Below are 56,543 nucleotides of genomic sequence, written 5' to 3'. Positions count from 1 at the left end.
GAACTCGTGAACATTATCAACAACATCAGGCCCAACCTCCCTAGGTATTCCCAATAATTCATACACCATATCAATCCTCCTTAAATTACCTGGATGCCACAATCCAGTCAACGCCTCATTACTGGCGTCATTAACATATTTATTACCAATGAGGTATGCTAGGTATGAACTTAACGTACCAATAAATGCCTCACCCCTCCTTACACGCTCAATTAAGTCCCGCCTATTCCTTAACAACCAGAGTATTTGCACTACGGGCGATGTCGGTATTAAGACATTGCTCAGCAGTGGTAAACGCCTCATGATTGAGTATGGGAACTTATTAACGATTTCCAAGCCCCCCTCCTGTCCAACCACGTGATTATATTTACTAGGGGATTACCGGACCTATCCCATGCAAGTATTGACGCTCTATAGGTTGAGATGCCGAGGTACTTAACGCCCTTATCCCTAGCCGTGCTAATTAAGTGATTGAAGGCGGATCTGAGCGCGTTTGCGTCTTGCTCAACACGGTAATTGCCAGGGAATGTCATCGGTACATTTACGGTTTCCGAATATCTCTGGTTAAGTTCCTCATCATATATTATGAGCTTGACATTCGTAGTACCAACATCAATTACCCCAAGACTCATGAAACCACCCTCCTAATAATTACCTTATCGGTGTCCGGTAATTCAATAACTGCAGCATCATTACTAATGATGTACTCCCTACCATTAACCATGACTCTACATCCCTACAGGGAATTATCACTCTACGCACATCCCTACTAACCCTATTACCTGGGTAAATCGGCAGGTCACTATCTATGACCATGAACTCGCCGGACCTATTTACCAATTCCCCAGCCATTATCTTACCACTTTCGATGACAATGCCTGGGTCGTACGTCTCAATGACCGCTTGACCAACAGCCCTGAACTCAGGAAATGGATTAAATGGTTTAAACATAGATATCACCAGGGTATCTGCGGCTACCCACTCACTATTTACTAGGATTTTCTCAACCCTCCCCCCCATGCCCTTAACATACCTTACCCTACCGACAATGATATCAATACCTCCATCCATATCCCTAGTATCAAGCTTCGTCGGTGATATTACGCGGACGGTAACGCCACGCCTCATTAATTCCCTAGCCAACGATAATGCGTATTGATTATCACCGTATACCACCACATCTTTACCAGGTAGTAAGTCGTAATGCAGCATATCTAATACTGCATGATGTGGGTAAATCCCCGCAGGTCTCTCACCATAGATGCCCAACTCGGGCAATGTCATTACCCTGAACCCCCCCGTAGCCACAATGACATTACTAGTAAGCCTCCTATAACCTCCTCTCCAAATTGCGTATATTGCATCATTAATCCTAACGGCTGTCGTAATTAACCGAGTACTGACCTCCTTCAATGCTTCATTAATGAAACCTTTAGTTTCAGGCATTATTGAGTGAATACCACCAACGTAGTCCCTATACTCAATGACCTCAGCTTCAACCCCCCCCAACCTACGCAGCTCAAGCGCCAGTGATAAACCGGCTAACCCGGCACCAATTATCGTGTAACCAACCATGAATCATCACCTAACTTGGTTAACTTCCTTGGGTCGATACCAAGTTCCTCAGAGATAACCTTAATTGCCTTGCCGAGGCACATTCCCTGGCAGATACCCATGCCAAGTCCAGTCCTAAAGACCACACCATCGAGAGTCGTTGCGCCACGCTTAATTGCCTCACGAATATCAGCCCTGGTAACCCCCATGCATGGGCATATTACCTCGCCCTGATCATCATTAATTGACCCACCACCCTCAATAATGTCCCTCGTCATAATCATTGGGTCTACCTCCTTAACATCATCCTTGGGCGTGAGCACTACGCCTGCCTCCCTAAGCATCTCCACGACCCTCCTGGCTATTGCTGGCGCCGATGTTAGTCCAGGTGATTCAATACCTATTAAATGAATTACATGTTTGCTTGACCTACTGTACGTTATTACGAAGTCATCACCCTCAGGTATTGGTCTAACGCCTGCGTAGGCCTTTATTGGCGTGAAATTCCTATTCCTCAATAACCCACTGAACTTCTCATTCAGTACATCAATGTCATCTTCATTGACCGACCTATCACCTCTATCGCTCATTGATAGGCTTGGTCCCCCCCATATCGTTGTACCGAACACCGTGGGTATGATGGCACCACCCTTAGTCTTTGGATTCGGTATTAGCTGCAGCGGTGCTACAATATTCCTTACCTGCTCTCCCCCCCAGAACACGAGCATGGCGCCCTTACCAAATTCAAGCTTATACTCATCGCCAAATAGTCTCGCAATATCCGCCGAGTAAAGCCCTGCGGCATTAACCACGTACTTAGCCCTGTACTCACCCCCCCTGCTCGTAATTAGGGCGACCTCATCGCCCAGTATCTTAGCATCTTTAACCTCGGTGTTTAGGGCGAAGTCAATACCGTTTAACCTGCAGAAGTTGTATAATTGTGATATTAACTCAAAGGAATTTATAATCCCATAGCCCTCAACCTCAATTGCGCCTAAGCCGCTAACGTTTGGTTCAACCCTGCGCAAGCTCCGCGGACCGAGAATCCTAATCCTAAAGCCCCGTTTACCATACACGTGATTTAAGATCAACCACACGGCGGGTAGCGCAATTAATTGAGCCGGGTTCTTAGCCACTAATAGCGCATTCAATCTCCTAATCCTGACATGGAGCCTCCTTGCAATGCCATCATACAGCCTATTACCCTCAACGGCTAATTTACTCCTTAATGAATTAAATGGTGGTTGAACAACATGAATAACACCTGCATGGCCCTTTGAAACACCAAAGCCCGGCTCAACCTCCTTATCGATAACCAGAACCCTAACTCTATAGTGGGCAAGCTCATACGCGATGAACAAGCCAACAACCCCCCCAGAACCTATTATAACAACGTCATAACTCATGACCAACACCCAGCCTGAGGCCCCTCATTACCATTAAAAACCAGGAAGTAACCAATATGAGTCCTATGAATTCCGTTGGCAGTAATAATGTTGATAACCCAGGTTGATAAAGCCTTATGTACATGAAGGCAATAATGAGTATTATTACGTAAGAAAGCAGAGCCAGTGAAATTGCATAGCCGAAGCCCTTAATCCACGTATTGCCATCCATATATGGCCTGACTATTAATAACGTGATCAGCATTATTGGTGCTGTGGATAGTAAGCCGTAAAATAGCAATGGCTCATCACTCATTAAGAATGATTGAATTGCCTGTACGTAAATAAGTACGTATAGGAGTATTGGAATTATTATTGAAAGAGTAATTAATGCGTAAGAACCATGCCTGATCCGCATAATTACTGAACCAATTATTGAGAATAGTATTAGACCGATTAGGTAACCCATGAGTAATGGTGGCGCCTCCCCAGTATTCCCCAGGTAATTGAGAAAGCCTGTTGTCAGGGTTATCAATCCAATAATCGACGCGGTGACCACAGAGCCACCAACTATGCTTAACGTAATCATGGGTAATGACTTAGGAATTCCCTTACTTATGGGTAGTAATGATATTGACATTAAATCTATTATTAGGGCTATGACTAACCATAGGAATAATGGCGTGTAAATTACGGGCGTGTACATGAAGTCCCTACTCACGTATACCTGCGAGCCAAGTTCCATAAGCGTTATGTTGCTGAAGCATACCTTGAGTATGGAAGCTCATTAAGTGGTATCTGCGGCTTTAATGGGAATAGGCTTGACAGGTCTCTGTAATTGGATGTATTAGGTATTGAGTATACGTTGCTTATCAACGGAAAGCCCTGCGACTCATTAAATATTATCGGTCTCCTACTCATGTTGAAGTAGAAGAAATCGAGAGGTATGTCACTATTTAGCACATACTCATTTAGGGCAGGCAATCCCCCCCAGTTATAATCAATAAATGCTATTAATGATGCGTGGGTTAACAGAGTATGCGATACATAATCCTCCTTGGCATAGGGCGATATTACTATTAATGGAACTCTAACACCCAGTGGTTCACCATTTATAATTGGTGGTGGTACGTGGTCGTAATAGCCTCCAAACTCATCCCACGTTATAAAGATCACCGTTGAATTCCATATTGGGCTTTCCTCAACCGTATTTATTATGTAAAGAAGCCAAGCCTCGCCATATAATATATTATTCGGTGGACCCATGTCATTTATCGGGTTTGGCAACACCCAGGAAACTGCGGGTAATGAACCATTCATAACCTCGCTTATGAAATCGCTCCAAGTCTGTATGTGTGATGAGTACTTATTAATGCCGTAGAAGTACTTAATGTCAAGTAGGCTTTGAGGTTCCCTAGGATCCACGTAATAACCCCCAACTCACGTGGTATTGACATAACTCTGCGAATATACTCTCCTGGACCGGTATGTAGGGTGGTGGACCATAATCATCAATGACCGGTGCATAGGCCGCGTATAGAAAGAGGTGGTTAGGCGCGCTCTCTGAGAGGTATGGCGTGAAGTAATTATCAGCAAGCCCATACTCCTCAGCCAAATCCCAAAGTGGCGCTACCTGATCTACGGTGTAGTAGTAAAGTGATGGAGGGCCTGAGCCCCCCCATAACCACCCATTCATTTTCCCATAATTCCAATCAGCATGATACGGTATGTATCCCTCATTAGGGTCTTTCGTGTAGTAAGTGCCTATTGGTACGGGCCGTAAATAACTAGGTATTTCACCTAGAGTAAGTAGGTTGTTAGGTGTTGTTAATTGGTCAATTAATGGACTATTAAGTGTGCCGTTGGTTGGGTATACGCCAAAGAAGTTATCAAAGCTGTGGTTCTCCAGGAGTATGATAATTACGTGCTTAATGGGCGTCTTAGTACTTAATTGGGACGCCGGCAGGGTTTGGCATTGCGGTATTGTGAAGACCAAAGCACTGCCTTGGTATGCGCCATAGATAAAAAGCCCAAGTAATATTAGGGATAGGGTAATCGCTACAATAATTATTATAGTGAACTGTAAACCATACTTATTAATTAGCATTATATTGACAATTTACTCATTATTATTTAAGCATTGACAATACTTACTCATATACATAAATACATGGATTATATTTAATCTATTTACTCCGCGGTCTCCAATCATAGAGATACCCACCACTTACTATCGCGAGGACTGAGCCCCCCCAGGTTAGGCCTCCGGCGGCGAGTATCCACATTAGTATGCCTAGGAAGACCATTACCAAGCCCAATACCCTGCAAGCCTCAGGCCTTGGATAGAGAAGGGGGGGCACAAGCGAGAGTATTAGGGTTATTCCACCAAGTATGAAGGCATTTACCAATGACGTACTCACAAATAATACCCTGAAGTACATTATTGGCATTAGGAGGAGTATTACGGCCGATAGTAAGCCCAGGTAAACTCCCCAAAAGGGTATCCTACCCCTGAGCGAGCGCCATTTATCCCTAATGAAGTAGCCAATGAGTGGTGGTATTAATACGGCTAATACTACGATAGGTGTTAGGGGGGGTAGCGCGAAGAGTAGTGCCATCATTACAAAGAGGTATGAAGGTGGCTTGATTAAGGCAAGGAGTATTGAACTGACATATATGAACACCGCATACACGATTATTAATGATATGAGTGTACCGAGACCCATTCTTCTAACCACACCTGGATCATAGTTATTCTCCTCCATAATAGCCACGGGTATTACGCCAATGAAGATCACGGTTAGGAAAATGGCGATGGTAAGGATAATCAACGCGAAACCGATTAGTGACGGCCTAATCCAGAAGTAAACCCAGGTAAGTAGGTTCACGGCAAATAGGATAGGTAGTATTATGACCTTACGCCTCCACATACTAACGAGACCAAGACCAAACCTAGTGAGGAAATCCACAAATTAACTAATATAAGGCATATCCTTTAAGGTTAATCCATATATAACCTTTATAGGTTATTAGAAAGAAGTGAAGGAAAAATAAATAATAATTTTGACATAAATAAAGCGCTAATGCCGCAGCCCTAACCTAGCCCATTACCCGATATACTATTGTACGTAGTTACCGTACCGGTGGTTGTGTTGCAGACTATTACCGCTGGCGTTACCGTAACGTTCAACCCAGTGTAGGTTAAGCTACCGACGCTTACGTAGTATGCGTAGGTCGTTAAGCCATACATTGTACCACTACTAATTGTTTGATTAACGACGTATGGCAGACCAGCCGCTATTATATTAATGCCGCTTAAGCTACCTGATGTTGATGTTAGGTTGACCGCGTACATGAATACGTTACTCATGTCCGCTGAGCTCATGCCTAGCGATGCCGTGATTTGAACAGTGGCTGTTGGGCAACTTGGCATTAGTGGATTAGGTAACGACACCGTGACTGTCTTATTAATGACCTGACCATTAGGAGCACTAAGCGTGCCTATTGACTGAGCAATCACCGGCGCATACTCACCTGGCTGCGTTGATGTTGAGTAGACCCAGCCATACATTAGAACGTTACTTATATCGGCCGTTGGTAGGTATATCTCGACGGGGGGGCCTGGTATGTCTGCGTTAATTGCAATGCCCATGACAGACGCCGCAATTAGTAGGGCTATCACGAGACCTAGACCTATTACCGTTAGTTTCCAATTCATACTAGGTATTTATCCTCGATTTAGCTCTAAAGTTTAGTCCATAAATATAACATATATCTGTAGTGACAAAAATTAACTAAGTAAAAGGGTCAATTTCTAATTAGTTTCTTTACATAAGTCAAGCGTTAATTTCGACTGATGAGTAAGTTATTGATGATGCATTAACGTAGTATGCGTATATCTCCACGTTATAGAGCGGCAGTAGTTCTGAGATAACCTCAGATATTATTGATAATGTCCCAACGTTTTGCGGAGTTATTGTCACGGTTATTCCCAATACGGTGGCTGTAATATTCGCGGCATACACAGTGATATTTTGTACAGTGGCGCCGCCCATGCTTATTGTAATGTTATAGCTAGAGCCAATACCAATTATTACCTGCCCTGAGGGCATGTAAAGAGTACTCGCTTGATAAATGACCACTGGAACACCATCATAGTTACCCGCACTAAATGAAACATAACCCGAAGCCTTAATCACCGGTGCATATATATACATCACTGGGTCATGCGCAATCATTCCCTTCGGATCGCCATGGAATAAGCCATTAATACTTAGTAAGATTAGTAATGTTCCCAAGAATATGATATGTGAATATTTCCTATTCATAATTCATTGAATTAATTCTTAATGTTGAATTAAAATATTTTTAATACATATAATATTTATTACTCTATATACCCTAACTCCAGGTTAATCCCCCCCACTCCTTAACCCTCTTAATGATTCCAAGCTCCATATCGCCCTCAATGTAAAAACCTGTAATTACCTGGGTCACCCTAATATCGTCAAGTGGGTCATACGGTGTACCGCCAAGTTTAATTCTAGCATCACCAGCCCATATTTGCGGGCTTTCCCTTGGCGTGAATGTGAACTTGGCATACCAGTGTATTAATTGAGCAATGCCGGGAGTGCCGTCAGGTAAGGGTGGTAATGTCCTTAATGATAGTAGTGGGAAAGTCACGGTATTCTCCACCCTGGGCATTAATGCCTTAAAAGTGTCTAACTGCTCAAGTCCTAACTTACCACTTATTGCAACCTCAATCCTCATTAATTCACCGCCCCCCCTATCTAACGTACCTATTGCTAAACCATAATCATTGACAGTAAGCCTAATGTCACCAAGCTTCTTAGGTGCGCCAGCCAATTCCCTGCCTGCTGCCATGGCTGCGTCATTGGTTACGTAAATATACGGTATGTAATAAGCGAGTTCAATACCCTCGGTCTTCACGGGTAGCGCCACCAATGCTTCCCTGTAGACTCCAACCGTCGATATTCCGTAATCGCCAACCCAGAAGGCAGCCATCTCAAGGGCTAAGTCAACACCCTCAGGTAGTAGTGGCTCCACGCTCTTTGGATCAATGTTTGCCAGCGCCATAACTACTCTAACTTTACTATAATTTATGACTGATGAGCGGGGGGGATATAACGGGGGGGCATTTAATGGTATTCCAAAACCCTTATCACCGCCCTTAAGGACCATATACTTGAAATATGTCTATTTAAATTTAAGTATTAGTACTATTTATATTATTTACTTTTACAAACCATAACCCTGAATAATGTCATCAGCAGCGTCAAGGCTTAAGGCCTCCACGGTACCATCCTCAATGAGCAATGCTCTAGCGTCTCTAAATAACTTCTCAATAATGAACTCCTTGCTGAGACCATAAGCACCAAATATTTGCAATGCATCATGGGCTACCTCAAAGGCTATCTTCTTCGCGTATATCTGAGCAGCCCTTGCGTACCTGGGTGGTATTGTGAATGACTGCTCAACAAAGAACTTCGTGTATACGTAATCCATGGCCCTCCTAACGTAGTACCTAGCCGTCTCGACCTTCTCGAACATCTCATAAATCTTCAACTTAATGTTCTTATGTTCAACTAACGGTTTACCACCCTGCACACGAGACTTTGCGTATTTCAAGGCCTCCTCAAAGGCCGCCCTGGCGAGACCCACTGAGTACGCGCCCATGTTCACGCTTGTCAAGTTAAGTAATTGGTCTGAGAAAACTTCGTAGAATGGTGGTTGAACAATTACGTAATCATCAGGTACACGTACATTATCAAAGTATACAGGTCCCTGTGGACAATCCCTATTACCAAGCATATCAACCGGCTCACCCTTTCTAACGCCCTTTAGGTTGAGCGGCACTATTACGAATGCGCCGTCCCTAAGGCTCTTGCCATCCTTTAATTGAGCATGAAGACCCATGTGAGTGCATATTGGCGCCGCCGATACCCAGGCAGACTTCTGCCCATTTATGACCCACTCATCACCATCACGCTCAATAATCACATTACCCCCCCTACCAAAGGATTCAACCTCCTTATCCCTAAACGCCAGTATGTAATCGCTACCATGCTCAGGCTCCGTGACACCCCAACAACCGATGTACCTACCCTCAGTGTCCTCAAGCCATGGCCTAACAAGTTCCTCCCTAATTCTTTCTGAACCAAACAACGCAGCTATTGTGAATGGTATCGCGTCAACACCAATAAGCGTTGCAAAGCCCAAGCTAGCCCAACCAAGCTCCTCATCGATTATGTACCTCTGTAGGTTCGTTAGCTCAATGCCACCACGATCCTTGGGCAGGTGAATCCTGTGCAACCCCCCCATCCTCTTCATCTCCCTAATAGCGTCATACAATGGTGAACCAGGCGCAATTCTATCCCCCCCTGGGTCCATCTTATCAACCTTAATTGATAATGGCCTAAGGACCTCCTCAGCAAGCTTATGAATATCCCTCCTTATTGCATCATCCTCACTACTCAATCTATCAAGATCCAGGTAACTCATTGTAACTAATTATATGTAGATATTTTAAACGTAATTACCATATATAATATATCGATATATTCGAGTTAATATATAACATTTATATCAATAATTCTTTAAATTCGTAGGAAATAATTAACTATGTATGTCAAGTGAGGGTTTTATATTTCCCAGCCCACAGTGGCTGAGGCCTTTTGCAAGGCCTTAAATGAGAATCAGGAGTATAGGGAGGCGGCTAAGGATTGGGTTTGGGATGTGGTCTTTGTGGCGTCTAACGTGCCTAATGCCGTTGTTAGTGCTGTGGCTCAATTAATGGGGCTTAGCAACGTGACTTCTAACGCTGGCGCCATGAAGTTTAAGCTTAGGAATGGTACTTGCCAGGGCTCTGAGTTCTACATAGATGCGAGTAAGGCAGATGCTGACTACGTATTAGAGGCAGACTACACCCTCTGGAAGGACTTAATACAGGGTAAGGTTGATCCAGTCGCGGCAATACTCTCGAGGAAGATTAGGGTGAAGAAGGGTAGCTTCCTAACCCTTATTCAATTCTCATCAGCAGCCATTAAAATGACGAATACAGCCATGAGAGTTCCAACGAAGTTCGTGGCCTAATCCACGGCGTTTCTCCCTTAAAGTATTAAATATATATGGTTATATATTTACTTTATGTCAAAATATTAATCTTACAGTGATTTGTTAAAAGCCATTGATATACATTAATACTCATGAAGGCCGCAACCTACAGGGGGGGACCAAGCAAACCATACCTAGAAATCAAGGAGGTACCCGCACCGAAGCCGGGACCCGGCGAGATACTTGTTAAGGTTGCCGCGACTGGCATATGCCACAGTGACCTGCACCTATTTAAGGGTGATTTTGGGCCGGTTAGGCAAGGTTTCATACCTGGGCATGAGATTTCCGGTTGGGTTGAGGATTTTGGGCCCGATGTTAAGAATCCATGGGGGGGCTTAAGGAAGGGCGATCCGGTCATTGTTTCCTGGATCGTCCCAGACGGTATCTGTAAGTACTGTGCCAGCGGCAAGGAGAACTACTGCCCAGCGGCCGCAGGTAGGATGCCGGGCTTGGTTGGCTTAACGGTGGCCATGCTGAGTACCTAACAGTCCCCGAAATAGCGGTTATACCCCCCCTTGAGAAGGGTGTTGATGTTTACTACGCAGCACCAATTGCCTGCGCCTACGGCACTGCATACCACGCATTGAGGGAGGCCGGTGTTGGGCCAGGCACAAGCCTAGTGGTTATTGGCGTTGGCGGTGTTGGTTTATCGGCCGTTCAATTAGCCAGCGCCATGGGCGCGTACCCAATAATTGCCGTGGACATTAGGGACTACGCGCTCGATAAGGCTAAGGAGCTCGGCGCCACCCACGTGATAAACTCGAGCAAGGAGGACCCAATAAGCAGGATAAGGGATATACTCCCAGACGGTGCCGACGTAGTTCACGAAGCCAGGCCAGAGCCTGACCTCAAGTTATCCATGGAGGTGGTGGCCAGGGCCGGCACGATAGTGGTGACCGGACTTGGTGGTCCAAAGTCCTACTTCAGCGTGAACATACTGCCTTTCGTAATTAATGGCATTAGGATAATAGGTAGTTTAGGCTATAGGCCCAGGCTTGACCTACCGGAGATAATTAGGCTTGTGGCTTCGGGTAAGGTGGATATCAAGAAGTTGGTTAGTCACGTATACGCTCCTGAGCAGATAAATGAAGCATACGATAACCTGGAGAAGGGGGGGCTCCATGCAAGGGCCATTGTTAAGTGGGGTTAAATCGCCTTTTTAAGGGGGGGTATCCGTTAAATCACTCATGATTATCTTTTACCGAATATAGCCATTAACTGCCTAGTTATTGGCGTTGGCACTGCATCTGGGTTAACGAGGACGTCGGCGATGCACGGCTTATTAGTTCCATATATGCACTTATCCAGTCCATCCTCCAACTCCTTCTTATCACTGATTCTAACGCAATCTATGTTTAGTGATTCAGCGAACTTGCAGAAGTCCATAGGGTATGTATGTGACGCATAGACCTTACCACCATAGAGAAGCCTCTGCTGTAGCTTCAGTACTCCCTGAGCCCTATCATTAAATATCACAAATGCAACCTTAAGGTTTAACTCAGCCGCCGTGGCTATCTCCATGCCAGTCATGAAGAATGCCGCATCACCAGTCGTGGCAACCACAGTCGCATCAGGCCTAGCCACCTTAGCGCCAATAGCCGCAGGTATTGCGAAACCCAGCGATGTAAAGCCCGCCGGGTTAAAGTAAGTCCTTGGTTTATAGACTGGTAACTCAAACATGGCGACTTGATTACCACCGGCATCGCAGGTGACTATCGCCTTTCCCTCACGCATGTCGCTGTCAATAACGTGGGAGAGAGCCCTCACTAAATCGCTTGGGTTTATCCTGGATTCGTCATAACCAAGCTCCCTCAGTTGTTGATTACCTACAGAAGCCTTAACCTCATTAATTAGCTTGATACCTCTATCCCTGCCAGGTCCTTTACCCTTAACCCTATCATACAATGTGTTAAGGAATTCCAGGGCATCTGAGATTATTGCTAAGTCAGTCTTATAGTTCCTGCCAATATCGTTTGGATCAACATTAACGTGAATAAGCCTCCCCCTTATTGGTAGCGACCACATGCCCGTGCCCAGCTCGCTAAACCTCGTACCCACTGCGAGCACTACATCGGCATTCTCAACAAGCTTAACAGCCACAGTATCCCCAAAGTAACCCGCGGCTAAGCCTCCATGTAATGGATGATCAAATGGTATTGCACCCTTACCCATGACAGAGGTAACAACGGGAGCACCCAACTCCTCAGCAACCCTGATAAGGCTTCACTTGCGTCTGCCGCTATTACACCACCACCGACGTAGATAACAGGCCTCTCAGCATTAAGTAATTCCTTGGCGGCTAAATCCACCAGACCTGGGTCAGGCTTGACCCTCGTGGGTTCCTCCTTAGTGTAGCCTACCCACTCGGTCTCACTCTCAATCACGTCCCTAGGCAACTCCACATAGACAGGGCCTGGCCTACCCTCCCTGGCCATCCTAAAGGCCTTAGCCATTACCCTGGATATCTCCTTAGGATCCTCAACCCTAACAGCCCACTTAGCGAATGACTTGAAAATATTCAATTGGGCATTCACATCCCTAAATTCGTGGTAATAACCCCTACCTGCCGTCCTTATTGGCGTTAATCCAGCAAGCGCCACGATTGGAACTCCCTCAACCGATGCCTGGGCAAGTGGTGTAACTAGGCCGGTTGCACCCGGGCCTGCAGTGGCGATTACAACACCGACCTTACACTGGCCCTTGCATAGCCATCAGCCATGAAACCCATGCTTGGTTCAAAGCGTCCAAGCACGTGCTTTATCTTATCACGGTAATCATGAAGCGCCGCGTATAGGCCAGTACGTGTGTCCCAGGTAAGCCAAATACTGTATCCACGCCCTCCTCAATCAGGGACTTAACAATTGCCTCACCACCAGTCACCATGGCCATCCCTCACCTCTTAAGCGCCATTAACGCATCCCTAACGCCCTTAGCCACGTATAGCGTGTACCTTTTCACGGACTCTCGCGTGACTCCAGCTATGTGGCTCGTAATGAATAGGTTCGGGACCTCGCCTCTCTTGAATGCCCTTAGTAATGGCGATGTGTCCTCAGTCGGTGGCTCACCTGTGAGCACATCCGCCGCATAACCAGCTATTTTGCCGCTCTTTAAGCCCTCGAGAATTGCATTCTCATCAACAACCTCACCCCCCCTGGCAGTGTTAATGATGTAGACACCATCCTTCATAAGCCCAACCTCCCTCCTACTAATCAAGCCCCCCCTACTCTCTTTAGTCAACGACGTGTGTATCGTTATGAAGTCCGACTGCCTAAGCAGGTCATCGAGGTTTTCAACCCTAATCGCATTAACCTCAATGAATCTCTCCCTATCCACGAACGGATCATAGGCGAGAACCCTCATCCTAAAGGCATTGGCTATTGATGCCACGTAGGAGCCAATCCTACCAAGACCTATTATGCCCAGGGTCTTACCGAACAACTCAATACCTGGTGTTAATAACGAACCCCCCACTCACCATTCCTAACCCTGCCCATATTCTCGGGAATCCTCTTAACCATCATTAGTAATAAGCCGAAGGTGAACTCCGCTACGCTGTATGTCGAGGCACCGGCGGCGCTGACGACTTTAATTCCCTTACTCTCGGCATACTCGACATCAATATGGTCAGTACCTACGGATGCGGTACCGATTACCTTAAGGTTCCTACCTGCATCTATAATGTCCCTAGTCACCCTATGCCAGACACTGACTATTACCGCGTCGTAATCGCGTATTACATCCCTCAACTGCTCGGTGGTCATTGGCTTAACATCAACCTCACCAACCTCACTAAGCATTTTCATCGCCTGTGGACCAACGTCCGGGTCCACAAGCGGTACTGTGACCAAAATCCTCATATACTAAATCAATAAACTCATAATGTAATAAGCATACCTATTATTTATAGTAAGTGAGAAAAATGATTGGTTTTGATTGGTATGTATAAGCCTATATATTGTATTACTACGCACTACGCGCCGTATTCATTATATCAATGAGTGTTGCGGCATCCATTATGTTACCCGTTACCTTAATGATGCCTGAGAAATAAGCCTGCATTGCATCGAGCTGCCCCTTAATTAACTTCAGCAGGTTATCCTTATTCACCTGTATTGTAGCTGTTGGCGACCTATGGGTACCCTTATTAAGCTTCACAGTGCCACCGCCAACCTCGACGTAGAATGGTTCGTAGCCCTCCCCCCCAGTGAATTGAAACACCTTGACCGGCCCACTAACCTTACTGGTTAGTTTTGGCAGGGCCTTCTCAGTCATTGACTTTAGAAGTTCGAAGGGATCCTCAGACATGTTAATCAAGAATTGATTTAGTTCATTAGGATTTTAAGTAATGTTACTATTTATATTATATAATACCCTCACTCGCCCTTGAACTCGGGCCTCCTACGCATTGCAAAGGCCATTACACCTTCCTGCGCATCCTTGGTGTTTACAGCCATGCTGAAGAACGCTGCCTCAAGCATCATGCCTATGTCAACCGGCACCTGCGTTCCAAAGTTTATCGCGTACTTTGCATAGGTCAGTGCTATTGGTGGGCCCTGGGCTAATCTCATTGCGAATGACCTAACCTCATCCTCAAACTTCTCCTTAGGCACAACCCTGTTGACTAAGCCAATCCTATATGCCTCATCAGCCTTTATTCTATCGCCAAGCATTATCAACTCCTTAGCCCTACCAAGCCAACATACCTAATTAACTTCTGCGTTCCTCCTGCACCCGGTATTATGCCCAGGTTTATCTCAGGCTGACCAAGCTCGGACCTATCCGTGGCTATCCTGAAGTCGCAGGCCATGGCGATTTCCAAGCCACCACCAAGGGCGTAACCATCTATTGCGGCTATTACGGGCTTGGGGAACCTTTCAATCTTATTAACGGCATCCTGGAACTTCCTATTATAAATGAAGAAGTAGTAAGTGTGTAATGGGCCTTGGAATGATGTAACGTCGGCACCTGCGGAGAATGCCCTGTCACCCGCGCCCCCCCTAATTATTACTACCCTAACCTCCTTATCATCCCAAAGCATGTCGAGAGCCCTACTTATCTCCTCAAGCATTGTCAGTGTTAAGGCATTGAGCCTCTGTGGTCTGTTGAGTATTATCCAGGCAAGCGGTGGCTCTCTCCTCAGTATTATTTCCTTAAACTCAGTCACACCAACAGCACCGTACTCATAGAACCCCCTACCACTCTTCTGACCGAGCCTACCCTCCTGAACCATCTGCGTGAGTAACGGGTCTGGTTTGAATAACTCATAGCCATACTTAGAGTATAATTGGTTCAGCGCCTCAACAACCTTATCAATGCCAAACTCATCGGCATACTCAAAGACACCCTTTGGCCAGCCAAGACCTAACTTAACGCCCTTCTCAATATCATCCCTCGAGGCAATACCCTGCCTAAGCAACCAAGCCGCCATGTTTATTGCTGGAGCAAATATTTGCACCAAGTCAACCTTCTCACCAGCCTCCCTGGGTATGTTGGCTCTCTCATACGGGCCACCCTTATATTCATAGAAGCCACGACCACTCTTCTGACCAAGCCAGCCCTTCTTATATAGGTCCTCAATTAATGGGCATGGAACCCTAAGCATTGGATCCCTCTCAGCAACCGCTAGACCGACTAGGTAACCCACGTCTATACCTGTGAAGTCCTGAAGCTCGAAAATACCCATGGGCAAACCAGCCCTATACTTAGTGGCTGAGTCTATCTCGACTACGGAATATACATTGTTAGCCGCTAATAAGCACGCAGCGGAGTTCAACGCTATTAATATTCTATTCACCACGAAGCCGGGCACGTCCTTATTAACCATTATTGGCTCCTTACCAAGGCTCTTAACGAAGTCGTAAGCCCTCTTAGCAATGTCATCACTTGTTTGTGCGCCCTTAATAACCTCGACAAGGGGGGGCATTAAGGCTGGTGGATTGAAGAAGTGGATGCCAACGACTCTCTCGGGTCTCTTCGTGGCGCTGGCAATCTCTGTTATTGGTAAACTACTCGTGTTTGTGGCTAGGATAGCATGCGGAGGTGCGTTTGCATCGGCCTCAGCAAATACCTGCTTTTTAAGGTCAAGCTTTTCCGGAACCGCCTCAATCATTATGTCAGCGTTCTTAACAGCCTCCGCGATAGATAATGATGTCTTTATTCTATTCATAACCTCATTCACCTTCTCCTTACTTATTGTACCTCTCTCAGCAAATTTATCGAGACTCCACTTGATTCTTTCTAAAGCCTTATTTAGTAGGTCCTGTGATACATCGACCATAACGACCTCGTAACCCGCCAGGGCAGATACCTCGGCTATGCCGTGGCCCATTGTACCTGCTCCTATAACCGCCACCTTCCTGATCTGCGTGCTCATCGCATACTCAACACTTTACTAAGTTATTAAGTGCGACCTCAATTTACTCAAATTATTTGTGTCAAGGCCATATATAATGAATATAGTGATAATGATCAAGCAATAGTGAACAGAGGGGGGCATTATTATTTAAGGCGTTTTCCGAATATTATAGGATTATGAGGGGGGGAGTAGCTATTGTTGGGGGGGTTGGCCACGCGAAGTTTGGACGTAGAACTGATGCAACCCTGGGTGAATTGGCTTGGGAAGCTGTTAAGGAGGCTCTAGAGGATGCAAGGCTTGATCAAAAGGATATACAGTACTTCGTCGTTGGTAACGCCGGTGGTTGGAGTGCCGAGTCCTTACCCGCCGTAATTGTTGGCGAATACTGCGGCTTAAATCCCAGGGGGGGCGCCATGAGAGTTGAGGCTGCTTGTGCATCGGGTAGTGCGGCACTATATAATGCTTACCTGGCCGTGGCGTCGGGAATGGCTGACATAGCCATGGCTATCGGCGTGGAGAAGATGTACGAGTCACCAACACCAACAGTCGTTGAATTCATAGGCAGGGCTGGTAACTACTTCTGGGAGTTTGAGAATTTCGGGTTGACGTTCCCAGGCTATTACGCACTTTACATGACAGCGTACATGAATAGATTTGGAGCTACTGAGGAGGACTTTTGCAAGGTCGCTGTTAAGAATCATTACTACGGCTCAATGAACCCAAAGGCCCAGTTCTACGGCTTGAGGATAACCGTTGATCAATGCCTTAAGTCGAGGTACGTCGCATGGCCCATTAAACTCTATGACTCAAGCCCAATAACTGATGGGGCTGCTGCGGTAATACTCGCCAGCGAGGAGTTGGCTAGGAAAATAACGGATACTCCCGTGTGGATTAGATCCGTAGGTGTGGCCACCGGAACAGCAAATCTAAGCAAGAGACCGGACTTCATAGGGCTTGATGCTGCGTATCAAGCCGCTGAGCAGGCCTTTAAGAGGGTGGGTATTGAGCATAGGGATACGTGGAAATACTTCGATGTAGCCGACGTTCATGACTGCTTCACAATAGCCGAGGTCATGGCTTACGAAGACCTGGGATTCGTGGAGAGAGGCATGGGCATACAACTGGTTAGGAGCGAGCAGACCTACAAGGGTGGTTTAATACCTGTTAACCTGGATGGTGGTCTTAAGGCCAAGGGCCATCCTATTGGGGGGCTACGGGCGTTAGTATGGCTGTTGAGATGACTAAGCAGTTGAGGCAGGTTGTTGAGCCTAAGGATAGGCAGGCCGATATCTACGTTGGTTGGGCTTTATCTCACAATGTTGGTGGTACTGGTCACTATGCATACATCACAATATACTCACTTGATAAGGATGGCTCACCTAAGGCGAAGCCAAAGAGGTGATGGTGATGTCCCTGGAGGCTAAGTATGAGGAGTTTTGGAGGCAATCCATTAAGCAGTTGAATGATGTCGTCAAGGCCACGGGGGGGCTGCCCATAGCCCCCCCTGATGAAAAGGGTCAGTATAGCCTGTGGTATGATGTTAGAGAGTTGAGACTTAGGTATTCAATCAGTGTTGAGAGGATTAAGAAGTTCTTCGAGGGCTTGAGGGAGGGTAAGGTGTATGCAACGAAGTGCAGGAGGTGTGGTAGGTACTACTTCCCGCCCCCCCAGGCTGATTGCCCGTATTGCAAGGCCAGCGATATGGATTGGGTTGAGATCAGTGGTGATGGTGAGCTGCTAACATACACCATAATAAATACGAAACCACTAACATACTCGCACTACCCCGATTATATAGTGGCTATTGCTAGGATGAGGGAGGGCTTTAACGTGCTGGCTTGGTTAAGGGTTGATGACCCCAAGAAGGTTAGGGTTGGTATGAAGGTGAGGCTCCAGGTTGTTAAGAGAGAGCCCGAGGGCTACTTAACGTATGAGTTCGTGCCCGCAGAGCAATGAGTGATTGATATGTATAGGTACGTAATTGTTGATGATAGGGGGGGCCCATAACAATCTTCACACTTAATAGGCCAGAGAGACTCAATGCCTTGGGTCCAGAACTTAGGGCCGAGTTGCTGGATGCGCTACGTAAATTTAATAATGATCCAGGTAAGAGGGTTGGTATATTGACGGGTGCTGGTAGGGCCTTTTCAGCGGGCGCCGACATATCCGTTAAGCCAAGCGGTCCGGGGGGGTCTGTTAATCTTGAGGATGAACTTAGGAACTCCTTCCACCTAATACTAAAGGAAATAAGGTTTAGTGATAAGTTATTCATTGCTGCGATAAATGGCGTAGCTGCCGGGGGGGCCGGGATTAGTCTCGCCATCGCATGCGACTTCGCCTTTGCCTCAAGGAATGCGAGGTTTGTTACGGCATTCCAAAACATAGGTTTAGTTCCTGACACTGGGTTAACGCTCATGATGGCTAGATTAGCCGGTGCCAAGGCACTTAGGTACTTGCTCATTGGTGGTGAATTCACGGCTGAGGAGGCCGAGTCCATGGGCCTCGTTAAGGTCGTTGATGATCCATTGGGAGAGGCTATTAAGTTCGCCAATGAGATTGTCCAGGGACCATTTAAGGCTTATTCATACGGTAAGAGATTAATTAATGAGGCCTTGTTTAAGGATCTTGATCAATTCCTGGTTACTGAGGCAAAGTTACAGGGTGAGCTGGGTAATACTCATGACTTCGTGGAGGGAGTCTCAGCATTTCTCGAGAAGAGGAAACCTAAGTTCGTTGGCTATTAATTATTTTATTAACGTAAAATGATACTCATTAAATATTTAATTCGGTGTTCATAAGTTAAAATGCGGTATATTATTTTTAAATAGCTGTTAATTTTATCTCTATTAATGCCAGGTTATTACTTCATTGATTTTCACGTACATCCAGCCGCAGAACTTAAGCTATTGAGGAATAAGCTTCATGGTGCTGGTGCCGTCGCCTCAGCGCTTTATCCCATTGATATTGACCCAACACTTAGCCTGACCCTTAATGGCCTGTATAGGTTGGCTAGGGACTTGGGTATGTATGTTGATGTTAAGTCAGTGATTAGGGAGGTTTATGACCTAATTAGTAAGTGGCCTGAGTACATGATTGATAACATGAAGCTTTGGTATGAAGTCTTTAAGGAAGGCGTTAGTGATTTCTTCATACCATTCTCGAGCATAAACCCAAGCTTTGGTAGCAAGTATGTTAAGCAGAAGATTAGGGAGATGGAGCACCTCGGCCTTAGGGGGCGTATTTGTCTCCCCCCCAACACTTCAGTTCTTCAACCCAGCCACAAGTCCAGCCTTTAGGCAGTTGATGGAGTATGCTGAGAAGAATAATGTTTTGATTGTGATGCATCTGGGCATGCCTAAGGATGTTGATGAGAGGATCATAACTCACGTAATGCCTAAGAACCTTGCCGAGGTCCTTGATGAGTTTAGGCCTTACATGGTTATTAATGGGCTTGGAACACCGCCAGAGAGGTTCAGCTTGTGGATTAGGGAGGTTCTCAGGGTGATGAGGAAGTACGACAATACATACTTAAGCACCTCCGGAATTAATTGCTACCTATTTAGTGATGAGTCGGCAAAGCCGATATTGAATACCCTGGGCTCCGACAGGATATTATTTGGGAGTGGTTATCCGTATAGGAGGTTTAGGGATTTAGTTGGCGATATTAAGTGCGTTGAGGGTAGTGATGGGGGGGTTGGTGGTGTCGATAAGGAGATGATAATGATGAATAACGCACTCGAGTTATTTAAGTACCATGGATTTAGAATCAATGAAAACTTAAGTACCTAAACTTATCGGATTTCCATGACCAGGATAGATAATCCTGGGCTTAAGACTAAGTAACTTGTTAAAACTCCTTTCCGCCTCATCCATATCTAACGTGAAACCCCCCCTCGGCGGTAACGCCGGCTTACCACCGTGCTCAACAATGGCATCCCCCCCACTGAATAGTACGCCATCCTTGAAGTAGGCGGTGCTACCGGGCGTGTGACCGGGCGCGTATATGACCCTATATCCTTCAATAACATCGCCATCATTAACTTTAACATCAACACTTACAGGCTTAACCTTCATGAATGTCGAGACGACTAACTGAAGGAAACCGGCGGTCCTGGGCCTCTCCTTACCCTCGATAATCGCTGACTCAGGTAATGATGCAACCACCCTACAGTTGAATGCCTTAACTATGTCGTAGGCATACCTCACGTGATCGAAGTGGTAATGCGTTATGAATAAGTACTTAATGTCAATGCCGTGTTCCCTAGCCACTCTAATTACGTCATTAACCTTCACGCCAGCATCTATTAATATGCCATCGCTCGTCAAGTAACTATTCGATATACCTCTTATTACGTAAACCTCCACGCTAATTTAAATACTTAATATTATTTTAAGGATTAGGAGCCGAGAGTTATCTGAAACCTCTCCTTAAGCACCTTCTTATCCACCTTCCCTGTGCTTGTTTTTGGTAATTCGGACTCAACAATTATTACCTTGTCTGGTATCCACCACTTGGGCATTTTACCCTCATTAACCAGACCCATTAGGTAGTTCTTAATCTCATCCTCGGTAACTTTCTGGCCCGGCTTTGGTACTACAATAGCCACAGGCCTCTCACCCCCCCACTTAGGATGAGGAACTCCAATAACCGCTACTTCGTAAACCGCAGGGTGCGTGCTTATTAGGTCCTCGAGTCTCGTGCTTGATATCCACTCACCACCGCTTTTGATCACGTCCTTAGCCCTGTCCATAATCCATACATAGCCTTCGCTATCCCAAACGGCTATGTCATCCGTGTGGAACCAACCATCGCGCCATGCATTCCTCGTCTTCTCAGGATCATTTAAATACTCCCTGGTTATCCATGGCGCCCTAACCACTAATTCGCCCATCGTCTTACCATCCCTCGGAACATCCTTACCATGCTCATCAACAATTCTAATATCCACTAACGGTATTGGCAAACCGGCACTAAGCACTAACTCCTTCTTTCTATCTTCAGGCCAATTCCTCATCTTTGGCTTCTCCATTGATAGGAGTATTACGGGGGGGGCCGTCTCCGTTAAGCCAAAGCCCTGAACCACGTGTATACCCCTCCTACTCGCCTCCTCAAGTAAGCCCCTTGGTAATGCTGCACCACCAACTATGAACTTCAGTCCCCCTAAGGTCATACTTAGTCGAGTCTGGGTGATAGAGTAGGTTGTATAGGATTGTGGGCACTCCATTAACAATAGTCACACCCTCATCCCTCATCACCTTCAATATCCAACCCCCCCACTCAAACCTCCCTGGATAGACCTGCTTAATACCAGTGAGTGTGGCTATGTAGGGTAAACCCCCCCATGCGTGAACGTGGAACATGGGCACTAGGGGGGGCATTGCTACATCGTAAATACTCGCATTTATTGGCGGCGCAGTTATTGATAGGGCTACAGACATTGCATGAAGCACTAATTGCCTATGGGTGAAGTACGTACCCTTCGGCCTACCCGTTGTTCCTGATGTAAACATCATGGTGGCTACGGTATTCTCATTAAGCTCTGGGAAGTTATAGGGCCTCGCATTTTTAATTAGGTCCTCGTACCAATAAACCTCAACTCCATCAAAGCTCACCTCGCCGTGCTCCGCCTTGTCACTCATTATCACGATCTTCCTTATGGTCTTCACGAGAGATGCCGCAACCCGGGCGAGAGATATGAAGTCCTCATTTATGAATAAAACCTCGTCCTGCGCCTGGAGCAATGTGTATATGATGTCCTCAGGCGCCAATAGCACATTCACTGTGTGTAGTACGGCACCATACATGGGTATGCCGAAGTAAAGTTCGTAATGCCTAATTGTGTTCCAATCAAGCACTGCAACCTTGCTACCGAACTTACCGGGTTCGCCAGGCTTTATTCCCAGCTCCTCAAGTACCGAACCAAGCCTCTGTATTCTATCCCACTCATTGGCGTAGTTCGACCTTATTACCTGGCCGTTAGGTGGCGCATAAACAACCTCTGTGTCTGGGTATAGCTGTGCGGCTCTACGTATTATTTTATCCAGTGTTAATTGATAGTCATAGTATTGATAACTCATGATTAAATCATATAGAGTTGGGCCGAGCAGAATAAAGTATTGCTCATATATTGACTATATACTTACTTACGTGAGACTACGTAATAATTAATAAAGCCACCAATTCTAATAGCCCCACTCTTAACAACCGTAAACCCTGCGCTTAAAACCTCGCTCTCCAGCTCACCCTCCCTATAAAGCCTGTAGTACCTAGCAACACTCTTATTAATTCCGTAACTCCAGGTGATGTAGCCCTCACAATCACCAATGGGTCTCAACCTCCTAAGCGTGGTCTCATTACAACCCCACACTGTGGCTACGAATAAACCTCCAGGGCTTAATACATCGTGGACTCCACGTAGGACATTACCCATTAGCGACCTTGGTACATGATGCAGCGCAGCTATTGAAATCACCAGATCACAGACCTTGGCTTGATTGGTGCGTGAGTACCAGAGCAATTAATCCACTCAATATCTTCTTTAGAGGACCTTATCATGCCCATGCTCAACTCACAACCAATGTAGAGGGATTTGCTAAAGAACGACCTTAAAACCTCCAAGTTATCCCCCCCAGCCCCCCCAGGACCTATGTCTAACACTAGGCGTGGTGCTAATCCCCCCCTAATGACGCTACCAACCTCATTGAGTAACGCCTTAGCTAAGGCTCCACCCTCCCGAGTCTCACGGTAAACCCTGGAGATGGCCTCATAAGCCTCCATAACGTCCCTCAACCTCTCCATTGAAACCAGGTAATACATGATAGCCCCCCCTTATTAAGCCAGTTGGGCATTATTATCGATGATACTGACCAAGGATAAAATGAGCGTGATAACCCTCGTAAATGAACTAAGGAGGCTCGTTAATGAGAACCGCGTTAAGTCCATACTCGTGGACTTCGTGAAAGAAACGCCTAGGTTTACTCACATAATATCCTTAGGCGGTAATGCAGAGCAGATGTATACTGATGATACTAAGATATACCTGATATTCACTGATGGCAGATTAATCAATGGAGGCTCCGATAATTACGGAATATACCACAACATTGAGAAAGCAACGTGGGTGATAACAGGCGCCATATTTCCACCAAGTGAGGGCGATGATGGTTCTATGGACTTAACAATACATAGTAGGTCAGGTAAGGTAAGGAACATGTTAGAGACGGCTATTTATGAGGCTGCTAAAGGGAGCGATATTACGGTTAATGTGGCGTACTGACAAATCACACGTGCATAATGCAAGTAAAAAATATTTTAGTGTTATGAGGTATATTCATGGCAATGCATGAGTTGCCTAAACCCTGGTTTGACATTGATGGTTATAAAAGGACGAGATTACTCGAGGCTAAGTATGAGATTGAGTTAGCCAAGAGATTCCTGGATGAGGGCCTAATTAGGAATGCTGCTGGCAAGGCGTTTCAAGCCGTTAAGGCTTTACTGGCTGCCTTGGCCGTGGATAATATGGATAAACTAATCGAGAGATATCCAGGTAAGGTGAGGATCAAGGGCGGTAAAACCATTGATAGGGTTTACTGGATCATAGCCGTAATGCCAATGAACTACATGCTTGGCTTATCAGCATTGATCAGCGAGGAGATACATTACCTGGCATCAATAGCCCTGCACCTTCATCAGTATCAGTATAATGGGCCTGATAGGGAGGGCGTTTTGAGCCAGTATAGGACTGATGATGAAGCGAGGGAGGACATACTATTAATAATTAATAACGTAAATAAGGTATTAAGCAAATCGAACATTTGATTGCATTTATTTGACGTGATAAGACGCATTATGAGCTGTTAGTCGTGCTTGCGAACTCCACGGTAATTGTTAGGTTTGATGATAGCAATACCTCGGCATGGAATGAGCCGTATGGAGTCTCTGTGTAGTTTATGGCTGTACCATTGACGTAGATGCCTCTAGGGTGTATCCGTAGAATGGCCATGCCACTATAAATAATGTGGTGTTCATGGGTAGGATTAATGATTGTGTGGTTGGTCCATTAATAATTAGCGATTGGCTCGTTATGAAGCCTGGCGTGCTGAGTATTGCTATAATGCCTCCTCCGCTTGTCACGTTTATTGTGGCGTTAATGTAGGGAACGCATTCAATGGTTATGTACTCGTAATTAGCGCCCTCCGATAATGTTATGTTGCTTGATGGTTCATAGGTAATTGATGGATATTCACAGCCTGATAATGATGTAACATTAAACGTAACCACGGTGCCGGGCTCACCAACATACGCAGGTCCAAAGACCTGGGAACCACTTCCCTGGTAATATGCATACCAACCATTAGATGCATTTGCATATACAGTCCAGGTGGCGTAGTTGGGCGCTGTGATGTTTATGAATAAGTATGCAGAGGGTGGTGGCGTTTGTGAGGTCGTTGGGGGGGTTACGTACATGCTTATGGATAGGGCATAATGAGTTACTAGTATTGTAATAGAAAGAATTATTACCAGTAATAAGTATTTCTTCCAGGCCATATTCAATCAATATATTTCCTAAGGTATCTTTTTAAAGACTAATTAGTACTTATGACCAGCGATGTAATTCATTAATCTCTTAATGAGTATTTCCATGTTATTATTTAAATGCTAAGCTTTTACACTGGGTATCTACCCTCAATAAATGGCAAACCTAGTCATTCATTATCCTGGGATTGCCTCAGCCATTCCAACTCGTTAAGGTCGAGCCACTTACCATACTTAATAACGCTAAGCATATTCCACATTACGAGACCGGCGACTATGTGCTTGCAAACCTCACCCCTAATTACTGACGCTTCGCAGGTGCACTTTGCGCCGTATGGACCAACGGATACGTAGTAATACGTATCGTCTCTAGTCTCTGAGGGAACCTTAAGCCTAATGCCATTTATTGACTTGCCGTCATCCCTAACATCGATTATCTCCGAGCGTTGGGCTAGCCTATACGAGTCTAGGACCTTATCAATCCTCCAATTAAGTTTACTGGCTAATTCCAGCAGCCACTCCTTCAACCTCTTACTCAGCTGGGGGGGCGTTAATTCCTCCGCCAAAATAAATCACCAGAAATCCCATAGTGAACTCGAACTAACTTAAATTAATCTTTCTGGCCCATGAATAGGTATTACTCATTCAATGATTAATGGCGAGTTCAAGGTATAACTCATCAATTACTGAATTCCAATCAAATATTAACGAGCCATCGATGTTCCTAAGGGCCCTCCTAGCCGCATCACGCAACTTCCAACTAACCCTAAGACCACACCTAATGCAGTAAACACTGACGCTTTTATCATCCTCCTCCAGGAATAATGCACCACCACACCTTGGGCAATCCAGGTTTAATCTAATCCTCATTAACTTCACGTTAAGTAAACGCCTATTTAACCCCCCCTCCTAACTAATTAGCTAATTAGAACAACAAAACTTTCACCTAACCCCCCCCAGTAAACCAAGGAAGCTCCTAACGAAATCACCATTCCTACTAACCACTAGGCTAAACCTCCTATCACTACTCACCAACTCATTGCCCAACTCACTACCATTAAGCGTGTACGCATTAACCTTCATTGCCCTGGAAATCACGTAAGCACCGGCGACATCAAATATCCTAAGCCTGTTCCTGAGGTCCATGAAGGCGAGGAACCTACCAATGATGCCATCACCATCTCGAGACTCGCCGCACCAAGGCTCCTAATCTTAAACCTACTAAACTTATCATAAATGGCCCTAAGCCCCTGCAGCAACCTCTCATCAGCATCGGGCTCAAGGTAAAGCGATATCACTGGTCTATCAATATCCTCACTAAGATCTCCAAGATCATCACCCCCCCTAAACTCAACACCCCCCCCTGAGCCACCGTAGTAAAGCACGTCCTTAGCGACATAATAAACAACGCCGTCTGTCAAGTCACTGAATCTTAATGGATTACCGTACTTACCAGCGGCAATTGATATGGAGTAGAACGGTATGCCTAACACGAAATTCAACGAACCATCCAGCGGATCGATTACGAATGCATATTCAGGTTCGCCATCACCAACCTTTATGACACCCCCCCTCTCCTCCGTGCTTATCACTGCCCTTAAGCCCTCCTCCTCAATCCCCCCCTTTATTATTAAGTCCTCAACCTCAAGGTCAATTCGCCGGGAAACGTCTGTAGACCCCCCCCTCTTTAATATTTGTCTATAACCCATGTCATTAACCTTGGATCTAACGAATGAACCAGCCCTAATGGCTAGGTCCTTAATCAGGGATTCCAGGTTGATTTCCACGTTGGGTCACTCTCGATTACTCTATTTAAAAATCCTACCTAACCCCCCCTGATTAGGAAGTAATTCTTCAATTTATTATCCTCAATGATAGGTAAGCCATCCTAAGCACACCCTCTGAATACTCACTACCTGCATTTATGACGGGCACCTTGGCACCGGCATTACTCTTGACGTAGTCAATGCCTGGCGCCTCATGTATGTGTCCATGCATGCCCATTAACGGTGAGTACTCCTCAATTAAAGCCCTCACAGACTTACTACCAACGTGCGTCCTCAAAACCTCGCCACCTCTGATCACGGGCTTAAAGTCCTTGCTTAATTGATAGGCTTGATCAATGAGCGTATTATATGGTGGATCATGAATAACCATTATTAACTTGCTGAGCCTAGATTGATCAACATTCCTAATTAGTCTCTCAACCCTCGCCCTAAGCTCCTCCTCACTGACTTCCCTGGGCGTGTTCCAGGGTGTTGGTGTTGAGTATCCGAAGCCTAGGAAGTAATAACCGTTGAGCTCAACAACGTCCTCATCAATAGGCACCAGCACGTCGGAGGCTTGCTTCCTCACGTAATCCGCAATTTCGGGATAATCATCATTGCCAGGCATTATTAATAGCTTGACACCGGCCTCCCTGTACCTAGTAACGACCTTACCCAGGTCCTCCTCCAGGGCATTGATCATTAGCTTAACAAAGGTCTCCCTAACCCTATCCCTATTGCTGGCTAGTTCCTCGTAACCAGCCTTATCCGTAACGAATGGGTAATAGCCCCCCCTACCCCCCCTCAACTCCTTGATTACCTTATCGAGATCCTTACCATCCACAGCCTTAACATCACCAAAGACATTAACCACATACTTACTAACGCCGGAACCAAGGCTGAAGGAACCATCGTCCCGAATAATAGGCACTAACGCCTTACCCGTTAAGTCACCCGCGAAAACCACCACATCAGCCTTATAGAACTTAATGGCATTAGACAACTTACCATACGCCACACTCGAGCCATGCAAGTCCGAGACAAGCAAAATTCTTAATCTACCCACGAAGACGCCCGTTTTAAACAATATTTAAACCTAACCCATCAAAACAGGGGAAATACAAACCATATTATTTAAACAAATAATTAAATGAAAACAATAATCGAAATACTACACGATAATGACAGCATTGTTACAGAGTAACTAATAATATTAGGACTATACCAGACCAGGTATGTATAATTCACAGTGTATTTCATTAACCTTACCCAGGTTTTTCGATAAGTAGTCACTGCAATTAAAATCTTGATCTAGGATCGAGGACTTAGACGTAAAGGTTATGTTAGTTATTGATGGGGTTTAGAGGTTAAGGATGCTGGGCCTAAATATACTCATGTTGTCGTTGTAGATCTACGTTACAGGTAATACCGTGACCATACTGATTGGTCACGATATGGTTTACGGTGTATCATGAATAGTGTAATGGCGGTTGCGTAAAGTATATAGAACTGGTGAAGCACCAGTTACTGGTATGCCACCAGTTTTCTGTAAATTCTTCGATACCAGGCCTAAGGTTAGTAGGGATTCCGTGTTTGGTAGGGATGATGTGATTGATGAAATTGAACGGTTATTGAATAGCGGCTTTTGGCCTGTTATTCTCGGTCCCAAGAGGGTTGGCAAAACCACGATTATGAGGGTCGTAATTAACGAACTTGGTGGTATATACATCGATGCGTCAACAATAACGGGACTTAAAGGACTTGGACTTAGGCTTATTGATGAGGTTAGAAGATTAAACGTTAAGGTTAAGCTTAACTTAGCAGTGCTTCAATTAGATATTGAAAGAAAGCCCACGGCAACTATCGAGAGATTAATTAAGGAGTTAGGTGATGTAGTTATTGGTATTGATGAGGTTCAGAACATAATTAGTCCAAAACTCCCTGCACTTCTTTCCGTAGCCTATAACGAGTCTAGGGTTAGGTTTGTATTTAGTGGTTCACTCATTGGTACCACACGATTAATAATGAGGAGTCCCGAGTCCCTGGGTAGGCCATTGATTAGGTTTGAACTTAAGCCCTTCACCAGGGAGCAGTCCATGGAGTTTCTGAGGGTTGGTTCGAGGGATTGTGGTATAAACATTAGCGATGCTGAGATTGAGGATGCAGTGGGTGAGTTCGACGGTATTGTTGGTTGGCTAACATACTATGGAAGCCTCAGATCAAGTGGTAAGAACCATTTAGAGACCATGAATGCCCTAAGGGATATTGCCAGGGAGGTTATTAAGGACGAGCTCAGTAGATTGGGGAGATATGAGCTTGCCATTTATAAGGCGTTAGCACGTTAGGTAGGGCTAGGTGGGTTGAGATTAAGAGACTTGCTGAATCCCTAATTGGACACTCAATAGATGATAAGACCTTCACAACGAGCTTAAAGACCTTAGTTAATATGTACATGGCTAGGGAGGTTGAGCGAGGTATTTACGAGGTTATCGATGAATACATGGCTAGGCTGGTCCATGAGTACGGCATTTAATTACGGCGTATCTATTATTAAGGCCTTAATTTAATTCCAGGCCTTGACCGCGTATGCTATTGCACTTGTTACCCAGGCAATCATTAACTCAACACTAACACCCCTAAGGTATGGGCTTTTGATAATACATAAGATATTAAGAGAAACATCACACTTAATATTAACTATTAACTCAAATATTATCAGTACGATGTCTAATTTCTTCAACAACTTAACCCTCCACCCAGCCCACATGGCGCTTTACCACAATGTCATTAAATTATTTATTACTACCCATACTAATGCCCTGACTTAATTACCTTATCTAACTCCCTAATTAACTCATTAAGTGTCTGATCCCTATTAGTCCTCGTCAACTCGATGATTCTAAACCCGTACTTACTCACGAAGGATGCCACGGGCCTATTGGTCCTATAGGCCATGTATATCGTACCGAGGAAGTGAACACTATTCACAACCTCCTCAAGAGCTCTCAGGAAGCCCTCATGCATTAGTTCCATCTTACCAATCTCATCAACAACGAGCAATGAGTTTGGCCGGGCAGACCTTATTGCCGGTATTCCGACATCTTCCATGGCCTTTAGATTGACATTGTACTTACCAACCGTTGGCCCGCCTGCGAATAGGCTCACGTGCGCCAGCCAGGCCTCACTACCGCTATTAATATCCACTATCTTAAAGCCCACCCTAGAACCGCGCTCCCTAACCTCGGTGGTTATGAAGCCGAAAACTCCAATGCCCATTGACCTTGCGTGCTCAACCAACCGCTTAATGAGGGTGGTCTTACCCACACCCGGTGGTCCCGTTATTAGAACCCTAAGCATCCTCTCCCTAATTGCTGATAAGATTAATTAAGTGTTTGCGTTTGAAGCATGTGGTTGAGGAGGAGGTTAGGAAGGTCGTGGCTTCGGGTAGGTCTTCAATAGCCATTACAATACCCAAGAAGTGGGTTTCGGCGTTGGGTATTGAGGCTGGTTCGTATGTACTTCTGAGGTTCATGGGCGACCACGTGGCTGTTGTTCCGCTTGGTCGTTCAATACGTGGTTCTGGCATTAGTAATGTTATTGAGGTTGATAGGGATAGCCCTGATTATGTCCTTAGGAGGGTGATTACCCAGTACCTTAGGGGGGGTGTTGATGAGATAAAGGTTAGGTTTAACGAGTTCGTGAACATTAAGGGTGAGGTTAAGGAGTTGGTTAGGGAGAGGATTTCAGGAGCTGAGGTTATTGAGGAGGGTAGTGATTACGTGGTCTTTAGGTTTGTAACACCAATACCCGAGGTACCAATTAAGAGGTTGTTGAATAGAATGGTTCTCACGGTACTCGGCATGCTCAAGGACTCGTTGGACATGCTTCATGAAACAACTATAGAGCCTTCAGACATAATTGATAGGGATAATGAGGTTGATAGGTTGTATTTACTCATTGAGAGGCTTGTTATGATGGGGGATTACCGATCAATCAGTGCTCTCTAAGCTTGGAGCAAGTAGTTCCAGGGAGTTGGTAAACTCCCTAATGGTATCTAAGTCCATAGAGAGGGCTGGTGACCACGCTGGAGGATCGCTCAAATAATCGGTGAGGCTAGCCACATGTGTTGTAAGCTCAGTGAGTTATCGATTGTGGAGAGCATCATTGATCTTGGGCTCAACTCAGCCGATATACTTAGGGAGGCGGCTATGGCGTTTATTAATGGTGATGTTGAAGATGCCATGGAGGTCCTGGATAGGAGGGTTACCATGAGGAGCAAGAGCCTTGAAGTTATTAAGTCGATATACGGTAGTAGCCTCCACGTTGATGTAGGCGGTAGGTTAATGATGATAGTAGAGAGTATTAGGAGGATTTCTGAGTATAGCTATGACATTGCCGAGATAACCCTCGACACATATGGGTGATTACTACGTCATCAATACCAATATTTAATAGGTATGCCAGGGACTACGATAATTGGTATGTAAAGCATGCAGATACTGCGGAGTCCGAGGTTAAGGCCGTGTCTATGCTCATACCCAGGGGGGCCTCGGAATTGAGATTGGCGTTGGCAGCGGCTTTTTCGCAGGTAGGGTTGGCATACCCATGGGTCTAGAGCCCGCCATGGCGATGGCCGAGCTGGCTAGGAATAGGGGGGGTATTGATGTAGTGATTGGCGTTGGAGAGGCCATGCCTCTTAGAAATTCCTCATTTGACTATGCCGTTATAATAGTGACAATATGTTTCCTGGACGACCCGAGAAAGACCCTTGCTGAGGTATATAGAATCCTTAAACCCACTGGTAAGCTCATTACCTGCATAGTACCTAGGGATAGTGAGCACGGTAGGTTTTACATAGAACTAGGCAGGAAGGGCCACAGGTTTTACTCAGTGGCGCATTTCTATACCGTGAATGAGGTAAGGGAAATACTAGAGTCTCTAGGGTTCACGGTGAGTAGTAAGGCCGTGGCCGTGCTATCCAGGGGTGTTGGTGATTATTTAGAGGAACCGCAGATCGTCGAGCTACATGCAGCCGAGAAATTTGGTTTTGTATGCATTGAGGCTGTGCGTAGGTAAACCGTTACTACCTCAACAACTTATTCATCACCAGCGTTTTTATGATATCGGCATCATGAACGAACTCACTTGGTAGTGAATCCATGAATTGAGAAACGATTTCATGTATTATTAAGTCAGTGACCTCATCCTTACTAATACCCCTGAGTCTAAGGTAATTGACTTGGTCCTCATCTGGCGATGCATCTGCTGCGCTGTGCCTCGCGCCATTAACATCGCCGGTATCAACCATTATTATCGGTACTGAGGCTGCGTAGGCACCCTCATTCATTACAAAGACCTTACCCTCAACGTTCGTATCACTCCACTTGGCGCCCTCCGTTATCCTGCCCAGGGCTCTGTGTATTATGAAGGACTTATCCCTGGCTATGCCCAAGACCTTCGAATAGCTTGTACCGTGCTCACCGGTATGGATCGCATTTACTTGATAATCAATCCTTGATATGCCATAACCAATCTCAAGGCCCAGGTGATTTAGGCCGCTCTTCCTGCCCTGTAGTAGGTAGTCCTCTCTATGGTGATTCATGGAACCCCCCCCATGATTAGTGTTCTAGCAGTTACTGACGAGTCATCACCAGCTATTACCTTAATCAATGAGTAAGCGGGCACCTGTTCATGGGTACTCACGAATAATGCATTCAGCTTAGAGCCTCTGCCCAGGTAAATCTCCACCGTAGTTGATGGACAACCGTCAAAGCCATTTATGAAGATGCTGAGTGATGCGTGATTCCGTCATTTATTAAAACCGTGTAATGAGTCGGTAGTAATACTGGCCTTGGTATCGATGCCATGACACCTATTCTAAGCGGTTCCCTTAAGTCATCATTTACTTCAACGTAAACCCCCCCATTGATTAAGTTAGCCACGTGCCGAGCCAGAGCCCTTGATTCTGAAATATCTATTGACTTAAACAGCAGCTTACCGAATTCATCACCTAATTCATTAATGTTCATTGCATTAACGCCGTTGGGAACCTTCACGATACTCATATTACCGTTTACAGAAGCTATGTTTAATTCATAGGGTATATTCATCGTAGTAGAGTATTTAGATAGTTCTTCAATGCTTGGGTCGACGCACTTCTCAAAGGCGTTCCAATCTGTGTAGTACTTAACTGACGGTGAATCCTTAATTTGTTGGTATGGTATTTTCTGAGCAAGCTCCCGAGCCCTCAACTTTAATTCAACAAGCCACTTACTCATTTAAGACCACCTAGGTATTAACAAGGTCTTTAAAGTCATCCTACCTTAGATAACTTACCAAATTCGAGCTCTATGACCCTATTTAGCGTCATTGCATACTCCGTGGGTAAGCGAACGGTTATGTCCTGTATAAAACCAAGAACGATTAGGCTCCTAGCCGTTCCCTCATCAAAACCCCCCCTACTACGCAGGTAGAATAGTTTGTCCTCACTAATCCTCCCTGTATATGCCTCATGAGTTACCGTGGCTGTCTCCTCAAACACTTGGTCGTGGGGTATTGTGTAGGCCCTAGACTTATCATCAAGGATTAGTGAGTCACATGATACGGATGATTTAGCATACTTGGCGCCCTCCCTAACATAGACAAGCCCCCTATACACTACGGTACCTCCATTTATACTTACGCTTTTATTAACGATCTTGCTCGACGTCCTTGGCGCGTCGTGGTATGCCTTAGCCCCCATTCTCCTTCCAGAATGGTCCATTGGCTATGGTCACGCCTATGATACTTGTCTTAGCACCCTCGCCCTTAAGCACAGTGCTTGGGTATGTATAGCTAACCTTACTACCGAGCTACCCTCAACCCACTCAACCGTCGAGTTCTCCATGGCCACAGCCCTCTTATTATTGAAGTTGATTATGTTCCTACTCCAGTTCTGTATTGTATTGATTCTCAGGTGGGCATTCCTCGCCGCGTAACCCTCCACCATACCATCATGGAAACTAAATCCCTTATACACAGGAGCCGCACAACCCTCAAGCCACTCAACGCTTGCGCCCTCATCAGCAATAATTAATGAATGCTCAAATTGACCCTCGCCAGAACTACCTATTAGGAAGAAGGATTCTATTGGCATGTCGAGTTTAACACCTGGCGGTACATAGACGAAGGTACCGCCGCTCCACAACGCCACATGTAATGCGGCGAACTTATGCTCACCGGGTGGGAATATCCTCGCGAAGTACTGCTTAACAATGTCCGGGTACTTCTTAACGGCCTCATCCATCGTAGTCACCACAGCGCCCTTCTCCTCAAGATACTTCTTAACATGCAAATAAACAACCTCAGAATCAAACTGACCAAGCAATCCAGCTAACACCTTGGCCTCAAGCTCGGGCATGCCCAACGCCTCATAGTATCTCCTAATCTCCTTGGGCACGTCATCCCATGACCTTGCCCTCTCAACACTGGGTTTTGCATATAAAACTAAGGATTCCAGGTCTATCTCCTCCTTAATTGGTAACCACTTAGGCTCTGGCAATTTCTCAAACATTTCCAGGGCCCTAAGCCTAAGCCTCCTCATCCAATCAGGCTCGCCCTTAATCCTACTCAGTTCCTCAACCATGTCCTTCGTTATCCTGCCCTTAATCACGGCTTCCCAAGGAGCAAACTCCATTTCTGGACCGAGCAATTCCTCGACGGAGCTCCTTTCAATAACAGTCTTCAAAGACTCTGCCGAATTATTGCTCATCAGTGTCACCGAGCCTCTCTACTGTGGTTATTTAAAAACCAGTTCCCGGAAATAACTTATAATGAACTACCCAACACCGCCCATCCTCGATAGCTCCAGCTCAATGGCCTTATTGAATATGGACACATACTCAACGGGTAAATTAACCATGATGTCGTGGAAGTAACCAAGGACTATGAGGCTACGGGCCTCCTCCTCACTAAGACCACGACTGCGCAGATAGAACAGCTTATCCTCACCAATCCTACCGGTGTAGGCTTCATGCGTGACTGTGGCCGTCTCCTCAAAAACCTGCTCATGAGGTATTGTGTAGGCCCTAGACTTATCGTCCAGAATAAGGGACTCACAACTCACGGAGGACTTAGCATACTTGGCGCCCTCCCTAACATAGACAAGCCCCCCCTATATACAGATGTACCGCCGTTCAGACTAACGCCCTTACTCACGACCTTACTATACGTATGTGGAGCACTATGGAATACCTTGGCGCCCTCCTCCTTCCATGTCGGTCCGTTGGCTAGGGCCACGCTCGTCACCGTGGTCCTCGAATTAACCCCCCCTTAAGCACGCTCATTGGGTATACAATCGTCACCTTACCACCCAGGGAACCACTCAACCAATCAACATTTGCATTTTCCTCAATAACCGCCCTATTATTACCGAAGTAAATAACATCCCTACTCCAATTCTTAAGATCAACAAGCCTAACCCTGGCACCCCCCCTATGTATGTATGCCTCAGTCATACCATCATGTAGGCTAAGCCCAGTGAATACCGGTGCTGCACAGGCAACTATGAATTCGGCACTCGCATTCTCGTCAACAACGATTAACGAATGCTCAAACTGCCCAACACCAGCACTACTGATTAGAATGACTAGCTCAATGGGCATCTTAACATGAACACCAGGTGGTACGTATACAAACACGCCACCACCCCAAAGGGCTATGTTCAATGACGCAAACTTATACTCTGGTGGGAACACCCTAGCGAAGTACTGCTTAACCAGGTCGGGATACCTCTTAATCGCCTCGTCCATGCTCATCGCAATGACCCCCCCCGCCTTCTCAAGATCCTTTTTAGTATTTTCATAAACAACGCCGCCATCCACCTGCCCAATAACCCCCAGATAAAACCCTAGCCTCAAGCTCAGGAATCTTTAGCGCTTCGTAATATTCCCTTAATTCCTTTGGTAACTCATCCCATGACCTAGCCCTCTCAACACTAGGCTTTGCATATAAAACCAATGATTCAAGGTCGATGTTACCCTCAAGAGGAAGCCAGTTAGGCCAGGGCTGTCTCTCGAACATCTCTAGCGCCCTCAATCTCAATCTCCTCATCCAGTCAGGCTCGCCTCTGACCTTACTGATCTCCTCAATAACGTCTCTCGTAATTTTACCTCTGATTTCCACCTCCCACTTAATGGGCTTTGCACGACCGAGTATGCTTGAGTACTCCTCTGTCTTCGCAATCTCGAGCTTCACGCCATCCCTGCTCATAACTATTCTTTAGAATACTGATCATATTATTCATTATTAAGTTTTCTAATGATAAGCCTACATAGACACTGCCGAAAAGTTTTTAATCAGTGTCACAGAAGCTACGTGACCAATAATGACGAAGCTTGAGGTAATTAATCTAAGTGTTGAGGTTGATGGTAAGAGAATACTAAATAATGTTAACTTAACCGTTGAGTCGGGCGAGGTTGTAGCGATCATGGGACCAAACGGTAGCGGTAAGACCACACTCTTCCTAACAATTGCCGGTCATCCCAGGTACAACGTGGTCGGTGGTGATATTAGGCTTGACGGTGAGTCCATAGTGAAGCTATACCCTGAGGAGAGGGTTCAGAAGGGAATACTACTTGCCCTGCAAAATCCGACCCCCCCTGTACCTGAGGTTAGGCTCTCGACCCTAATAACCGCAATGATCAATAAGAAGGCTGGTAAACGAATAACAGATCCACCGCCACCACAGGTCATCGCCGAGATGACTAAGTTAACAACTGAGCTTGGCCTAAAGCCTGAGCACTTATCGAGGGGGGGTGTTCATGCAGGATTCAGCGGTGGTGAGTCTAAGAGGGCTGAGATGCTTCAACTCCTAATGTACAAACCAAGGTGGCCATGCTTGACGAACCCGACTCTGGACTTGACGTGGACGGTATAGCGATAATAGGCAGGTCAATTGCGAGACTTGCCCAGGAGGGTACGGCAATCCTCGTCACCACACATCACGCGGAGATACTCCACTACGTTAAACCCACTAGGGTTATTGTGATGGCCAGGGGGGGCTCCGTGGTTCACGTTGGTGGAGAAGAGGTTGTTAAGATGATTGAGTCAATGGGCTATGAGAGGTTCTTTAAGGAAATAGCGAAACCGAATTTATAAACACAATGAAGAACTTTAATTTAGGATTAATAATTGCTCATTAATGGGTATTTCCAGGCCTGACGTATTAATTAGGGCTAGGGCTTACGTGAGGGGTAGTGTTAAGGAGGTTTATGTGGGTATTACGGGTAGTGAGATTACGTACGTTGGTAATGAACCCATTGAGGCAGGTAGTAAGTTGGAATTGCCGAATCAATACCTTTTACTTCCTGGTTTCGTGGATATTCACGTCCATTTTAGGGACTTCGACCTATCCTACAAAGAGGACGCGGTCAGTGGGACCCAGGCCGCGTTGGCTGGCGGCTACGTGGCTGTTGGCGACATGCCCAACACAAAACCTCCAATAAAAACCGTTGAATTATTGAGGAGAAAAATCGAGGAATTTGGCAGGAAAACGAATCTGCACATTAGGCATTACTTCGGCGCTCCCCCCCAGGACCCATCAATGCTTAAGGACGCACTAAGTAATGGTGCTTACGCTGTTGGTGAGGTACTTCCTGAGGAGGTTTCTGAGTATGGCGGTGATCAATACCTAGAGGCCCTATTCCGGGAGGCGGCTAGGTTGGGATACCAATAGTGATGCATTGTGAGGACCCAGTAATTATTAGTCAGTACAGTGGGCCTAGGGATTTTGAGCATCACAATGTGATTAGGGGCCCAAGGGCTGAGTTAGCCTGTGTTCATAACATCATTAAGTTAGTATATAGGTATGGCACCAAGGTCCACATGACCCACTTAACGCTTCCTCAGTCAATAAGCATGATTAGGCTAAGTGGACTTGACATTACCTTTGACGTAACACCACACCACATGTTACTAAGCCAGGAAGAGTGCCTCGCAAGGGCTGATAAGCCGGCCTACTGTAAGGTGAATCCACCGCTTAGGGATGAAACCACGAGGAGGGAGTTATTGGCAATGTTCATTAGGGGCGAGGTGCCCATTGTGGCTAGCGACCACGCACCACATGCGGATTGGGAGAAGGATAAACCATACGATGAGGCGCCACCGGGCATCGTTGGCCTTGAGACAACCGCACCATTATTGCTCACGTTATGGCGCCGTGGATTTGCCGACTTGGGTACGGTAATAAGGGCTATTCAGGAGAGGCCGGCTAAATTCCTTGGGCTTAATGTGGGGATTAAGCAGGGCTCTTGCGCCGATTTAACCATAATAAATACCAAGGCTAGGCATAGGATAGAACCCGAGAAGTTTAGGTCTAAGGCTAAGTTCTCGCCATTTAAGGGCTTTGAGGTTGATGTTGCCGTAGTCGCAACAATACTTCACGGTAAGTTGGCATACCTCAATGAGGAGTATGTGGATGGCGCGACCAGGAAGTTACTGGAGAATTCACTACCACATTAATTTCAGAGATCTCCTTACACCTATTACTCATCTAGAATAACTTGCTTCGTATTAATCTCAACCTCCTTAATTTTTATAGGCCTTATATTAATGACCTCAACATCATCTAACGGCATTATCCCGTACTTCTCCCTTATTTCCTTCGGTATTGTGAACTGCCTACTCGCCGTATGCCTAGTCCTGAGGAGGCTACACGCCTTAATGTAATCACATCATCATTATGTTTAATCGTTATGTCTGCATACTTAGCCCACTCAATTCCGAGGATTCTAACGAGCCTCGCCGGTAATAGGACTTGATTATTGATGTATATCTTTGTTCTGTATGGAAGCCCATTGACTGGTTTTGGACTCGGCATTTAATTTCTAAGTTCAATCCCTAAATAAAAGACTTTCGCTAGAGTCAACAAAGAGACATCAATGTTTTAAGTTAAGGCGCTGAAAATAAAACTATGTATAACATCAATTTTTAGGCACATAATTACCTCCATATAAATCTCCATGGTGTGTGTTCCCTTCTGTATATTGCTATTTTTCTTGTTATTTCTGCGGTCTCGGTCCTCATCATACCCTTATACAGCCTTGTCCTCACCGTGACTACCCCAAACCTCGCGTTGCCAGATCCCTCAACACTTAGTACCTCACTCACCGCGTGCAGTGTGTCTCCGTGGAATACGGGCGCCCTTAACCTAAGCTCCGTGATACCCAGGTCGGCGGCAATGTTCATTGTTAGGTCAATTGATGATAGGCCGGAGGCAAGACCAACAATGAATGGCCCCTGGACGACGGGCCTCCCATAATCATGATAAAGCATGTACTCCTCATCGAAGTGTAGCGTCGCCGTGTTCATTGATAGTACGGTGCTTAGTACATTATCGAATTCATAGACAGTCCTACCAAGCCTATGAACAATCACCTCACCAGGCCTGAAGTCTTCGAAAAACCTGCCGAGCCATGGATCATGACCCAACTGCGTAAACTGCATGGCTGAGTAGTCGATGGGTCTCGAACCGGCGGTTGGCTTCTCCTCAACCGCACCCACGGACTCACCCCCCCTTAGGAACTTGATCCACGGTGACTCATCGCGTTTATAGATTAGGTTGCTCCTCCTAACCTCATAGACCAAGTCACCCCCCCTCTGATTATACGCCCTGTGAACCCAGGTCACGATCCCCCCCATGCCAGGCCTACTCCTGGACTCACGCTTATTGACAACCTCAGACTCAACGCAAATGGTATCGCTTGGGTAAACAGGCCTAATCAACTTCTCATAGTCAATGCCCAGGAAGGCCATGGTGTTTATGCTCGTATCCCTAGTGGCGATGCCAATCACGAGGGATAGTAGGAACCTCGGGTTTATGACAACATTGCCAAAATCCGTGTGCGATGCGTACTCACGGTCTAGGTAAAGCGGTGTGTAGTCTAAAGTTAATGAGGACCAGAGGATGTTGTCGTAGAAATCAACAGACCTACAGGGCCTATGCCTAACCACAGAACCAACAACAAAATCCTCAAAAAACGGACCAAAGTAACCAGCATTAACCATCGTGGTCATTCATTGAGATTTTTATTCAATTTTACGTTTAAGCATTACTATAGGGATTTAACCATGGAGATTACCATCGATATTCCGAAATAGGCTATGGCTACTGCAAGCACTATTAGTAAAGCCTTATATGCCGAAACCTTTAACCTGCTCACGGAGCCTAGGGACGCTATTAATGTTAGCCATGCATAGTCAAGCCACACGTGAGAAACATACAGTATGCCTATGCCGATTAAGTACATTGATTGGAAGGCCTCCATTATCAGGGGCGTGCCAACCCCCCCAATCCACCAAGCAATGAAATACGGATTAAACAGTGATAACGTAGCACCCGTTACCACTGCCGAGCTATACCTCGGCGCATCACTTACATTAAAGCCACCCCCCCTCAACGCGTCCCTTAACGTTAGATATGCGAAGAATAATAAAAATGCTCCACCAATTAACCCAAAAGCGGTACTAACAATTGGTATTTGGAATACGTAATGAAGTCCGTAGGCTATTGCCAGGACAAGCGGTAGCTCCACAGTCATGTGCCCAACTGCCTCGTTAAGGCCGGCTTTCCAACCCATGCGTGCACCGAGGCTGGCCGCTGAGGCGGTTAATGGACCTGGTGCTAAGGCTCCTGAGGCGCTTATCACGATTACCTTAATTATAAAGTCAGGACCAAGCACTAATTAGATTAGGTAGTTCCTTGTTTTTAAGTATTTAGTATCTATTCGCCCTATACTCATCCCTTAAAGACCTTGTTGAGTATTTCGTGGAATTCGCCATCTGGTTCCGTGGGCATTAACTTCCTCCTTAACTCACGTAATTCCTCAAGGATTATCTTCCTTTCTATTGAGTCTATGAGGAGTCTAGTCGATATAACGGCGTCTGGATTCACCGATACGTAGTCGATACCAGCCCTCACCAGGAACTCCGTGATTTCTGGGTAAACCGATGGCGCCTGCCCACATATGCCAACGCTCTTATTCATTGCGTGAGCCCTCCTTATTATCTCATACATGGCCCTGAGTACCGCTGGTTCCCTCTCGTCGAAGTACCTCGGGTTTTGCCTAACTAATATGTCGTTATCCCTATCAACACCCATGATGAGTTGCGTTAGGTCATTACTGCCTATTGAGAAGCCATCAACGTACTTTGCGAAATCCTCGACGAGCAGGGCTATACTGGGTATTTCAGCCATTGCGTATACCTTGAAATCCCTATCTCTCCCGAGTCCCTCATCATTTAGTATCTCCATGAATTTCTCAAGTTCCCAGGGAGCTCTTACGAATGGCGCCATTACATGCACGTTGTTCAGGTTCATTTCCTCCCTAACCCTCTTGATAGCCCTAACCTCAAGCCTAAAGGCCTTCTCATACTCCCTACTTATGTACCTCGAAACACCCCCCCTCCAACCAAGCATTGGATTTCTCTCCTCAGGCTCGAACTTCTCACCACCAGTTAATTGCCTATACTCATTACTCTTAAAGTCACTAAACCTAACAATGACCGGCCTTGGGTATATGGCCTTGGCCACGTACGCAACGCCCTCGGCCAATTTATTGACGAACTTCTCCTCATTACCAATGCTTATTAAGTAAAGTGGGTGGTCACCGATGTAGCTGGAAAGCACGAATTCTATCCTCATTAAGCCAATACCGTCAAAGGGCAGGTCCTTATACTCATCGATTTTCTCGGGGACTCCAAGATTCATGTAGACGCCGGTCGCAGTCCTTATTGACTTGTAGATGTGAAGTATTATCTCGTTGGTGCTGGGCGCCGCGGCGGCTTGCACCTCCCTAGTGGCCTTCGCCTTACTTACTAATTCCTCGACCTCACCCTCATAGACCACGCCGTGCACAGCGTCTACTGTGTAGACCTCACCATCCTTAAGTACCGATGTTGCGTTACCAGTACCTACTATAGCCGGTATGCCCAGCTCTCTGGACACTATGGCTGCGTGACTCGTCATGCCGCCCTCATCAGTTATTATTGCCGATGCCATCTTCATGTACGGCACCCAGTCAGGGTTTGTCATTTTCGTCACTAATATGTCGCCCTTACTCATCTTAGCCCTGGCCTCCTCGGGGGGGGTTAAGCAAATCCTTACTCGACCCACGGCTATACCCGGGCTTGCGGCTATTCCCTTAATCACGGCCTTACCCGTGGTTGCCCTACCCTCGCTAATTGCCTTGGCCTTACCGCTACTGTATACGGTTTCAGGCCTCATCTGAACCACGTATATGTTACCCGAGTCTGAATCAATGACCCACTCAATGTCCAATGGATAGCCAACGCGGTTCTCAAGCTCAATACCCAACTTAGCTAGTGCGATTGCCTCGCATCGCTTAATGATGGTTTTTCTGCCAAGTCGCTTGGCACCTCAACGATCTTCGTTAACCCGGACTCATCTCTCGTAATCATTACGCCCTTCCTCGCCACAACCCTATCCTTAATTACTAACTTACTCTTATCTACAACCCACCTATCTGGAGTCACCATACCACCAACCACCGCCTCCCCCCAAGGCCCCCCCAGGAAGCCTCAATAACAACCTCGTTATTATCACCGGTTACTGGGTTTATCGTGAACATAACACCTGCCGCCTTGCTATTAACTAACTTCTGCACGATAACGGCCATGTAGGCCACGTCATGCGGTATATCCTTCTCATCCCTATACGCCAACGCCCTTGCATTATACGTACTAGCCCACACGTACTTAACATACCTGATTAAATCCTCGGTACCCCCCCTCACGTTGAGGTACGTATCCTGCTGACCCGCGAAACTAGCTGTCCACAGGTCTTCGGCACTGGCGCTCGACCTGACCGCAACCGCAATAGCATCCGTATTAAAGGACTTACTTAACTCCATGTATGCCCTAGATATCTCGTCATAAAGGTCCTTGGGAATGTCGGTATTTAGTATCAACTCCTTAATCCTCCTCTCAGCCTCCTCATACTCCTCAGGCCTTCCCTCCTTAACAACTTCATTGATTATATTGAGTACTCTATCCCTAAGTCCATTTACCGTCATGAAGTAATTAAATGCCTCAGTCGTTATCACAAAGCCGGGTGGTACGGGTATACCCATGAGAATTAATTTATTCAGATTGGCACCCTTACCGCCAAGTATTGATGGGTCCTTAACCTCCTCATTGAGCCAAACTATGAATTTATAATCCGCCACGGCCTAGCCATGTCCTGATTGCTTAAATAATTTGGTAAGGTAGATAATTACTATAATTTCAAAAATCGACTATTGCTAAATAGTATTCTGCGCAATTAACGAATTTAAATTAGCCCAGGGAGAGGAAGTTCTTCAGTATCTCCTTGCCCATTGGTGTGCCAACGCTTTCTGGTGGAATTGAACACCAAATATTGGGTAATCCCTATGCTGTACGGCCATGACTTCATTATCATCCTCAGAAACTGCGGTGACTATTAATTCGCTGGGTATATCATCTATTACGAGGCTGTGATACCTCATGCCCTCAATCCTGTCCGGCAACCCCCCCTGGAATATTGGCGATGGCCTTATCAACCTGATAATACTGGTTTTACCATGCTTTATCGTCCTAGCCCTCCTAATCCTGGCTCCAAAGGTGACGCCAATCACTTGATGACCAAGGCAAATACCCAGTATGGGTACCCTACCTCTGAAGTGCTGTATTACATCCCTGGATATGCCTATATCCCTGGGGGTTAAGTGGGCTGCCAGGGCCTGGCGATATTATTATGCCATTGGGCCTAAGTCTCTCGATTACCTTAACAGTGACCTCATCATTCCTAAAGACCAGTGGCTTGGCCCCCCCAAGCTCACCCACGTACTGGGCTATGTTATAGGTGAAGGAGTCATAATTGTCTATGATCACCACGAGCTCCATCACACCACCCCCCCCATGGCAATCTTCAAACTACCCAGCTTATGCTCGGTCTCCTGAAACTCAAGCTCAGGTACTGAGTCATAGACTATTCCAGCCCCCCCGCCTGTATCCTGGCTATGCCACTCATTAGGAATAAGGTCCTTATTATTATTGCGAATTCACCGCCACCGCCATGCATCAAACCAATGGCTCCTGCATAGGGTCCCCCCCTAGCCACGCCCTCGTACTTCGCGATCAACTCCATAGCCCTTGGCTTAGGCGCCCCCCCACTAACCGTACCGGCAGGAAACGTCGCAAATAGAGCATCAACAATATCATTACCGCGCTCTAGGACACCCTCAACCCTAGAAACCAGGTGTTGAACACTTTGGTACTTCTCAATGGCGTATAACTCCTTAACTCTAACCGTACCAAACCTACACACCCTGCCAATGTCATTCCTGGCGAGATCGACGAGCATCACGTGCTCCGCCCTATCCTTAATACTATTAATCAATTCCTCCTCAAGCCTCAAGTCATCAATTGGGTCCTTACCCCCCCTTGGTCGAGTCCCGGCTATTGGATGCGTCTCCACCCTATCACCATCAACCTTAACCAGCAGCTCAGGCTCGTACCAACTATGTACTTATCCCCCCCGAACTTGGTTATGTACATGTACGGTGATGGATTTAAATCGGCCAATCTCATGTATAGGCTCATCACATCACCCCTCACTGAGTAATCCTCGTACCTAGACAGGACTATTTGGAAAATCTCACCATTCCTAATATCCTCAAGCGAGGACTCAACCCACCTGATGAAGTCCTCCCTCCTGGTACCACCAACCTTACCAACTACCTCAAAGTCGTCTAAGTCCGCAGAGACATTACTAGGTAGTTCGCCCTTAACATAGCCCCCCCTACCCAGTAGGTTATCGTAAATAACCACGTTGCTCGGTATCACGAATTCGGCAATCGGCCACTGCGGCTCCTTAGGTAACTCCTTAAGTATGGCTCCATGTAAGCCACGGCCTCATAGGATAGATAGCCAAGGGCCATATCACCACTCTCAAACCTACCAAGTCTCTTAACCAATCCCTTTAATTCGCCGTATAAATCACCATCCCAATCAACCACCAGGTGCTCGGTAATTCCCCCCCACGCAACTATTGTGTACCTAGACCTCTCTGGAAAGCCTGGTCCACTCTCGAGTAGCGTCACAAAGTCCTCACCAGACTTAAGCAGGTGATTAGTGAGTTCCCTGGGTTTTGGCAGGTATTGAATAGGTATCTTCCTAACGGACACCCCCCCTAACCACCTCCGCGACCTTCCTCACTAACGCCTCATCCTTAATTCCAGGGCTTTTCTCAACCCCCCCCGAGCTAACATCGATTAAGAACGGCCTATAACTCATCACCAGGGACACATTATCTGGGTTTATACCACCAGCAACACCAACTTTAGGTATGGCACTGACCTCCCTTATCACGTCTAATGGCAGTTTGAGGCCATGTTCATATCTAATGAAGTTCGTTTTCGGTGCATCAATGAGTACGTACTCCACGTAATTAATCAACGCAAGCTTGGCGGCCTTATTAATTATTGAGTTATCACCCATGTATGTCAATACCGGTGCCAACTTAATACCAAGATCATGAACCAGGTCCATAACCTCGCCACTTGGCTCAAAGTCGCCATGGTACTGAAGGACGTCAAACCCAAGGTCATTAATCAATTTAACGGCATCAATAGGCTCAAGCCCTCCACGACACCGACTACCCTGACCCCCCCCTTAACCGTTTTTATTATTTCTCTGGCCACCTCATTGTTAACAAGCCTCGGTGTTGGTATCCTTGAATGCACTATTACGCCAACGTAATCAGCATAGTTACTAACCATTACAGCATCCCTAGCGTTAGTAACCCCCCCACAAATCTTAAGCAGCGTCATGACCTACTCACCCTGGCGAGCTCACTCACGTAGTTCCAAAAACCATCGTCTAGGTGTGACCTCACGTACTCAACACCATCCCTGGGATCCCTAACCATGCCTGCGACATATAGTGTAAACGCGGCATTAGCACTATGAAGTCCCTGGCCGCCTCATCCTCACCGGATATAGCCCGCCTAACCTTCTCAATGCTACTCAATGGACTTGAAACCCTAACCTCATCAATCCTATGAATGCCTAGCCCTAAGTCCCTGGGCTCAATGAAGTACTTATCCACATTACCCCCCTTAATCTCGATAACCATGGTCTTGCCGAAAACCGAAACCTCGTCAATCCCGGGCTCACCGTGAACGAGCACCGCATGCTCATAACCAAGCATTAGCGCCGCCTCAGCCATTCTATCCATTAACGAACTATCCGCAACACCAATTAACTGCCTAGTGAGTAGGGCTGGGTTTGCCAGCGGCCCTATTAGGTTGAATATTGTCCTAATGCCCAACTTCTTCCTTACGGGCATAACGTTTTTCATTGCTGGGTGATAGGCTGGGGCGAAGGCGAAGGCGAATCGATACTTAATCGCCATCTCAGCTGCCTTATTGGGTGGTAGGTTTATGTTGAAGCCCAACGCCTCAAGGAAGTCTGCACTGCCTGAGGTTGATGAAACGCTTCTATTGCCGTGCTTAATCACGTGGGCTCCCAGGTAAGCAGCCACCAACGCGGCTGCCGTGGACACATTGAGCGTTCCAAACCCATCACCTCCAGTGCCGGCGGTATCCACGTACTTACCCCCCCTATCATCTATTGGTATCCTGACGCAGAAGTCCCTGAGCGCCTTTGCAAAGCCGGCAATTTCACTAGACGCTTCACCCCCCCTCACCCTCAGGCCCATTAGTATTGCCGCTGATAACGCCTCATCAATGCTCGTTAGCATGCCCTTGGCGACCTCATAAGCCTCATCCACACTTAGGCTAATCCCCCCCTGGCTATTTTCTCGAGTACCTCCTTCATAGCCATCACTTCACATTACCATAAGCATCAACGTCGAGGAGGCCATGTCCCGATAAGTTGAAGAATATGACCGAGCCCTTGGGCATTCTCTTAGCCTCGTCAATCACAGCCCTTATTGCATGGGCAGACTCTGGAGCTGGTATTATGCCCTCAGTCCTAGCGAACAGCCTAGCCGCCTCCATGACCTCCTCCTGCCCATAAGCCCTCGCCTCAACAAGGCCCTCCCTAACTAACAATGATAGTGCTGGCGCCGCTCCGTGATATCTAAGTCCTGCTGCGTGTGTTGGTGGTGTACGTAGTCGTGGCCTAGGGTGAGCATCTTAACCATTGGTAGTAATCCGCCAGTGTCAGGGAAGTCGTACATATATCTGCCACTGGTTAACTTGGGCGCCGCCTTTGACTCCACCGCGAGGAACCTAGTCCTTTCAAAGCCCTCACCCCCCCTGAGTTTTGCACCTATCATTGGGAATGAGAAACCACTGAAGTTGCTACCACCGCCAACGCATCCAATTACCAGGTCTGGTTCCTCAGGCATTTGTTGCAGCACTTCCTGCCCAATCACCGTTTGATGGAGTATTACGAAGCCAAGAACACTACCTGGTATGTACTTCCTACCCTCACCCATTAACGTGAATTCAATCGCCTCTGTGATTGCTAGGCCCAGACTACCTGGGTGATCAGGCCTAGCCCTTAGTGCCTCCCTGCCATACTTCGTTAATTCACTGGACTTGGGTAAACCTCCGCGCCATAGGTCCTCATGAAGAGAACCCTCTGAGTCTTGTTGAAGTAGGAGTTCCTTGTCATGAATACCGTGGCCTTAACACCCAGCAACGCCGCAGCCAACGACACCGCCAAGCCCCCACTGACCCGCGCCAGTCTCTGTGACGACCTCCTTAGCCCCATCCTTAAGTGCGTAGTATACCTGAGGTATTGCCGTATTTAATTTATGGGAACCAGTCGGTAACGCACCCTCGAATTTATAGTAAATCCTAACGCCATTACCCAACGCCCTCTCAAGCCCATAGGCCCTCCTAAACGGTGTTGGCCTACCCATTCTCTCGTAAAGTTCCCTAACCTCGTCGGGTATCGGCACGTACCTAAGCGGCGTGAATTCCTGATCAATTAACTCACTGGGTAGTATCCTCATGAGCAGGGCAATCCTTGAATCAGCCTCATAGGGATCAATGGGTGGCGGCAGTGGCTTTGGCAGGTCCACGTTTATATTATACCAATAATGCGGTATCATCACGGCAGACCACCCCTAAGCTTCGCCATGAATTCCGTGCAGGCCCTCTGATCATTTAACTTATCAACAAGTGCTGTTCCAACGACAACGGCATCGGCACCTGCGTTAATAACGAGCCTAACCATCTCAGGGGGGGTGTTTATTGCGAAGCCCGCGATGAGCGTAACATCGTCAACGAGCTTCCTGACCTCCCTAACATTCCTCTCAATATAAAGCGGTAGCTTTATCCCTGTAGCCGCATATAGGCCTAGGTATATGAATAGCGGTTCGTACTTAACTAGCATGGAAATTAACCTATGCGGCGTATTGCTTGAGACGAAGAATGTGGGCCTTAGTGAGTAATTCCTCATTGCATCTACGTAGCTCTCAAGAAGGTCTATATGCTCGAATAACAGGTCTGGGAATAATACGGAGGATGCGCCAACCTCATTGGCTATTTCAGCCACGAGCTCCATATTACTCACGTAGTCCTCAACATAGCCCATGAGTATTGTTGGTACGTCACCATATCTGGCAACCTTAACTGCATCCAAGCCCTTGAGCTCAGAGGCGAAGTGGGTCTTTCTTATAACGGGGCCATCGTACTTCGGGTTTTGTGTTGGTATTCCTATTTCAAGGAAGTCCGAGACATTCGATAGGCACTTAACCGCATTTAGGAATGTTTCTTTGCTTGGGTATGTGGCTGTTACGTACGCGCCCAGGCCCGGTTTCCTTATGACCATTGGGGGGCATGGAACCCACCAACGCACTTGCTGGGTGGGTGTTTAAAAGCTTTATGTATGCCTTGTTCGTAAGTAATTATTATCGACCAAGAAGTATTTACTCATACATATGATATGTAGATCAGGAAATGCTTATATTTTAATCCCATGGATTCGTTGCTGTGGACTTCCTAAGCACCATTAGCGAATTAACCAGGAGGCGCGTAGAGGCGCTTACGGCTAGTATTAAGGCTCCAAGTATGATTAAGGCAATTGAGAAACGTAATTCTGAGGGTTACCTAGCCCTAATAGCCGAGTATAAGAGGGCTAGCCCAAGTGGTGTCATTAGGCTTGACCTTGACCCATGGACTTACTTCAACACCGTTGGCAAATACGCCACTGGATTCAGCGTCTTAGTGGAGCCGATATACTTCCTTGGTTCGCCTGAGTTCATCAAGGTGGCCCTTACCTACGGTAAGCCGGTGCTGTATAAGGACTTCGTAATTAGTAGGGAGCAGATTAAGGAGGCTAGGAGGTTAGGCGTGAGCTCAGTACTGCTCATTAAGAGACTCCTGGGCGATGCACTTTGGGACCTGGTGGATTACGCAATTAGCCTTGGGCTTGAGCCACTCATTGAGGTTGATAATGAGGTTGATGCATTAGACGTGGTTAATAAGGACAGGTGTAATGCTTGGAATAAACTCTAGGGATTTAGGCGATCTATCGGTGTCCCTGGATAGGGCTGTCTCGATAATTAGAGCCGTTAGGGGGGGTAAGGCCAATATAGTAGTCGCGGAAAGCGGCGTTAAGACCGTTAATGACGCTTTGAAACTTGCTAAGGAGGGTGCTAACGCCGTGCTTGTTGGTACGGCATTAATGAGAGATGCGGAACTTGCTAAGGACTTATCAAGTGTAGCTATTAAATAGTGTATCAATTATTAAATTGACGACTTGCGCAGTATAATCGGTACCAGCCCTCCTTAGTTCATTTAGGTTAATGCTAATCACCTCACCATTAACATTACCTGCGTATTTAGTTACAAGTTCTCTACTTGGGGGGGCATTAACAATAATCTTCCTGGCACTCAATGCCTCCTGGTTATCCCTGAGCAACCTAACATCAAGGAATACGGCGATCTCCGGATTCATTACGGGACCCCTCACGTGAATAGGCTCCTTGGAAACCCTCACGTGAATCTTTGCCAGAGTCTCTCTACGCTCGGGATCATACTCAGGGTATGAAATCACGTAGAATCCCTGCCTAATCAACCTTTGAACCAATTGATCAGCCACCGCGTGTACTCCATCCCCACTTTTACCGTAAAATATTATTTCACGTACCTCGGGCATACCATTCTCTTGATATTCTAATTTTAATAAAAAGATTTGTATGAATTCTTAAGGAATTATAATTAAGAATTTCGTCAATAGCAGAAGGCCTAATTAATAATCCGTTAATTACTAAACCAACTTAATATCAGCACCCAACCTCTCCAGGTCCCAAATGAATGTTGGCCAGGACTTACTGACACCCTCCCAATTAATGATCGTCACAGGTTCCCTAGCGGATAAAGCACCGATAACGCCCATCATCGCTATCCTATGATCGTTTAGAGCATCGATTTCACAACCACCCTTAATCTCATGAGCACCCTCTACCTCGATAACGCCATTAGTCTCATTAATATTCACGCCAGCGCCAAGGCACTTAAGGACTGCGGCAATGCCCCTAAGTCTATTGCTCTCCTTATACATTAAGTGACTGACACCGGATATCCTCGACTTACCCTGAACCCTCGCGAGTAGGAGTGCTAGAGGCATTACAATGTCCGGCGAATCACTTAAGTCGGCATTTAATGGCTTTAGCGCTTTAATAGAGGAGCCCTTAACCATTACCGAGTCCTCATACTCCTCAATCTCCACGCCAATCTCCCTGGCATACCTAATGAATGAGTACTCGCTCTCAACGGCCCTATCTCTACGTAGGTTTGTTATCCTTAAGTCAATGCCGGTTAGTACGGAGAGGGCTATGTAGTACGCGGCCAATGAGTAGTCACCAGGTATTACGAACTCCTCATTAACAGCCCTAAACTCTTGGGATCCACTTACGTATATCGTATCGTCACTCCTCTCCGCATTTATGCCGAAGTCCTTAAGTACGCTTATCGTCGTATCTATGTATGGGCGTGACTTTATGGGTGGCTTAATACTTACCTCAATGCCGCCCTCGGTGAGTGGTGCGAGGTAAAGGAGAGCCGATATGTACTGTGAACTCACTGAGCCACTAATCATTACATAGCCACCAACTAACTTACCACCAACAACCCTGATTATACTCCCTAACCTATCAACTTGGCACCTAGGTTCTTGAGTGCACTTAGTAACTCGTCCATTGGTCTACCAATGAGTGAGCCCCTCGGCATTAATAGTGTCGTTCCATCAATGCCTGAGTAAACTCCTGTTAGTACCCTAAGCGTGAATCCACTTTCACCAACATCAATCACCCTAAACCTCTCCATCGTTATCCCACGCCGAGTCCTCACGTAGTCATCCTTAACCTCAATCTCTGAGATGGGCTTGACCCCCCCCTAATCATAGACCATGTATCATCACCCCAATTCAACTTCCTGAGCGATACCCAAGTCCTCGAGAGGGATGAGGCGAGAAGGTACCTAAGCGTTAACGCCTTAGATGGCGGAGCCTCGACAATGCCTTCCCGAGCCTTAAAGCCATTAATGATTAACTTGCCCATTCATCACCACTAGTACCCTGAGGTAAAAAGTTTTGTGTACCCTCACGAATTAATGAGCTTCAGAGCAGCATCCATTATTGACTCCTCATCAAGCCCATAAAACCTAAGCAACTCCTCCTCAGATCTACCCCCCCAATGTCCATAACCATCAACACCGAGTATCTTAACCCTAGCAAAACCACTCACTAACTCAGTAATTGCTGAACCAAGGCCGCCCCTTGGTGAGTGTTCCTCAACGACGATTATATTCCCAACCCTACGGGCTATTTTAACCACAGCGTCGATATTGATGGGCTTGATCGTCGGTACGTTATAAACGCCCATCTTAATGCCCATCCTCCTTAACTCTAGGGCGGCTCTCACGGCATTATAAAGTGGCGGTCCATAACCCATGACGACTATGTCATCGCCATCGATTAGCTCGTAGATCTCGCCAATCCTGAATTCGTAATCCATATCCATGGTTATCGGCGGTGAGTAATCACGGCCAACCCTAACGTAGACAGGGCCCTTATACTCAATGACCTTGGGTATTATCCTCTCCACATCCCACGCATCCGCGGGCGCCACAACGACCATGTTACTAAGCGTCCTCATTAACGCTACATCCTCAAGCGCCTGGTGACTTGGCCCATCAGCAAAGTCGCTCAAACCAGCGTGCGTCGCTATGAGCTTCACATTAAGGTTCATCCTCCCAATGAATTCCTAATCTGTTCCCAACCCCCCCTCATCATGAACATTGCGTAGGCCATGGCAACCGGCACGTAACCCCCCAGGGCGAGCCCAACGGTGACCCCAATCAAGTCCTGCTCAGAGATGCCAACGTTGAAGTACCTATCTGGGAATCTCTCGCCGAAGTACCTAGCCCTAGTTGACTCGCCAACGTCAGCTGTAACAATAACGAGCCTATCATTATCCTCACCAAGCCTAGCTAATGTCATTCCCAGGGCTTCCCTCATTGAGAACTGCGGTCTTGGCGGTGGATTTAGCGTCTGCTTGCCCGTGTTCTCGAGGTTCCTTACACCCCTACCCCCCCTAATGGTGCTTAGGAATACTACCGTCGGCTTGCCCTTAACCTCACGTGCCTTAGTGATGAGCCTAACAATATCCTCATAATCATGACCATTACCATAAAGCACATTCCAACCGATTGCCTCAAAGACCTTGGCATAATTAATGGGTTTTATCGTACCCACAGGACCATCTAATTGATAACCATTTAAACTAATGATTACCACCAGATTATCTAGGCCGTACTTAACAGCCGTCATTGCCGCCTCCCAGGACTGACCCTCATTCAATTCACCATCACCCATCAGCACATAAACAATGCCGTCATGGCAACCCCCCCTGACTCTATTTGCCAGGGCTAACCCCCCCACGCCCATGCTAAGCCCCCCCTGACCTAGCGAACCAGTTGTGGCGTCTATGTATGGCAGGTCCATATTATCCGCATGCGTTGATATGCTTGAAGATAGTTGATTAATTTCCATGAACCTCTCCGCAGGATTAATCCCTCAACAGTCAATATAGCATACAGAGCCGGTGCTACATGACCAATACTAAGTATGAACCAATCCCTACAATCACCATCCCTCCTCATAATCCTGATGAGGACATTAATTATATCTAACGCAGCCAGCGAGGAACCCAGGTGAATGTACGGAAACTCCCTATCCAACCTAATCAGCAGGTCCCTAGCCCTATCCCTAACCTCCGCAAGCCTATTCACATCAATTAATGTCCTCGATCCATTAATCACCATTGGAAGTCCTGGTATTCCATACGGATTACGGGACATTTAACAAATATTTAAGGATTATCCTAACCTATATTCTCTATATTCTCAATAACGTACTCCGTAGGAACTCACGAAACTAAATACCGAGTCTCAACCAACCTAGTAACTATGTAGTAACCCCAGGTATTCCTTATATAATCTATAAATGGCCCCCCCTCCTCACCCGGCTTAAACACTGCATATATTGCGGGCCCATTACCACTCACACCCGATGCCACGGCACCAAGCCTCAGTGCAGCGCCTATGGTCTCTAGGGCATTGTAATAACCCAAGGACTCAGCAACGAGGATCCCATTTATTGTGGCTGCCTCCATAGATCACCATCGAGCGCCATATTAAACAATGCCTGATAAAGCCCCCCCGATAAAGCCCTCAACCTATCAATGCCCTGCAGGTTCTTTCTAACCTTGTAACCAGTTATGACTACCGTAAGTGGATCCGGGCTTAACTGCTTAATTATTCTTAATGACTTATTATCAGTGAGCACAATGCCCCCAAGCACCGCCGCTGATGCATCATCAAAGGCGCCAGTTATTGATGAACCATGAGCTGGTAGTCTCGGCAGTTAATTTAGCAGCCTCCACGGGATCGGCACTTCCCCCCCTAAGTGAACTTAGTAAGCCGTATATTATACCCACGGCAACGGCACTATTGCTCTTAAGGCCGCTGCCCGGCGGAACCTCACTATTAACCTCGACACATACGTCATACCCCCCAGCCCAAGTTTACTCCTCAGGTAATTAATAACGAAGCCGACAAAATCACTCATCCCGCAGTGACCCTCCTTAACCCTAACCCTAACCTTGAGGTCTACGGCGGCTGTGCCCCCCCGAGCCACGCTGGTACTGCGTTAATTATAGATATACCTCCATAAGTTATGTATTCCATGCCCGTAAATCCCATGATCTATTTAGTATTGGCATTTAGTAACAATATTTTTAAATTTCTAAGTATTAATACCTAGTAATGTCTACATGGGACAAACTACTAACGAGTAAGCCCGTGCTCGTGTGCGCCGTGCCTCTAAAAAAGCCGGCCTTTTATTACCTACCCACATCCTGCGAAGCCGTGGAGCTTAGGCTTGATTACATGGAGAATCTAGGCCTGACCCCCCCGGAGGTTAAGAAGGTCATTGAGGATTACGTATCACATTACCCAACAATAATTACCGTGAGGGAGCGTGAGGAGGGTGGTGGACGCGCGGTGAGTCCTGAGGTTAAGTATGGAATTCTCGAGTTTAGTAAGGGTGTTGGTGCAGTGCCTGATATCGAGGTTGATTTACTGATTAAATACCCCCCCAACATGTATGGTGATATTGCCGAGGGCTCGATACTCTCGAGGCACGTATTTAGTAGGGATGTGAATGCGTATGAATTGGCGGTTAAGGATCTCGATACTGCGAGAAGGTTTAAGGCATTAATATACAAGGTCTTCTCAATAAATGATAATGACTTCCTAAACCTACTAAGGCTGCTTGATGTAGGTGATGTTAATGTTGCCGTGATACCGAGAAACCCAACGTATAGGGCTATCTCGATAATGATGGGTTCAGCCTCATGTACTGCTCAGTACGCGGAAAGACAGGGCCTGGTCAATTAAGTATTGGCCTATGTAATAAGGTTAAGTTGCTTAAGAACTCGTTATCGATGTTCAATAAGGAGTGAATCGAGAATTAAATCGAGCCATTACGCAATTTCTCAAGCACGTCATACCAGGTTGGCTCTCTAAATGGGCCGAGCCAAATCTTATCAGCCTCAATTGCCTGCCTAACCAGTATCTCAAGGCCATCAATATACGGTATGGACCTTTCACTAGCCAGCCTTATTAAGCCCGTAACACCGCCCGGCTTATACGCCAGGTCAAGCACAAGCCCAGCACCAGTATTCCCTGGGTCTATTGGAAAGTCTCCGTTAATACCCAATGGCGTGGCATTAACAAGCAACTGCACCTTAATGCTAGTATTCCGTTGGAAATCGAGAACCACGCAATCAACACCCCAGGAGTTAATTAATGAGCATAATTCACGGCCTCTCTCCGCTGTCCTATTCATAACGTAGACCTTAGAACACCCAAGGTCCCTAAGAGCTAGCGCTACCGCCCTGGCAACACCACCTGCGCCAACGATTAAGGCATCACCACCCGAGTAACCCCCCCTATCACTCAGCGCCTGCTTAATGGCCATGTAGTCAGTGTTGTATCCCAACAACTCACCATCTCTATTAACCACCGTATTAACACTACCGAGCTCCCTAACCGGCCCTACGGTATCATCTATCAACTCCACAATGGCTACCTTATGCGGTGTGGTTACGTTAAACCCACTTAGTGAATCCCTAGCGAACTCAACAAAACTCCTCAACCTAACCGGCGATACCCTAAATGGTACGTAAACCGCATCCACCCCCCCCAATGCCCTGAACACGTAATTATGTATATTGGGTGATAATGTGTAGTCGAGTGGGTAACCAATTACGGCATAGATCTGCATTCGCTAATCACCAACTCAGTCAACTCCTTAATACTTACCCTAACCACATCCCACCTACCCACGTCCGTAACCACGGGAAGTTTTATGAAATCACCACTCCTCTTCTTATCCCTCAACATCGCACTTACGAGCCTATTCACGTCAATGTTGGCCTCATTAATTAGGTTAAACATGGATAATGCATTTATTAGTAGGTTAGGCACGTCCCTAGGCGTGTAGCCCAGCTTAACGCCAACGCGGGCCTCGCACACCATGCCAAGCGCCACCGCCCTGCCGTGGCTAATTGAGAAGTTTGTCGCAGACTCTATGGCGTGGCCCACGGTATGTCCATAATTAAGAATAGCCCTTACACCGCCCTTATCCAGTTCATCAGCCTCAACAATGCTTGCCTTATCCCTCAACGATTTGTGGATAACATACTCAAGGAGTGTGCGGTCCCTATTAATCAATCCATCGGCATTACCCATCACCCTATTAAGTAATTCCTTATCCATCGTCACGCCATACTTAATAACCTCTGCAAAGCCATCGAGGTAATTAGGCATTGGCAGTGAGTCTAGGAAGGATAAGTCAATTATTATATACCTAGGTTGCCTAATGACCCCAATCACATTCTTGAGACCCAGGGCGTTAACGCCCGTTTTACCGCCGAGGGATGCGTCAACCATGGACAGCATGGTTGTTGGTACATTAACATAGTCAACACCCCCCCTCAGGTATATTGATGCGGAGAAGCCGACGACATCGAGGACGCTCCCACCCCCCCCAATGCCTATGAATAGGCCGTCCCTATCAATACCCATCTCATGCGCACTCCTCACGATACTTAGCGCTGTCTCGATGCTCTTACCCTCCTCACCATCTACTATCGGAATCACTGGGCAAGCAATCTTAACCATATTAGCAATACTCCTTGAAGCATACGCAACGCATCCCGTGTAATCCCTAGTAATCCTTTCCAGGGCCTCG

Annotated in this window: 61 protein-coding genes and 18 pseudogenes; 20 read left to right on the top strand and 59 right to left on the bottom strand. The window is 46.5% G+C overall.

What is annotated here, in order from left to right:
• The 11 genes and pseudogenes from JCM11217_RS16960 to JCM11217_RS11545 form a co-directional block, all read right to left on the bottom strand.
• A pseudogene (locus JCM11217_RS16960) lies at positions 1 to 357 on the bottom strand (carbohydrate kinase); the annotation flags it as partial.
• Positions 300 to 632: an FGGY family carbohydrate kinase gene (locus JCM11217_RS16955; protein ID WP_243679352.1), complete on the bottom strand. Its 333-nt coding sequence runs from the start codon at positions 630 to 632 to the stop codon at positions 300 to 302. The gene JCM11217_RS16955 and the pseudogene JCM11217_RS16960, both read right to left, overlap by 58 nt.
• 19 nt (positions 633 to 651) lie before the next feature.
• On the bottom strand, positions 652 to 1,575 hold the full coding sequence (locus JCM11217_RS11590; RefSeq protein WP_243679351.1) for an FAD-dependent oxidoreductase: 924 nt from the start codon (positions 1,573 to 1,575) through the stop codon (positions 652 to 654).
• Entirely contained in the window at positions 1,557 to 2,960 is a 1,404-nt protein-coding gene (locus tag JCM11217_RS11585; RefSeq protein WP_054842998.1) for an FAD-dependent oxidoreductase, read from the bottom strand. The genes JCM11217_RS11590 and JCM11217_RS11585 overlap by 19 nt, the downstream gene beginning before the upstream one ends.
• Entirely contained in the window at positions 2,950 to 3,660 is a 711-nt protein-coding gene (locus JCM11217_RS11580; RefSeq protein WP_243679350.1) for a hypothetical protein, read from the bottom strand. The genes JCM11217_RS11585 and JCM11217_RS11580 overlap by 11 nt, the downstream gene beginning before the upstream one ends.
• Before the next feature lie 29 nt (positions 3,661 to 3,689).
• Positions 3,690 to 5,046 (bottom strand): annotated as a pseudogene (locus JCM11217_RS16950) (alkaline phosphatase family protein).
• A gap of 79 nt (positions 5,047 to 5,125) precedes the next feature.
• Complete coding sequence (locus tag JCM11217_RS11565; RefSeq protein ID WP_054842989.1) at positions 5,126 to 5,908, bottom strand: hypothetical protein; 783 nt, start codon at positions 5,906 to 5,908, stop codon at positions 5,126 to 5,128.
• A 125-nt stretch (positions 5,909 to 6,033) separates the two neighbouring features.
• The gene (locus JCM11217_RS11560) at positions 6,034 to 6,657 is read right to left on the bottom strand and encodes a hypothetical protein (protein WP_054842988.1); all 624 of its coding nucleotides are present in this window, start codon (positions 6,655 to 6,657) and stop codon (positions 6,034 to 6,036) included.
• A gap of 118 nt (positions 6,658 to 6,775) precedes the next feature.
• Positions 6,776 to 7,237, bottom strand: a complete 462-nt coding sequence (locus JCM11217_RS11555) for a hypothetical protein (protein ID WP_243679349.1) — start codon at positions 7,235 to 7,237, stop codon at positions 6,776 to 6,778.
• Positions 7,238 to 7,340: 103 nt separating this feature from the next.
• Complete coding sequence (locus JCM11217_RS11550; protein WP_054842987.1) at positions 7,341 to 8,141, bottom strand: acetoacetate decarboxylase family protein; 801 nt, start codon at positions 8,139 to 8,141, stop codon at positions 7,341 to 7,343.
• Positions 8,142 to 8,198: 57 nt separating this feature from the next.
• On the bottom strand, positions 8,199 to 9,461 hold the full coding sequence (locus JCM11217_RS11545; protein ID WP_054842986.1) for an acyl-CoA dehydrogenase family protein: 1,263 nt from the start codon (positions 9,459 to 9,461) through the stop codon (positions 8,199 to 8,201).
• Between the two features lie 159 nt (positions 9,462 to 9,620).
• Here JCM11217_RS11545 and JCM11217_RS11540 point away from each other — a divergent pair, with 159 nt between their 5' ends.
• Together JCM11217_RS11540 and JCM11217_RS11535 are read left to right on the top strand one after the other, a co-directional pair.
• On the top strand, positions 9,621 to 10,052 hold the full coding sequence (locus tag JCM11217_RS11540) for an SCP2 sterol-binding domain-containing protein (RefSeq protein WP_243679348.1): 432 nt from the start codon (positions 9,621 to 9,623) through the stop codon (positions 10,050 to 10,052).
• Between the two features lie 113 nt (positions 10,053 to 10,165).
• Positions 10,166 to 11,223, top strand: a pseudogene (locus tag JCM11217_RS11535) (alcohol dehydrogenase catalytic domain-containing protein).
• A 41-nt stretch (positions 11,224 to 11,264) separates the two neighbouring features.
• Here the strand turns inward: JCM11217_RS11535 and JCM11217_RS11530 are convergent.
• From JCM11217_RS11530 to JCM11217_RS11510, 6 genes and pseudogenes are all read right to left on the bottom strand, one after another.
• Positions 11,265 to 12,272 (bottom strand): thiamine pyrophosphate-dependent enzyme, encoded by a 1,008-nt coding sequence (locus JCM11217_RS11530; protein WP_243679347.1) that lies wholly within the window; start codon positions 12,270 to 12,272, stop codon positions 11,265 to 11,267.
• The gene (locus JCM11217_RS11525; RefSeq protein ID WP_243679355.1) at positions 12,197 to 12,748 is read right to left on the bottom strand and encodes a thiamine pyrophosphate-binding protein; all 552 of its coding nucleotides are present in this window, start codon (positions 12,746 to 12,748) and stop codon (positions 12,197 to 12,199) included. Before JCM11217_RS11525 ends, JCM11217_RS11530 begins: the two co-directional genes overlap by 76 nt.
• 217 nt (positions 12,749 to 12,965) lie before the next feature.
• Positions 12,966 to 13,544: an NAD(P)-dependent oxidoreductase gene (locus tag JCM11217_RS16945; RefSeq protein ID WP_243679346.1), complete on the bottom strand. Its 579-nt coding sequence runs from the start codon at positions 13,542 to 13,544 to the stop codon at positions 12,966 to 12,968.
• Positions 13,526 to 13,930 carry a hypothetical protein gene (locus tag JCM11217_RS16940; protein ID WP_243679345.1) on the bottom strand — a complete coding sequence of 135 codons (405 nt, stop codon included), beginning with the start codon at positions 13,928 to 13,930 and terminating at the stop codon, positions 13,526 to 13,528. The genes JCM11217_RS16945 and JCM11217_RS16940 overlap by 19 nt, the downstream gene beginning before the upstream one ends.
• Before the next feature lie 106 nt (positions 13,931 to 14,036).
• The gene (locus JCM11217_RS11515; protein ID WP_054842983.1) at positions 14,037 to 14,378 is read right to left on the bottom strand and encodes an SCP2 sterol-binding domain-containing protein; all 342 of its coding nucleotides are present in this window, start codon (positions 14,376 to 14,378) and stop codon (positions 14,037 to 14,039) included.
• Between the two features lie 68 nt (positions 14,379 to 14,446).
• A pseudogene (locus tag JCM11217_RS11510) lies at positions 14,447 to 16,446 on the bottom strand (3-hydroxyacyl-CoA dehydrogenase/enoyl-CoA hydratase family protein).
• A gap of 158 nt (positions 16,447 to 16,604) precedes the next feature.
• Between JCM11217_RS11510 and JCM11217_RS11505 the strand changes: the two are divergent.
• The 5 genes and pseudogenes from JCM11217_RS11505 to JCM11217_RS16930 all read left to right on the top strand — a co-directional run bounded on the left by JCM11217_RS11505 (position 16,605) and on the right by JCM11217_RS16930 (position 20,217).
• A pseudogene (locus tag JCM11217_RS11505) lies at positions 16,605 to 17,830 on the top strand (thiolase domain-containing protein).
• On the top strand, positions 17,830 to 18,384 hold the full coding sequence (locus JCM11217_RS11500; RefSeq protein ID WP_054842996.1) for a Zn-ribbon domain-containing OB-fold protein: 555 nt from the start codon (positions 17,830 to 17,832) through the stop codon (positions 18,382 to 18,384). Before JCM11217_RS11505 ends, JCM11217_RS11500 begins: the two are co-directional and overlap by 1 nt.
• Before the next feature lie 89 nt (positions 18,385 to 18,473).
• Positions 18,474 to 19,172, top strand: coding sequence for an enoyl-CoA hydratase-related protein (locus tag JCM11217_RS11495; protein WP_243679344.1), 699 nt, complete (start codon positions 18,474 to 18,476; stop codon positions 19,170 to 19,172).
• 105 nt (positions 19,173 to 19,277) lie between these two features.
• Complete coding sequence (locus JCM11217_RS16935; protein ID WP_243679343.1) at positions 19,278 to 19,724, top strand: hypothetical protein; 447 nt, start codon at positions 19,278 to 19,280, stop codon at positions 19,722 to 19,724.
• Positions 19,618 to 20,217, top strand: coding sequence for an amidohydrolase family protein (locus JCM11217_RS16930; RefSeq protein WP_243679342.1), 600 nt, complete (start codon positions 19,618 to 19,620; stop codon positions 20,215 to 20,217). Before JCM11217_RS16935 ends, JCM11217_RS16930 begins: the two co-directional genes overlap by 107 nt.
• Here JCM11217_RS16930 and JCM11217_RS11485 read toward each other — a convergent pair.
• The 4 genes and pseudogenes from JCM11217_RS11485 to JCM11217_RS16920 form a co-directional block, all read right to left on the bottom strand.
• Positions 20,206 to 20,793 carry an MBL fold metallo-hydrolase gene (locus tag JCM11217_RS11485; RefSeq protein ID WP_054842982.1) on the bottom strand — a complete coding sequence of 196 codons (588 nt, stop codon included), beginning with the start codon at positions 20,791 to 20,793 and terminating at the stop codon, positions 20,206 to 20,208. The genes JCM11217_RS16930 and JCM11217_RS11485 overlap by 12 nt on opposite strands.
• A 32-nt stretch (positions 20,794 to 20,825) precedes the next feature.
• Positions 20,826 to 22,506: pseudogene (locus JCM11217_RS11480) on the bottom strand (long-chain fatty acid--CoA ligase).
• A 62-nt stretch (positions 22,507 to 22,568) separates the two neighbouring features.
• Entirely contained in the window at positions 22,569 to 22,901 is a 333-nt protein-coding gene (locus JCM11217_RS16925; protein WP_243679341.1) for a class I SAM-dependent methyltransferase, read from the bottom strand.
• Entirely contained in the window at positions 22,898 to 23,245 is a 348-nt protein-coding gene (locus tag JCM11217_RS16920) for a class I SAM-dependent methyltransferase (protein WP_243679340.1), read from the bottom strand. Before JCM11217_RS16920 ends, JCM11217_RS16925 begins: the two co-directional genes overlap by 4 nt.
• Positions 23,246 to 23,285: 40 nt before the next feature.
• Between JCM11217_RS16920 and JCM11217_RS11470 the strand changes: the two genes are divergently transcribed.
• A complete protein-coding gene (locus tag JCM11217_RS11470) occupies positions 23,286 to 23,705 on the top strand; it encodes a hypothetical protein (RefSeq protein WP_054842981.1) in 420 nt (139 codons plus the stop codon).
• Positions 23,706 to 23,761: 56 nt separating this feature from the next.
• Positions 23,762 to 24,247: a PaREP1 family protein gene (locus JCM11217_RS11465; protein WP_243679339.1), complete on the top strand. Its 486-nt coding sequence runs from the start codon at positions 23,762 to 23,764 to the stop codon at positions 24,245 to 24,247.
• Positions 24,248 to 24,376: 129 nt separating this feature from the next.
• On the opposite strand, the gene JCM11217_RS11460 is transcribed toward JCM11217_RS11465, so the two are convergent.
• From JCM11217_RS11460 to JCM11217_RS11440, 6 genes are all read right to left on the bottom strand, one after another.
• Positions 24,377 to 24,976: a hypothetical protein gene (locus JCM11217_RS11460; RefSeq protein WP_054842980.1), complete on the bottom strand. Its 600-nt coding sequence runs from the start codon at positions 24,974 to 24,976 to the stop codon at positions 24,377 to 24,379.
• A gap of 158 nt (positions 24,977 to 25,134) precedes the next feature.
• Positions 25,135 to 25,530: a hypothetical protein gene (locus JCM11217_RS11455; protein WP_054842979.1), complete on the bottom strand. Its 396-nt coding sequence runs from the start codon at positions 25,528 to 25,530 to the stop codon at positions 25,135 to 25,137.
• 79 nt (positions 25,531 to 25,609) lie between these two features.
• Positions 25,610 to 25,834, bottom strand: a complete 225-nt coding sequence (locus tag JCM11217_RS11450) for a hypothetical protein (RefSeq protein ID WP_054842994.1) — start codon at positions 25,832 to 25,834, stop codon at positions 25,610 to 25,612.
• A 72-nt stretch (positions 25,835 to 25,906) separates the two neighbouring features.
• Entirely contained in the window at positions 25,907 to 26,110 is a 204-nt protein-coding gene (locus tag JCM11217_RS16915; protein ID WP_243679338.1) for a hypothetical protein, read from the bottom strand.
• Positions 26,059 to 26,751, bottom strand: a complete 693-nt coding sequence (locus tag JCM11217_RS11445) for an inositol monophosphatase family protein (protein ID WP_243679337.1) — start codon at positions 26,749 to 26,751, stop codon at positions 26,059 to 26,061. Before JCM11217_RS11445 ends, JCM11217_RS16915 begins: the two co-directional genes overlap by 52 nt.
• Positions 26,752 to 26,818: 67 nt before the next feature.
• On the bottom strand, positions 26,819 to 27,796 hold the full coding sequence (locus JCM11217_RS11440) for a metallophosphoesterase (RefSeq protein ID WP_243679336.1): 978 nt from the start codon (positions 27,794 to 27,796) through the stop codon (positions 26,819 to 26,821).
• A gap of 466 nt (positions 27,797 to 28,262) precedes the next feature.
• Between JCM11217_RS11440 and JCM11217_RS11435 the strand changes: the two genes are divergently transcribed.
• Positions 28,263 to 29,075 (top strand): ATP-binding protein, encoded by an 813-nt coding sequence (locus JCM11217_RS11435; protein WP_054842978.1) that lies wholly within the window; start codon positions 28,263 to 28,265, stop codon positions 29,073 to 29,075.
• 218 nt (positions 29,076 to 29,293) lie between these two features.
• Here JCM11217_RS11435 and JCM11217_RS11430 read toward each other — a convergent pair whose 3' ends face one another.
• Positions 29,294 to 29,497 carry a hypothetical protein gene (locus JCM11217_RS11430; protein WP_054842977.1) on the bottom strand — a complete coding sequence of 68 codons (204 nt, stop codon included), beginning with the start codon at positions 29,495 to 29,497 and terminating at the stop codon, positions 29,294 to 29,296.
• Positions 29,498 to 29,541: 44 nt separating this feature from the next.
• Positions 29,542 to 30,087 carry an NTPase gene (locus JCM11217_RS11425; RefSeq protein ID WP_054842976.1) on the bottom strand — a complete coding sequence of 182 codons (546 nt, stop codon included), beginning with the start codon at positions 30,085 to 30,087 and terminating at the stop codon, positions 29,542 to 29,544.
• Positions 30,088 to 30,137: 50 nt separating this feature from the next.
• Here JCM11217_RS11425 and JCM11217_RS16910 point away from each other — a divergent pair, with 50 nt between their 5' ends.
• From JCM11217_RS16910 to JCM11217_RS11415, 5 genes are read left to right on the top strand one after another with little or no spacing between them, the layout of a single operon-like run.
• Positions 30,138 to 30,737, top strand: a complete 600-nt coding sequence (locus JCM11217_RS16910; RefSeq protein WP_243679335.1) for a phosphate uptake regulator PhoU — start codon at positions 30,138 to 30,140, stop codon at positions 30,735 to 30,737.
• The gene (locus tag JCM11217_RS16905) at positions 30,727 to 30,834 is read left to right on the top strand and encodes a PhoU domain-containing protein (RefSeq protein WP_243679334.1); all 108 of its coding nucleotides are present in this window, start codon (positions 30,727 to 30,729) and stop codon (positions 30,832 to 30,834) included. Before JCM11217_RS16910 ends, JCM11217_RS16905 begins: the two co-directional genes overlap by 11 nt.
• Positions 30,835 to 30,851: 17 nt before the next feature.
• Entirely contained in the window at positions 30,852 to 31,154 is a 303-nt protein-coding gene (locus JCM11217_RS16900) for a PhoU domain-containing protein (protein ID WP_243679333.1), read from the top strand.
• Positions 31,151 to 31,345, top strand: coding sequence for a hypothetical protein (locus tag JCM11217_RS16895; protein ID WP_243679332.1), 195 nt, complete (start codon positions 31,151 to 31,153; stop codon positions 31,343 to 31,345). Before JCM11217_RS16900 ends, JCM11217_RS16895 begins: the two co-directional genes overlap by 4 nt.
• Positions 31,336 to 31,806: a class I SAM-dependent methyltransferase gene (locus tag JCM11217_RS11415; protein ID WP_243679331.1), complete on the top strand. Its 471-nt coding sequence runs from the start codon at positions 31,336 to 31,338 to the stop codon at positions 31,804 to 31,806. The genes JCM11217_RS16895 and JCM11217_RS11415 overlap by 10 nt, the downstream gene beginning before the upstream one ends.
• Positions 31,807 to 31,813: 7 nt before the next feature.
• Here JCM11217_RS11415 and JCM11217_RS11410 read toward each other — a convergent pair whose 3' ends face one another.
• The 5 genes and pseudogenes from JCM11217_RS11410 to sufB (JCM11217_RS11395) form a co-directional block, all read right to left on the bottom strand.
• Positions 31,814 to 32,332, bottom strand: coding sequence for a SufD family Fe-S cluster assembly protein (locus JCM11217_RS11410; RefSeq protein ID WP_054842975.1), 519 nt, complete (start codon positions 32,330 to 32,332; stop codon positions 31,814 to 31,816).
• The gene (locus JCM11217_RS16890) at positions 32,329 to 32,478 is read right to left on the bottom strand and encodes a hypothetical protein (RefSeq protein ID WP_243679330.1); all 150 of its coding nucleotides are present in this window, start codon (positions 32,476 to 32,478) and stop codon (positions 32,329 to 32,331) included. Before JCM11217_RS16890 ends, JCM11217_RS11410 begins: the two co-directional genes overlap by 4 nt.
• Before the next feature lie 29 nt (positions 32,479 to 32,507).
• Entirely contained in the window at positions 32,508 to 33,008 is a 501-nt protein-coding gene (locus JCM11217_RS11405) for a hypothetical protein (RefSeq protein WP_054842974.1), read from the bottom strand.
• A gap of 35 nt (positions 33,009 to 33,043) precedes the next feature.
• Positions 33,044 to 34,480: pseudogene (gene sufB / locus JCM11217_RS11400) on the bottom strand (Fe-S cluster assembly protein SufB).
• 66 nt (positions 34,481 to 34,546) lie between these two features.
• Positions 34,547 to 35,979 (bottom strand): annotated as a pseudogene (gene sufB, locus JCM11217_RS11395) (Fe-S cluster assembly protein SufB).
• 115 nt (positions 35,980 to 36,094) lie between these two features.
• On the opposite strand from sufB (JCM11217_RS11395), the pseudogene sufC reads away from it, so the two are divergent.
• From sufC to JCM11217_RS16880, 3 genes and pseudogenes are all read left to right on the top strand, one after another.
• Positions 36,095 to 36,867, top strand: a pseudogene (gene sufC / locus JCM11217_RS11390) (Fe-S cluster assembly ATPase SufC).
• Positions 36,868 to 36,910: 43 nt separating this feature from the next.
• Positions 36,911 to 37,444 (top strand): amidohydrolase family protein, encoded by a 534-nt coding sequence (locus JCM11217_RS16885; protein ID WP_243679329.1) that lies wholly within the window; start codon positions 36,911 to 36,913, stop codon positions 37,442 to 37,444.
• Positions 37,444 to 38,229 carry a dihydroorotase family protein gene (locus JCM11217_RS16880; RefSeq protein ID WP_243679328.1) on the top strand — a complete coding sequence of 262 codons (786 nt, stop codon included), beginning with the start codon at positions 37,444 to 37,446 and terminating at the stop codon, positions 38,227 to 38,229. Before JCM11217_RS16885 ends, JCM11217_RS16880 begins: the two co-directional genes overlap by 1 nt.
• A gap of 23 nt (positions 38,230 to 38,252) precedes the next feature.
• On the opposite strand, the pseudogene JCM11217_RS16875 reads toward JCM11217_RS16880, so the two are convergent.
• The 13 genes and pseudogenes from JCM11217_RS16875 to trpA all read right to left on the bottom strand — a co-directional run bounded on the left by JCM11217_RS16875 (position 38,253) and on the right by trpA (position 48,554).
• Positions 38,253 to 38,587 (bottom strand): annotated as a pseudogene (locus tag JCM11217_RS16875) (AbrB/MazE/SpoVT family DNA-binding domain-containing protein).
• Positions 38,588 to 38,709: 122 nt separating this feature from the next.
• On the bottom strand, positions 38,710 to 39,783 hold the full coding sequence (locus JCM11217_RS11380) for a MaoC family dehydratase (RefSeq protein ID WP_054842973.1): 1,074 nt from the start codon (positions 39,781 to 39,783) through the stop codon (positions 38,710 to 38,712).
• 38 nt (positions 39,784 to 39,821) lie between these two features.
• On the bottom strand, positions 39,822 to 40,448 hold the full coding sequence (locus JCM11217_RS11375; protein ID WP_054842972.1) for a LysE family transporter: 627 nt from the start codon (positions 40,446 to 40,448) through the stop codon (positions 39,822 to 39,824).
• Positions 40,449 to 40,504: 56 nt separating this feature from the next.
• Positions 40,505 to 42,953: pseudogene (gene ppsA / locus JCM11217_RS11370) on the bottom strand (phosphoenolpyruvate synthase).
• A 109-nt stretch (positions 42,954 to 43,062) separates the two neighbouring features.
• Positions 43,063 to 43,650, bottom strand: a pseudogene (locus JCM11217_RS11365) (aminodeoxychorismate/anthranilate synthase component II).
• A pseudogene (locus tag JCM11217_RS11360) lies at positions 43,650 to 44,933 on the bottom strand (chorismate-binding protein). The pseudogenes JCM11217_RS11365 and JCM11217_RS11360 overlap by 1 nt, the downstream one beginning before the upstream one ends.
• A complete protein-coding gene (locus JCM11217_RS11355) occupies positions 44,923 to 45,363 on the bottom strand; it encodes a hypothetical protein (RefSeq protein WP_054842971.1) in 441 nt (146 codons plus the stop codon). The pseudogene JCM11217_RS11360 and the gene JCM11217_RS11355 overlap by 11 nt, the downstream one beginning before the upstream one ends.
• Positions 45,360 to 45,578: a hypothetical protein gene (locus JCM11217_RS11350; RefSeq protein ID WP_054842970.1), complete on the bottom strand. Its 219-nt coding sequence runs from the start codon at positions 45,576 to 45,578 to the stop codon at positions 45,360 to 45,362. Before JCM11217_RS11350 ends, JCM11217_RS11355 begins: the two co-directional genes overlap by 4 nt.
• A 61-nt stretch (positions 45,579 to 45,639) precedes the next feature.
• Entirely contained in the window at positions 45,640 to 46,539 is a 900-nt protein-coding gene (gene trpD / locus JCM11217_RS11345) for an anthranilate phosphoribosyltransferase (protein WP_243679327.1), read from the bottom strand.
• A 52-nt stretch (positions 46,540 to 46,591) separates the two neighbouring features.
• Positions 46,592 to 47,211 (bottom strand): annotated as a pseudogene (locus tag JCM11217_RS16870) (pyridoxal-phosphate dependent enzyme).
• A gap of 89 nt (positions 47,212 to 47,300) precedes the next feature.
• A complete protein-coding gene (locus tag JCM11217_RS16865) occupies positions 47,301 to 47,441 on the bottom strand; it encodes a hypothetical protein (protein ID WP_243679326.1) in 141 nt (46 codons plus the stop codon).
• On the bottom strand, positions 47,404 to 47,832 hold the full coding sequence (locus JCM11217_RS16860; protein WP_243679354.1) for a pyridoxal-phosphate dependent enzyme: 429 nt from the start codon (positions 47,830 to 47,832) through the stop codon (positions 47,404 to 47,406). Before JCM11217_RS16860 ends, JCM11217_RS16865 begins: the two co-directional genes overlap by 38 nt.
• Positions 47,832 to 48,554: a tryptophan synthase subunit alpha gene (trpA, locus tag JCM11217_RS11335; protein WP_054842993.1), complete on the bottom strand. Its 723-nt coding sequence runs from the start codon at positions 48,552 to 48,554 to the stop codon at positions 47,832 to 47,834. The genes JCM11217_RS16860 and trpA overlap by 1 nt, the downstream gene beginning before the upstream one ends.
• Before the next feature lie 239 nt (positions 48,555 to 48,793).
• Between trpA and JCM11217_RS11330 the strand changes: the two are divergent.
• Positions 48,794 to 49,460, top strand: a pseudogene (locus JCM11217_RS11330) (indole-3-glycerol-phosphate synthase).
• Here JCM11217_RS11330 and JCM11217_RS11325 read toward each other — a convergent pair.
• The 10 genes and pseudogenes from JCM11217_RS11325 to JCM11217_RS16825 form a co-directional block, all read right to left on the bottom strand.
• The gene (locus JCM11217_RS11325) at positions 49,440 to 49,826 is read right to left on the bottom strand and encodes a 2-oxoacid:acceptor oxidoreductase family protein (protein ID WP_243679325.1); all 387 of its coding nucleotides are present in this window, start codon (positions 49,824 to 49,826) and stop codon (positions 49,440 to 49,442) included. The pseudogene JCM11217_RS11330 and the gene JCM11217_RS11325 sit on opposite strands and share 21 nt — an antisense overlap.
• A 168-nt stretch (positions 49,827 to 49,994) precedes the next feature.
• A pseudogene (locus tag JCM11217_RS11320) lies at positions 49,995 to 51,052 on the bottom strand (3-phosphoshikimate 1-carboxyvinyltransferase).
• A 20-nt stretch (positions 51,053 to 51,072) separates the two neighbouring features.
• On the bottom strand, positions 51,073 to 51,285 hold the full coding sequence (locus JCM11217_RS16855) for a hypothetical protein (protein WP_243679324.1): 213 nt from the start codon (positions 51,283 to 51,285) through the stop codon (positions 51,073 to 51,075).
• Between the two features lie 42 nt (positions 51,286 to 51,327).
• Positions 51,328 to 51,678 carry a transketolase C-terminal domain-containing protein gene (locus JCM11217_RS16850; protein WP_243679353.1) on the bottom strand — a complete coding sequence of 117 codons (351 nt, stop codon included), beginning with the start codon at positions 51,676 to 51,678 and terminating at the stop codon, positions 51,328 to 51,330.
• 150 nt (positions 51,679 to 51,828) lie between these two features.
• Positions 51,829 to 52,730 (bottom strand): annotated as a pseudogene (locus JCM11217_RS16845) (transketolase); the annotation flags it as partial.
• On the bottom strand, positions 52,712 to 53,086 hold the full coding sequence (locus JCM11217_RS11310) for a hypothetical protein (protein WP_054842968.1): 375 nt from the start codon (positions 53,084 to 53,086) through the stop codon (positions 52,712 to 52,714). The gene JCM11217_RS11310 and the pseudogene JCM11217_RS16845, both read right to left, overlap by 19 nt.
• A 68-nt stretch (positions 53,087 to 53,154) precedes the next feature.
• Positions 53,155 to 53,400 carry a hypothetical protein gene (locus tag JCM11217_RS16840; protein WP_243679323.1) on the bottom strand — a complete coding sequence of 82 codons (246 nt, stop codon included), beginning with the start codon at positions 53,398 to 53,400 and terminating at the stop codon, positions 53,155 to 53,157.
• Entirely contained in the window at positions 53,382 to 53,588 is a 207-nt protein-coding gene (locus tag JCM11217_RS16835; RefSeq protein WP_243679322.1) for a hypothetical protein, read from the bottom strand. The genes JCM11217_RS16840 and JCM11217_RS16835 overlap by 19 nt, the downstream gene beginning before the upstream one ends.
• A 16-nt stretch (positions 53,589 to 53,604) precedes the next feature.
• Positions 53,605 to 53,739: pseudogene (locus JCM11217_RS16830) on the bottom strand (hypothetical protein); the annotation flags it as partial.
• Positions 53,715 to 53,924, bottom strand: coding sequence for a hypothetical protein (locus JCM11217_RS16825; RefSeq protein ID WP_243679321.1), 210 nt, complete (start codon positions 53,922 to 53,924; stop codon positions 53,715 to 53,717). The gene JCM11217_RS16825 and the pseudogene JCM11217_RS16830, both read right to left, overlap by 25 nt.
• 128 nt (positions 53,925 to 54,052) lie before the next feature.
• Between JCM11217_RS16825 and JCM11217_RS11300 the strand changes: the two genes are divergently transcribed.
• Complete coding sequence (locus JCM11217_RS11300; RefSeq protein WP_243679320.1) at positions 54,053 to 54,685, top strand: type I 3-dehydroquinate dehydratase; 633 nt, start codon at positions 54,053 to 54,055, stop codon at positions 54,683 to 54,685.
• A gap of 73 nt (positions 54,686 to 54,758) precedes the next feature.
• Here the strand turns inward: JCM11217_RS11300 and JCM11217_RS11295 are convergent, their stop codons facing one another.
• Both JCM11217_RS11295 and JCM11217_RS11290 read right to left on the bottom strand, forming a co-directional pair.
• Positions 54,759 to 55,574 carry a shikimate dehydrogenase gene (locus JCM11217_RS11295; protein WP_054842967.1) on the bottom strand — a complete coding sequence of 272 codons (816 nt, stop codon included), beginning with the start codon at positions 55,572 to 55,574 and terminating at the stop codon, positions 54,759 to 54,761.
• A partial coding sequence (locus tag JCM11217_RS11290; RefSeq protein WP_054842966.1) for a 3-dehydroquinate synthase family protein occupies positions 55,556 to 56,543 on the bottom strand: 988 nt, incomplete at its 5' end. The genes JCM11217_RS11290 and JCM11217_RS11295, both read right to left, overlap by 19 nt.

Source organism: Vulcanisaeta distributa JCM 11217 (genome assembly GCF_001316005.1).
Lineage (GTDB): Archaea > Thermoproteota > Thermoprotei > Thermoproteales > Thermocladiaceae > Vulcanisaeta > Vulcanisaeta distributa_B.
This window is presented reverse-complemented; position numbering and strand designations above follow the sequence as displayed.

Coding starts and splice junctions, on each gene's coding strand:
- JCM11217_RS16935 (WP_243679343.1), top strand. CDS start 19,278: ATGCCAGGTTATTACTTCATTGATTTTCACGTACATCCAGCCGCAGAA.
- JCM11217_RS11585 (WP_054842998.1), bottom strand. CDS start 2,960: ATGAGTTATGACGTTGTTATAATAGGTTCTGGGGGGGTTGTTGGCTTG.
- JCM11217_RS16900 (WP_243679333.1), top strand. CDS start 30,852: ATGTGTTGTAAGCTCAGTGAGTTATCGATTGTGGAGAGCATCATTGAT.
- JCM11217_RS16920 (WP_243679340.1), bottom strand. CDS start 23,245: ATGTATTACCTGGTTTCAATGGAGAGGTTGAGGGACGTTATGGAGGCT.
- JCM11217_RS11295 (WP_054842967.1), bottom strand. CDS start 55,574: ATGCAGATCTATGCCGTAATTGGTTACCCACTCGACTACACATTATCA.
- JCM11217_RS16940 (WP_243679345.1), bottom strand. CDS start 13,930: ATGAGGATTTTGGTCACAGTACCGCTTGTGGACCCGGACGTTGGTCCA.
- JCM11217_RS16930 (WP_243679342.1), top strand. CDS start 19,618: ATGTTAAGCAGAAGATTAGGGAGATGGAGCACCTCGGCCTTAGGGGGC.
- JCM11217_RS11590 (WP_243679351.1), bottom strand. CDS start 1,575: ATGGTTGGTTACACGATAATTGGTGCCGGGTTAGCCGGTTTATCACTG.
- JCM11217_RS11350 (WP_054842970.1), bottom strand. CDS start 45,578: ATGACGCTGCTTAAGATTTGTGGGGGGGTTACTAACGCTAGGGATGCT.
- JCM11217_RS11550 (WP_054842987.1), bottom strand. CDS start 8,141: ATGGTCCTTAAGGGCGGTGATAAGGGTTTTGGAATACCATTAAATGCC.
- JCM11217_RS11470 (WP_054842981.1), top strand. CDS start 23,286: ATGATACTGACCAAGGATAAAATGAGCGTGATAACCCTCGTAAATGAA.
- JCM11217_RS16855 (WP_243679324.1), bottom strand. CDS start 51,285: ATGGGCAAGTTAATCATTAATGGCTTTAAGGCTCGGGAAGGCATTGTC.
- JCM11217_RS11560 (WP_054842988.1), bottom strand. CDS start 6,657: ATGAATTGGAAACTAACGGTAATAGGTCTAGGTCTCGTGATAGCCCTA.
- JCM11217_RS16860 (WP_243679354.1), bottom strand. CDS start 47,832: ATGATACCGCATTATTGGTATAATATAAACGTGGACCTGCCAAAGCCA.
- JCM11217_RS16955 (WP_243679352.1), bottom strand. CDS start 632: ATGAGTCTTGGGGTAATTGATGTTGGTACTACGAATGTCAAGCTCATA.
- JCM11217_RS11515 (WP_054842983.1), bottom strand. CDS start 14,378: ATGTCTGAGGATCCCTTCGAACTTCTAAAGTCAATGACTGAGAAGGCC.
- JCM11217_RS16840 (WP_243679323.1), bottom strand. CDS start 53,400: ATGGAGGCAGCCACAATAAATGGGATCCTCGTTGCTGAGTCCTTGGGT.
- JCM11217_RS11460 (WP_054842980.1), bottom strand. CDS start 24,976: ATGGCCTGGAAGAAATACTTATTACTGGTAATAATTCTTTCTATTACA.
- JCM11217_RS11430 (WP_054842977.1), bottom strand. CDS start 29,497: ATGTGGGCTGGGTGGAGGGTTAAGTTGTTGAAGAAATTAGACATCGTA.
- trpA (WP_054842993.1), bottom strand. CDS start 48,554: ATGGTCATAAGGAAACCGGGCCTGGGCGCGTACGTAACAGCCACATAC.
- JCM11217_RS11500 (WP_054842996.1), top strand. CDS start 17,830: ATGGTGATGTCCCTGGAGGCTAAGTATGAGGAGTTTTGGAGGCAATCC.
- JCM11217_RS11405 (WP_054842974.1), bottom strand. CDS start 33,008: ATGAGTAAGTGGCTTGTTGAATTAAAGTTGAGGGCTCGGGAGCTTGCT.
- JCM11217_RS11465 (WP_243679339.1), top strand. CDS start 23,762: ATGGCAATGCATGAGTTGCCTAAACCCTGGTTTGACATTGATGGTTAT.
- JCM11217_RS11410 (WP_054842975.1), bottom strand. CDS start 32,332: ATGAATCACCATAGAGAGGACTACCTACTACAGGGCAGGAAGAGCGGC.
- JCM11217_RS11380 (WP_054842973.1), bottom strand. CDS start 39,783: ATGACCACGATGGTTAATGCTGGTTACTTTGGTCCGTTTTTTGAGGAT.
- JCM11217_RS11435 (WP_054842978.1), top strand. CDS start 28,263: ATGCCACCAGTTTTCTGTAAATTCTTCGATACCAGGCCTAAGGTTAGT.
- JCM11217_RS11300 (WP_243679320.1), top strand. CDS start 54,053: ATGTCTACATGGGACAAACTACTAACGAGTAAGCCCGTGCTCGTGTGC.
- JCM11217_RS11545 (WP_054842986.1), bottom strand. CDS start 9,461: ATGAGTTACCTGGATCTTGATAGATTGAGTAGTGAGGATGATGCAATA.
- JCM11217_RS11425 (WP_054842976.1), bottom strand. CDS start 30,087: ATGCTTAGGGTTCTAATAACGGGACCACCGGGTGTGGGTAAGACCACC.
- JCM11217_RS16850 (WP_243679353.1), bottom strand. CDS start 51,678: ATGGGTTATGGACCGCCACTTTATAATGCCGTGAGAGCCGCCCTAGAG.
- JCM11217_RS16885 (WP_243679329.1), top strand. CDS start 36,911: ATGGGTATTTCCAGGCCTGACGTATTAATTAGGGCTAGGGCTTACGTG.
- JCM11217_RS11415 (WP_243679331.1), top strand. CDS start 31,336: ATGGGTCTAGAGCCCGCCATGGCGATGGCCGAGCTGGCTAGGAATAGG.
- JCM11217_RS11310 (WP_054842968.1), bottom strand. CDS start 53,086: ATGTCCCGTAATCCGTATGGAATACCAGGACTTCCAATGGTGATTAAT.
- JCM11217_RS16915 (WP_243679338.1), bottom strand. CDS start 26,110: ATGGACCTCAGGAACAGGCTTAGGATATTTGATGTCGCCGGTGCTTAC.
- JCM11217_RS11450 (WP_054842994.1), bottom strand. CDS start 25,834: ATGAGGATTAGATTAAACCTGGATTGCCCAAGGTGTGGTGGTGCATTA.